This window comes from Desulfosarcina variabilis str. Montpellier, from assembly GCF_048565275.1.
In the GTDB taxonomy this organism is placed as follows: Bacteria; Desulfobacterota; Desulfobacteria; order Desulfobacterales; family Desulfosarcinaceae; genus Desulfosarcina; species Desulfosarcina variabilis.
On the sequence record NZ_CP159846.1, the window covers coordinates 1,095,563 to 1,153,233 of the forward strand.

The window sequence follows — 57,671 nt, forward strand, 5'->3', positions numbered from 1 at the left end:
CGGGTGTGAGCGTGGGGTGGTCATTGCCGGCGGCAAAGGGGCCATCAAAGAGAGTGTATTGAGCGGTAACGGCGTTGGGATGGATATTACCGGTGGGGATGTTGTATTGCATAACAGCAGCCTTTTTGATAATTCCCGGAAGGAATTGCAAACCAGCCGTAAGGTGGTGCTGGAGGGCAACTATCTGGGGGCCGCGGCTGTTGCGGATGTCAAAATGGATGGCGATATCCTGATCAAAAGTTTTCTGGACGCGCCATACCCGCACGGCCGAAAGGTCGTCCTCATGGACGATAAGGCGATTACGCCGGAAGTTTTGGACCGTCGTTTCGAGGATCATAAACAAAAAGGAATTGAGGCGTTTACAAATCGCCGATACGGTGACGCCCACCAGGCACTGGTCGCTGCGCTGGAGATCCGAAAGGATCCTGAAGTGTTTCTCTATCTTGCCTATACGCAAAGCAGTTTGGGCGAAGAGGACAAAATGGCCGATACCCTGGAGCAGGGCATCGCTGCATTCCCTTATGAAGTGCGTCTTTATCAGCTTTATATCAAATACCTGGCTGCCAACGGGCAAAAGGAAAAAGCATTGGGTTTATTGGATCGGGCCATAAAAATGAACCCGGACGATCAGAACCTGTTGTTTATGAAACAGTACATTGGATCCGCGAACCAGTAGCTAAATAGCGGCCAACGTCTAAAACGAAAGTGTCTGGACTCAAGACCGAAACGGATAAAGGTTTCCCCATGAGACGCTTCCTCCTGCTTTTTGGATTGCCGATTGCAATCCTTTTTTTTACCATCTCCACGTATGCCGACATGTCCGCCGAGACCTTGGAAAAGGAGCACTTGGCCAGATATTGCATCAACTACGCCAGTTACCTGATCGATGTGGGCAAGTATCTTGAGGCACTGGAAAACCTCGAAACCGCCGCCGAAACCACCGGGGTAGCCAAAACCAGAACTGACGCGTTGCTGTCCAAGGCCACGCTGCTGGCCTCTTTTCTGGATGCTCCGGAGCAGGCGTTGAAGGTTTACCAGGATCTTGCCCAAGGAGATGATCCGGCAGCTGAAATTGCCGCTTATCGGGAAGGATTTTTGCTTTTTGACCTTCAACGTTTCGAAAAGGCACGTGCCAGCCTTGCCCGATACCGCAAACGATTTCCCGAGGGACGGTTTCGATTTCAGGCCGAAGCGCTTGAAAACGAGATCGCCAGGCAAACGCCGCCTTCCCCCCCGACGCCGCCCACACCCACACCCACACCCACACCCACACCCACTCCAACACCGACCCCGCCACCTACACCTGCACCCACACCACCGCCTGTTGAAAAACCGGAGCCGCCGATGCTGCGTGTGCGTGTGGCCTACACCACGAAGGATGCGCAAATCACGGGTAGTACCTTGGTTTGTGCCAAAGGCGTGGGGTGCAAGCAGCGTTTTACATTGCGGGTCAAAGGGGGGCAATTGCTGGTCAACGGGGTGAATGCACCCACGGTTCCATTGGTCTTCAAGAGTGAACAGCCCCTTACGATTATCACCAATAAAAAAGAGAAAAAGCTGCGCGGACATTTGGTGGCCAGCATTCGAAGTGGCAAATTGCTGGTCAACAATGTGGTTGATATCGAAGATTATCTGCTCAGTGTGGTACCATCGGAAAATCCAGCCTCATGGCCCATTGAAACGCTCAAGGCCCAAGCCGTGGCTGCCCGAACCTATGCGTATTATCAACTGTTGCATCGCAAGACGTGGGCCTACGATCTAGTGGATTATGCCGGTGACCAGGCTTATGGTGGGATGGCCAAAGAACATTCGCGCAGCACCAAGGCGGTCAACGCCACCCAAGGCGTGGTGTTGACCTTTAATGATAAACCCATCCTGGCCATGTTCAGTGCCAACAGTGGCGGCTATACCGCCGATGCCAAAGCGGTTTTTGATCTGTCCAAACCTTACCTGGTTGCCCGGGAAGATCCGGCAAGTCTGCATGGCAGCATGGCCCAGTGGACGCGTAAGTTCAGTGTCACTCAGGTGGTCAGTGCCCTGGCAAAGATAAACATCAAAGCCGACGGGCTGACTGCCATCGAAGCCGCCCAAAGGGGGCCATCGGGGCGCATCATCAAGGTCCGTCTGGTTTTTGCCAATGGGAAACACAAGGTACTACGCAATCGTCCCACCTTGCGCCGGGCGCTCGACCTGCCTGAGATTCTACATGACATTGACAAAGAAGGTGATACCTTTATATTTCATGGTCATGGGTGGGGCCATGGCATCGGGTATTCCCAATGGGGCAGTGCCCACATGGGCAAAGAGAAAAATTACCGGGAGATCCTGGCGTTTTACTATGGTGATGTCAAGCAGGATAAACTGTGGTGATATGATAAAAAAAGATCTATTGCGAATGGGTTGTGATTCCCTAAAAAAGCGTATTGGCCTTTTGTCTAATCGATTCAGGTTGAGACCGGTTCGGGGCGCCATCCTGACGTGGGCCTTGCTACCCATCGTTGTCCTGACTCTTTTGCCTTTGCAGGGGGTGGCTTCCGACTCAACCGAAGATGTGGTCAGGCAGATTATCGAGTTTCAGGAAAAGCTGGCAGGTGTCAATCAACGCATTGAAAAAGAGATGTTGCTCGCCGACCAAGGCCTCGATGCCACAGCAAGCGGCAAGCGGGTGGCCAAACTCCGCGAACTGAAATTCATTTATCAGCGTTTGCTCAATGCGTTAAAGCAAGGCACGAGCCTGGCTGCCGATAAAAATCGCCTGGAAAAGGCGATGGATAGCGGTCAGGCATTTTTGGTGCCCGGGCAAAAACCCTATGCACTCAGCCTTTACGACAGTGTGTTGGACGAAATCGCCGACTTAAATCAAGAACAAAGCCTTTTGCAGGCATCCATTAACAATGCTCAATTAAAATTGGAACAAAGCCAGCAGGAACTTGAAAAGGCACAACAGCGCTGGCGCCGCCTTAAGGAAAAGACAGCCAGCAACCAACCCCAAGGATTCAGCGATGATGTCCAATTGGTCAGTGCCGAACTGGACCGTGAAATCGCCGAGGCAAATGTTGCCCTGGCGCAGGAACGCTTGAACGACTATCAGAACAAAGTCGATCTGGTGTCCCTCAAACAGCTGGCGTCCAATCGCAAGCTGGAAACCATCCGCAACGATCTTGCCTTTGATCCGGCTGCGCTGGATAAGGTCATGGCAGAGATTGACGCCCAGAAAGAACAGGTTGATCAGTATCTTCAAACCGTTATTGATGCGCAGAAACGATTTGAGACCCAGTGGCAAACGGACCAACGGTATGACCAGAAAAGATCCGTCGTTGAGCGGGCACACAGCGCACGCCAGGCATGGCAGCACGCCTACGAAACCACTTTACAACAGACCGAGGAGATGACCCAACTGCTCAGCCGCCAACAGCAGCTATGGCATTATCGGTTCGCACTGCTCAAAGGCGATGTGGCCGTAGATGACCTGAATCTTTGGGAAACCGAAGCCACGACCACGCAGCAGCAGGTTCAGCAGGCCATCCGATCCTACCAAACGATTCAGGTTCGTCTTCAGGCACGCATTGCTGCCGTAGAGAAGGATTATGATCATCTGGATTCAGCGGCAAAAAAGTATGCCACCTACCAGTTGGAGGCCTTCAAGGAGACCAATGCGGTTGGTCAGGTTTATTTTTCAATGCTTCTGGTAACCGAGCAATTGTCTTCACGGCTATTGGATGAGATCAATATCCAAGACCGTCCTGTCTCGCTTGGAGACAGGATTTCCGACGCCGGATCACAATTCAGTGTCCTGTGGAATTTCGAACTGTGGGTTATCGATGAGCATGGCGTGACCGTGGGCAAGGTTGTCACCGCATTGGCCATTTTGATTATCGGCGTTTTTCTGATCAAGCGGGCCACCCACTTTCTTGCCGGGCGGATGGAAAAGTCCAAGTTGGGACTGAGCAGCGCCGCGGCTGTAGAAAAGCTGATGTTCTATTTGGGATTTTTGCTGGTGCTGCTTTTTGCCCTGAATACCGTCAATATCCCGTTGACGGCCTTCACCTTTTTGGGCGGTGCATTTGCCATTGGTGTTGGTTTTGGTGCCCAGAATCTGATCAACAACTTTATCAGTGGTTTCATTATCATGGCCGAGCGGCCGATTAAAATCGGCGACATTCTTGAAATTGATGGTCAATGTGTACGGGTGCAGGAAATCGGCGCCCGGTGCACCCGGGTGAGAACCGGGCAAAACGTCCACATCCTGATGCCAAACAGTAGCTTCCTGGAAAAGGATATCATCAACTGGACCCTGTCGGACACACGCATCCGGACCAGTGTCGTGATCGGTGTGGCCTACGGCTCTCCCGTAGAACAGGTGACCGAATTGCTGATGGAGGCTGCGGAAAAAATAGAGCGGATTAGAAAAACACCCAAGCCATTTGTCGTTTTCGATGAATTTGGGGATAATGCTCTGATTTTTGAAATCTATTTTTGGATTCTGGTTGAAAACGTGATTGAAAAAAAGAAAATCGCCAGTATGCTTCGTTACGAGATCTATGCACTTTTTAATGCGCACGACATTGTCATTGCTTACCCGCAACGAGATGTCCACCTGGATACCATCACCCCCTTGAAGATTCAATTGTTGGATTCGGTCGGCAGAAAGGAATGAAATGATGGGCGGTTTTTTTAAAGGGCTATCGGTATTCTTTTTAATCCTTCTGACAGTCGGCCAAGTGCGTGCCGATCAGACTGCCAGTAAGTGGGTCTCGTTGCATGTCGACTCAAAGGAGCAAATCAGAAAGATCATTCAATCCGAGGTGGAACGGCGCCAAGGTTTTTCGACCAAAGACGAAGACAAACTGATTACATCGCTGGTGGAAGCGGAACGGCGGAAAGAGGCCTCCGCCTACAAGGCTGCCGTTGAAGCGGCGACCAGTGAATATCGACGGGCCAAAAAACGGCTGGATGGTCTGGAGGGGCAATTTCAGGAGGCGTCCTACGATTTTGAAGAACTGAACAAAACGGTTCTCAACATCAACACCACGATGGCAAATATTGATAATCAAATTGCCCGCTATCAAGATGATAAAAAACGCCAACAGGATAGTTTACGCAAGTGGCTGAAAACAAAAAAGCAGGGAGAAGTGGCGGTTGCGGTGATTTACACCAGGGGATTTCGTGACACCGCCCATGAATTGGAAAGCCTGGCCGATCAGGTATCGGCACCCCTGATGGCCAGACACATGGGAACCTATATCCAGTCTCGCAGCAATATCCTGAACAATGTGTTGACCAAGGATTTCATCCGGGCCGTCGAAGAGGGAACGGCCAAATGGAATCGTGATGAACCGCTTTTGTTTGCCCTGATGAAAGGCCCCCAGGGAACGACCTACCTGCGGATCAAACGCTATGAGCTTTATCCTTATCAAGCGCCGGATAGCAAAACCAGTAAAACCGTTCGTTCAGGCAAGGATGCCAAGGCGCGCATTCTGACTTCCATGGACGATTTGAAAGCATTTCTAGCCGTGAACAATTTTTCTTCTTCCGGCTATAATTTCGGCCGTGTGGAAAGCATTTTAAAGGACATCGACCTGATCAACCGCCAGGCGGAAGAAGATCATAGAGAACAACTGATCTCTTTTAGTGAACGGATCGAAAATTATGAGCGGAAGATCGCCAGTGCGCGGAAAGACAAGGAGTTCCAGCGCAGAAATTTAACGGGTAAACAAGAAAAGTTGGCGCTGGCAAAAAAAGATCTTGAAGTGCTGCGGCTGAAAAAAGAATCTGCCCAGATGGCTTTTCAGGACGCCCAGACGACCTTGCAGGAGAAAAAACGGGTTCATGAGTCAATCATCATAAAAACTAGCCTGGTGACGGTCAAACGATCTCAAACCCCTGCCGAAGCATCGGCTGAAGCCGTCAGCGAGGGCTTGAAGGATGTGCTGAATGACGCCCGATTGCAGCATTCCAGTTCCACCACCGATGTGGTGGGGGGAAAACTCGTGGCTGAAGATCAAACCCAGTCGATGACCGATGCGCGGATTCTGGCCTTGTGTCCGATTTCTTTTCTCAATGAAGGTGACGCCATCCGTGTTAAAATGGCATTCCGGGTTCGAACGGTGCTCGACGACCAGCCGGTAACGGCGAAGACGGCAACCGGCAAAGTGACCCGATCGTCTTGGATGGTGGGCAAGACATCCCCCAGTTCATCAGTCAAAAAGCCAAGCAATGGTTCGGATCATAAAAGCCCGAGTATAAGTAAAACCAAACCGGAGTCCGGAGGGATCGATGTTGCGGCCAGAACCCCTGCCGATACCCAGCCCATACTTACCCGCCAGCCGCCTGGCGGTTCCAAACCCATCATGTCCGCCGAGGCATTGGCCTGTGTGTTTGACCTTCAAAAAGTCGACCGATCCGGTAAGAATCTGATTTTTTATGTAAGAGCCACCAATACCCACACGAAAACCCAATATTTGTTATTTTACGATGAAACTTGCGAATGTGATCGATCGATGATCACCGATGCTAAAGGCAAGCCCGTTAACGTCAGCAATATCTATCTGTGGCAGGATGATAAAAAGACCAGTGTGGTTGATGCCCATCGCGGACTGGCCATGGAGCCGGGAAAACACCTTGATATCGAACTGGTGTTCGATTACACGCCAAATGCAAAAACACTGGTGATGAAGCCCATCATTGGTACCCGTACAATTTTTTATCGCTGGTGGTCCGAGGATGTAACGTTTAAGAACTTTGATTTGCCCTGATACGGTTTCTTCGGGAAAACGTGAAAACAAGCGCTTATCAAACGATTAATTTGCTGTGTTGTTGCCTAAAGGAAGCATTATGTCCAAACCAGTACTTTTCATTTTTTTATTATGGTGTTGCCTGGTGCCAGGAATCGTTCTTGCCCAAGGCGCAAAAAACCAGTCCCAGGCATCCATTATTCTGACGACCGAGGGCGAGGCCTGTCTGGGACAAGAGCACTCGCGCGAGGAGACCGTCAAACTGGCCCATGCCCACGCCAAACGGGCCGCCACTGAAAATGCCAAGACCCATGTGACCAGTGAATCCTCCGTACTGGAAGGCCAACTTCTGGATGATCTGATCGCCTCCTACGCCAAGGCGTCGGTGCGGGTCATCGAAGAACTGGAGAAGGCGTGGTTTCAAACCCAGCCTGAAACCGGCTTTGTTGATTCATGCTATCGGGTCAAGCTCAAAATGGAAGTGATTCCAATGCCGATGGAAACGGGCTCCAAGCCCGATGGTAACACAGAATCGGCCCTGATGAATCCCAAGGCGCCGCTTGCCGTTGAACTGTGGACAGACAAGGACGTCTATCACATCGGCGATACAATGGTTTTTTATTTTCGGGGCAATAAGCCGTTTTACGCGCATGCGGTTTATCGTGACGCAAACGACAACCTGATCGAGGTCACGCCCCATGACCGTTCCCGGTACTACTCAGGCGGCGTAATTTACCAGATCCCAGACGCCAAAGATACGTTCACGCTGAAGATCACACCGCCCGTGGGTAATGAGCATCTGATCCTGTATGCGTCGACCCAGCCCATGGCAGGCTATTCCGGCCAGGCGGCCGGAGGGATGCTGGTGATCAACCAACCGGCCAAGCCAATGGGGGTCGCCACCCGGGGGTTGACGGTCCTACAAACATCAGAAACCGGAAGCCAGGGGGCAAAAGCCGAGTTTGCCGAGGTCAAGGCTGCTGTTCGAGTTGAGTAGGCCCCAGCTTATGCAACCAGGGGGTAGACATGCACGGCGTGCTTGAATCGATGCCGTTCAAGCTCTCGAATCGGTGCTGAGATACTTGCGACACCCCTGTAGACTGGAGAGTTTGGGAAAGTCCAGCTCGGAGATCTTTCCGCCGGTTTCCTCCTGCAGTTTAACGATAAATTTGAGAAAATCAACAGAATCGAATTCGAACTGATCACGAAAAGGCAATTCAGCTTGGAGTTTATCCAGGGGAACTTCTGGGGCGACCTGTTTGATCGAGTCTAATATGATCCGATCAACATCTTTGTTTCGCATGTTGGTTCCTTTTGATGAAGCCGTCCAAAAGGCGGCGGGTTTCAAGTTCATCAGGCACTAAAGCGCAAGCGACACTTCGGTAACCCCCGGATCATCCGGAGCACGGCGCCGCTTGAAGCCCAGTGCGTTACATAGGGCCAGCATGGAACGATTGTCATTAAGCACTTCACCAAAAATATGGCGAATGCCACGTGTGCGTGCATAGTCGAGAATGCGTCGCATGAGCATGGGGCCCAGCCCAAGACCGGTTTTTTCCCTGCCCAACAAAATGGCGAACTCCGCTTTCTCGTTATCCGGATCGGCACAGAATCGGACCACGCCGAATAAATCGCCTCCCCGGGGCTTATCTTTATCAGTCAACACTAAGGCCATTTCACGATCATAGTCGATCTGAGTCAAGCGGGCGGCCAAGTCTTTGGACAGCAATTTCATGGGATGCAGAAAACGAAGGCGGATATCTTCGGGTGGCAGACTGGCGAAAAGCCGCTGAAAAGCCGGTTCATCTTCGGGCCGAATAGGCCTGAGCAACATCGGTTGTCCGTCGGGCAGCTCAATTGTTTGTTCGAGTTCCGCAGGATAGGGACAGATAGCCAAGTGCCGACCGGCCAGTTTGTTAACCGGTTGGATCCGCAAACGAGCATCCAATGCCAATGCCCCGGCACAGTCGCATAAAAACGGATTAATGTCCAGCGTTAGTATTTCGTTAACGTCACAAACAAGTTGAGAAATCTTAACCAAGGCGACGACAATCTGCTCCACATCCACTCGCGGAACGTCCCGGTAACCCGCCAGCAGGCGAGAAATTTGTGTGCTTCGAATCATCTCGCGGGCCAGATTCATATTCAGTGGTGGCAATGCGATGGCGCGGTCCATAATGACCTCGGTGGCGGTACCGCCATGCCCGAAGAGCAGTACCGGCCCGAACTGGGGATCGACATGCATCCCCAGAATCAGTTCATGGGCATGGTCTTTATGAATCATCGGCTGAACGCTGAATTGAAGTGGAAGGGTACCGGTTGTGGCCTGATCTTTCAGATGCTTCTGCATCCAGGTTGCCCGCTCCTGCACGGCATCGGGGGTTTCCAGGCCCAGGGCCACGCCACCGACATCTGATTTATGAACGATGGCAGGGGAAAGCGCCTTCAGTACCACCGGACCGGCTATTTCCGAAGCCAGGCGCGCCGCTGCTTCAGGGGTGTCTGCAACCCTTGTCGGCACCACTGGAATATCATAGGCTGACAGCACCGCTTTGGCTTCGGTTTCCAAGAGCCATTCGCGTTTTTGGGCCAGTGCCCTGTCAATGATGCTGTGCACCGCCTCTATGTCTGGCGTAAATGCCTTGGGGATGTCCTGCGGTACTTCCATGAGCATGGCCTGGCTACGCTGAAAACGTACCATCTGCATGAATCCCCGTACGGCTTTGGTCGGGGTTTCATAGGTGGGGATGCCTTGCTCCCGAAACATCTGCCGTGCCTCTTCGGCCGGGCCTTCACCAATCCAGCAGGCGAGCACACCGCACCGGCGGGTATATGGGGATCGCTGTTTGACTGTTTTAAGGACTGCCTGGGCCGCATCAAGGCTTGAGCCGATGGCCGTGGGGCAATTCATCACCAAAACAGCGTCTACACCAGGATCTTCCATAATTGCATTGAGCGCCTCTGAGTAGCGCTCGGGCGTGGCGTCACCAATGATATCCACGGGGTTGCCATGGGACCAGGTGGACGGCAATGCCGCATCCAAGCGATCCATGGTGGCCTCGGACAGTTCAGCCAGGGTCCCTTGGCGATACATCAATGTGTCGGTGGCCATGACTCCGATGCCGCCGCCATTGGTCAACAGGGCCAGCCGGTTACCGGTGATCGGCTGCAGCATTCCTAAGGTGGAGACGGCATCGAAGAGGGCTTCCAGATCATTGACCCGCAGAATCCCCGCACGTTTGAATGCCGCCTCGTACACAGCGTCGCTGCCGGCCATGGCGCCGGTGTGGGAGTTGGCAGCCGAGGCGCTCTGGCGGTACCGTCCAGCCTTGACGACAATAACCGGTTTGATGCGGGCTGCCGCGCGGGCTGCGGACATGAACTTGCGGGCATGGGTAATGGACTCGATGTAAAGCAAAATTGCGCGCGTGTGGTTATCGGCGCCGAGGTGGTCGAGCATGTCGCCGAAATCCACATCGGCCATGTCGCCCAGGGATACCAGATGCGAAAAGCCGATCCGCCGGTGGGTGGCCCAGTCCACCACCGTGGCCAATAGGGCTCCGGACTGGGCCACAAAAGCCAGTCGGCCGGGAAGGGGCTGGATGTGGATAAAACTGGCATTGAGACCTATGCGCGGCAGCATCAGACCAAAACAGTTCGGACCGACAATACGCATCAGATGAGGCCGCGCCGCTTCGAGCATGGCGTTGCACAGGGCCTGGCCCTGGGCACTACCCCCCTCACCGAAACCGGCGGTGATCACCACGGCGGCCTTGGTGCCGCGGGCGCCCAATTGGGCGATGATATCGGGTACGGAATCCGGCGGGGTGGCGATAACCGCCAGATCCGGGGCGTTGGGCAGGCTGGCCACATCCGTAAAACAGGGATGGCCGTTAATTTCGGATCGCCGGGGATTGACCAAGTAAACCTCGCCCTGAAATTCGGCGGCAAAGATGTTGTGCAGGGCCACCGCACCAACGGTGCGTGGCTTGGCACTGGCACCAATCAGGGCCACCGATGAGGGGTTGAAAGCAAAATTGAGGTTGCGTACACTCATTGGCTTGTCCTTTTCAACTAGGCCTTGATCCATTTGCATCGCAGATCTTCGTTGTTATATTCAGCAAGCCCCATGCCAGGCTATGCCAAGAAGAAAATCCCAATAAACAGGTAGATTATGAAATGAATGGCCAAGGGCCGATCGCCCCACTGTAAAAAAATCCGCCAGGGTGTAAAGATGATGTTGCAGTCCTTGCATGAAACGAAAGCGCGCTAAGAGCCTGTTCAGCCTGCTCAACGAAGTTTCCGGCGGATAATTTTCCCGGCCTGATTTTTAGGCATGCTGTTGGTAAAGACGATTTCCCGTGGTGCCAGGGCCGGCCCCAACCGTTGCCGTGCAAAGGCCATGATTCGTCTACACAGACCCCGATCCGGACTGACGCCCGGATGCAGGCGGATGGTTGCCCTGACCTGTTGGCCGAGGGTATCGTCGGGCACGCCGACTACACCGGCCTCATAGACATCCGGATAATCCAGCAGAACGCTTTCCACTTCAAAGGGGCTGACCAGATGGCCGGCTGTTTTGATCATGTCGTCAACCCGTCCCACAAACCAGAAGATGGCGTCGGCATCGCAGCGGACCAGATCGCCGGTCAGATACCAGTCGTCTCTGAACCGCTTCTGGTAGCGGTCGGTATTCCCGATCAGGTGCCGAAACATGCTTGGCCAGCCGGCACGAAAGGCCAGTTCACCGATTTCTCCAGGCGCGCAGCGTGTTGCCTTGCCGGTGGACGGGGGGCGATGCAGCACCGCAGTCTGGATGCCGTCGACACATTTTCCCATGGCACCCGGTTGGGGGGGATCTTGGGGATGGTTGGCAATCATGATCCCACCGGTTTCAGTCTGCCACCAGGTGTCCCGAATCGGAATCCCCAATGCGTCCTGGCCCCATTTTACCGCTGCAGCGTGCAGAGGCTCGCCCACGCTGAAGATCAGGCGCAGGGCGCTCAGGTCGTATTCCTGGCAGGCGGACAGCGGCAGGGTCATCAGGCGCCGCAGGGCCGACGGTGACGTGTACCATATGTTTATGCGCTCTTTGGAGAGGATTTGCAGCCAGCGACTGGCGTCAAAGTCGGCCTCGTCGAGGATGGTGGTGACCCCGGCCATCAGCGGGGCCAGAAAACCATACACCACACCGGTTACCCAGCCCGGATCGGCCGTGCACCAATAGATGGCTGGAGGCATCAGATCAAGCACCTGACGGGCGGTGGCCAGATGGTGCAGGGCCGCGGCATGGACATGTACGACACCCTTGGGCATTCCCGTGGTACCACTGGTAAAATGGATCAGGGCCGGTGTTTCCGGGTCGGTCGGCGGCATCGTGAATGTATCGCAAGATTGATCCATGAGACCTTGCAGGTTTTTTACATTTTGCTTTTCATCATCAGGGCCGTCGATGAGCAGGATGTGGGCCAGGTCCGTCAGCCGTGGTCGCAGGTCATGAATTTTGGCATACTGACGCTGTGTGGTCACCAGCACGCTAGCCCGACTGGCAGACAGGCGGTGCAGGATCGGTTCAGGCCCATAGGATGCGTACAAGGCACAGAATACGGTTTTGGCTTTTAAGGCGCCCAGGGCGGTCAGATACAACTCCGGCACCCGATTGCACAAGGTGGCGACCACCTGCCCTGGAACCAGCCCCAGGCCTTTGAGGGCATTGGCAACCCGATTGCTGTCCCGCTCGAGTTCGGCAAAGGTCCACTGCCGCGTTTGGGATGTGCTGGAAAGCCAGCGCAGGGCCACGTGATCCTGATTCGGGCCACAGGCGTGGCGGGTTACGGCGGCATCGGCCATGTTCAGGCCGGGTCCGGATGCCTTTTGCGCCAGTTCTGTGCGGATGCTTTGCCAGGGAGCGCCGACGGCCGCTGCCTGCAACAGGGGCGAGGGCAAAAGGTGGCTTTGTTTTTTTTCCTGATGTCGGTCCGCCTGTTTCTCCATGGTTCGGATTTCCATCCTTCAGGTTGGGGTGCCTGCCCATTGCCCATCCAGAAATGACCCGTTCTCCTGATTCTGGATCGGCACTGCCCATCAACCGTAGTGTGACACATATTTTTCAGGCAATCCATATGCCATGTCAAAGTCTTTTCAGTGGAATCAAAATATAATTATAATTCAATGGGTTAGGAAGGTAAAAAATCAAGTCGGCCCCGTTGCGTTGTAAAAAAAACCGGCACCTTGTAAAGTGGTATTCTATCTATTTTAAAGTCGATTTCATCCTTCATTTGACATTTGGGCGTTGGCATTTGGCATTTTTCCACTTTCGGAAATAGTGCTTGTTCAGCAGCGGCCTATTTTTGATTTTACTTGCGATTGCCCTGGGGTGTTTAGAATTTCGTGTTGACAACTCCTGATTGAGCCGATATATTCCGAAAAAACGATATGGAGAAGATGATGAAAGAATTTATCCGTGTCATGAAGGCGCTTTCCGACCCCACCCGGGTGAAAATACTGAAAATATTGGAGCGTCGTTCCATGTGTGTTTGCGAGCTGCAGACCGCTTTGGGCAGTGCCCAGTCCACTACCAGCAAGCATTTGAAAATACTTGAAGATGCTGGTCTGACGGCATCTCATAAGGACGGATTGTGGGTCAATTATACGTTGGCCGATGGCCGTCAGAGTGCCTATGCGGCATCGGTATTGGGGAATCTGCGCCACTGGCTCAATGATGAGGCCGAGATTTCCGAGCTTATGGAAGGGATCGACACCATCGATCGTTTCGAGATTCTGAATAAGAACTAAATTTTTTTATCCTTTATATATGAGTAAATCACGATATATAAAATTTATGTCCCGCCCATGCATAATGGGGAACATAAAATGGGGAGTAAATGAACATGAGTGAAACGATTTCCATGACCCCATCCGGTCAAACGGTGAATGACACCATCGAATCTGAGGAGCCCAGCCTCATCGACTGGCGGGACATGTGGAAACCCCTGGCCTGGATCGTGGGTGGTTTTCTGCTGTTCTTTTTTCTGCCGGTGGACAGTGGCCGTTTTACCGGGGCGGTGATCGAGTCCCTGGCCCTGGCCAAGTGGTATGCAAAGGAGCATGTGCTGTTATGTCTGGTGCCGGCTTTTTTTATTGCCGGCGGGGTGGGCGTTTTTGTCTCCCAGGGATCGGTGATGAAATATCTGGGCGCCGGCGCCAGCAAGATACTTTCCTACGGGGTAGCCAGCGTCTCCGGATCTGTGCTGGCGGTCTGCTCCTGCACGGTATTGCCGCTTTTTGCCGGCATCTGGAAACGGGGGGCGGGCCTGGGGCCGGCCATCGCTTTTCTTTACTCGGGGCCGGCCATCAATGTGCTGGCCATCATCCTTACCGCCCGCATTTTAGGCCCGGACATTGGTGCGGCACGGGCCGTGGGTGCGATTTTTTTCAGCGTGATCATCGGGTTGTTCATGCACCTGATGTTCAGGCGCGAAGAAGAGGCCAATGCTGCGTCCGCCATGTACATGCCCACGCCCGAGGTGGAGCGCCCCTTGTGGCAGACCACCCTTTTGTTTGCCGCCATGGTGGGGGTGCTGGTGTCCGCCACTTGGGGGCGGCCGGCACAGGCAGGCAGTTTCTGGTCGGCCGTGTTTGCCGTCAAGTGGCTGCTGGCCGGTGGCTTTGCGCTCCTGCTGGGTATTCTGATGGTCCGCTGGATGCACGTGAAGCTTTACAAACTGGTTCTGGCCGGTGTGGTGGTGCTGGTGCCGGCGCTGATGGTGCCGCAATATCCGTTGATCGCCTTTTCCGTGGGACTGATCGCTTTTACGACTCTGCTGACTACCACCCGGGGTGAAACTGAATCCTGGTTTACGGCATCCTGGGACTTTGCCAAGCAGATCATGCCCCTGCTTTTGGCCGGTGTGCTGGTCGCCGGCCTTTTGCTGGGCCGCCCCGGTGCCGAAGGCCTGATCCCTTCAGCGTTGATCAGTTCTCTGGTGGGGGGTAACAGCCTGTGGGCGAATCTGTTTGCCTCGGTGGTGGGCGCGTTCATGTATTTTGCCACGCTTACCGAAGTGCCCATTTTGCAAGGGCTTATCGGTGCGGGCATGGGCAAGGGACCGGCTTTGGCCCTTCTGCTGGCCGGTCCGGCGCTCAGCCTGCCCAACATGCTGGTCATCCGTAGCGTGTTGGGAACCAAGAAGACTGTGGCCTTTGTGGCCTTGGTGGTTGTCATGGCCACTATCAGTGGTCTTATTTTTGGTGGTTTGGTAACGAGATAGAAAACAAGGAGTAAGAAATGGATATCAAAGTATTGGGACCCGGATGTGCTAAATGTGAGAAGACGGAAAAAATCGTCAGGGATGCGGTTGCCGAAAGCGGTGTGGTGGCAAATGTTGAAAAGGTGACCGATGTCATGGAAATCGCCGGATACGGGGTGTTCGGCACACCGGCCGTGGTCGTGGATGGCGATGTCAAGTGCGTGGGTAAAATTCCCAAGAAGGCTGATGTCCTCGGGTGGATCAAATAGCGAGCTGCACAAAAGGATCGATAGCCGAAAAGGAGATACCACCATGCGGATGTTAGCCGAATTTTTCCCTGAATTTGCCGAAATGCTCGATGAAATGGATGCCCTTTATGCCCAGAAACGGAGCATTGACGAAAAAACCTACCAGAATATCATCAGTTGTGACTGCCAGAAATAAAATGGGCATGGCCCAGGGGAAAGGTCATGCCCCAGTAGGAGATCCAGAGCAGGGCAGATGGAACTGTTCAGTACTGTGGGGTACAACGCCCCTCAGTGCTGACTATATCGGCGACGAGGTCGGTAAGCTAAAGTCCTTTTTTGGATAGATGGACCCCAAATGGGGTTTCAAGTGTTGTATGGATAAATAATTATAGTATTTTAGAAACTGTATCCAATGGAAAGATGAAACCGGCCGGCCGATTCATTCTCTTCGCGGTCTAGCTTGTGGCCGTACAGCAGCCCCATGGGACCAATGGGAGTGATGTAACGCAGGCCCATTCCGACGGAAGATCGGAATCCATTTGATCCGTCTTCCGATGGGGTGTTTTGAACGCTGCCCATGTCAAAAAAGGTCGTCAGTTCGAAATTCATTCCCAGATCGATACGCGCTTCTAAACTGCCAACCACGGCCCGCTTACCACCGACGGGATCCCCATTGGCATCGTAGCACAGCAGATTTTCCTTGTACCCGCGCACATCTTGGATACCGCCCAGATAAAAGAGCTGGTCGTCGGGCACCTCGTTGGTTCCGCCATAGGAAATGACCTGGCCGAACCGTGCCAGGCTGGCGAAAGTAATGCGTTCAATGGGCGTCAGATAGTAACGGGTATCAAGTTGGTAGCGTACGAAATTGTCCACTTGCCTTTGGATTCCCTTGGAGATGTCTATGCTCAAAGACGACAAAACCCCCCGTGTCGGCCTTACGAACGAATCGCGGCTGTCGTAGCGTATGTAAGGGGTGGTTACAACAATCGTACGGGTGTCTTCTTCGGTTTCGTCCGTGGACTGGCCGTCGACACTGAACTGATCCCTTTTTTCCAGACGGAAACTCAGCGCCGTGGTCCAATGATCGCCCCATTCTTTGCCAAATGAAAGCGTGCCGCCGGTGGTACGGGTTCCGAACGGCTGGTTAAACTCGGTCAACTCCTCGTGAAAGGCGCCGATGCTGGCCGTGATGTGGGTCCCTATAAACCGCGGTTCGGTCAAGCGGGTTTCCAGGCGAAATCCGGTTTCGCTGATTTCACCACCGGCCCAAAGATCCTTGTTCAGGCCAAAGAGGTTATGATCGCCGATTTTCGCGCGGCCATAAAAACCGCTGTCCGACTCATAACCAAGACCTATCTGGGTATAGTAAGGTTTGGCTTCCTCGATATCCACAAACTGGTAGACCGTTTCGGCCTTCTCCTTCAATCCGATTGTACGATAGCTGACATCATGGAAAATAGCCAGATCCCTGAGGTTGCGCTGGCCGTCGTGCAGGGATCGCAGTGAAAGCGGTGTGCCGGGTTGAACCTCCAACTCACGGCGGATCACATGCTCGGCCGTCCGCAGGTTGCCGGATATGAATATATCACCCAGGGTGACCCGGGGCCCTGGGTCGACGTGATATTCGATGTCTGCCTGGGTGCGGCCGGTGTTGACGGCGGCGCTGGCTTCCACCGCCACATGGGGATACCCTTCTTCAGAGACCAGGCTGGAAATGGTTTCCTTGTCTGCATCCAGCGCGGACTGACGAAACGGCTGACCGGTTTGGTGGGCCAGAGCGGGTTTGATTTTCGCCGACGAATCCGCGGTGAGCCCCGTGATGACGATGGAACCGACCAGGGTCTGAGGTCCCTCCTCAATGTTCAGGGTCACGTTGGCCTGAGTTTTATCCTGGCTAAGATTGACCGTTGAATTCACATCTCGCTCCTGGAAGCCTTGCTGCATATACAAGGTGGTCACCGCGTAAACATCTTCTTCCAGGGTTTCGGGCACATAGGCGCCATCGTGAAACAGGTTGGGGGGGCGGGTCAGTAATTGTTTTTTTATTTTTTCTTCTTCAATGCGCTGGTTGCCGGCGATGTCAACGGTTTCGACCTTTGTCTCCGCCCCCTCCTGGATGACAAACTGTAATTCGTACGTTTCCAACTGTGTATCGGGTACCTGGTTTTTCTCCACCTTGATATGGGGCTCGAGAAATCCGGCTTCACGATAGCGTTGTTTGATATTTTTTACACTCTTTCTGATCCCTAATTGTCTGCGGTTGCCGTTTGAATAAAGGACCAAATCCTTTTTTAGGGTCAGGTCCCAGAAACGCTTGTTACCAAGAAAACTCACCGTGTAACGGGGACCTTCTTTTATTTTTACAATTACATCCACATGCCGGCCGTCGTTGGCAAGCGATTTCTGGGCGGTTAACTCGGCATCGAAAAATCCTTTTTCACGGTAATATTTCAATAGGTTATCTGTGTCTTTGTCCAAGCGGTACTTGCTGAATCGACCGCCGGGCAACAGCGAGGCGCGCCAAATACGCATGTGTAGTTTGAGCATGGTCGCTGAAATGCCTTGGCGGCCATCGAAGGTCAGGGTGCCCAATCGATAGTGGGCCCCTTTTTGGATGTCGACAACAAGAACCGTGTTTTCGTCCTTTTCCCGGGGCTGGGTCTGAATCGATACATAAGGGGCGATATAGCCTTCTCTTTTATAGCGTTTGACGATGGCTTTGGTTTGTTCGGAAAGATCTTTCTCCGTGTATGGATCGCCCGGATAAAGGGTCATCTGGTTAAGAATATCGGATTCGAAAAGGGGGTAGTTGCCCTGAATTCGGATATCCTTGATGTATTTATAGGGCGTTAAGGTGTACACCAGCCGTTCGCCCTGGGATGTGGTCTGTGAATCCACATGGATGGCGGAAAACCGATGGCTGAGCCGGATGGCATCAAGGGATGCGTCGATGGCGTCTGGAGTGATGGTATCTCCGGGCTGCAGAACAATCAAGCGACGGGCCAGATCCTCATAAAACGCTTGGCGGTTGGACGGCGCGTTAATCTTTACCTGAATATCACTGATTTTTTGATCGGTGCTGTCCGGCATGGCGGCATTGGTTGCCGGCGCCACCTTTTGGGCTGCCGACAGACCAATGGCGGGAGCCAGGAGAATTGCCAGGGTGATCACCCAAAAAACGATCCGATTTACCTTTTCAGCCTGATGCATGCGTGGTCTTACCTGAATTCAATGCGGAATACAAACTCCGAGCCGTAAATGCCTTTGCTGTCCTGAAATCCGCTGACCAAAATATTGTCAAGCAATTTGTATTCCGATATGGCCCGTTGGATGATTTCACCATCTTTGGATTCCACGGCATATTTAACGGTCATGCGATCAGATAAATGCTTGCCCACGGTAACCGTCACGCTACTGGCTTCCTCATCGTCATCGCTGTTGCCGTTTTCCTCCACCTGCAAGATATCGATTCCGGTGCTTTTTTTTATATCATCGCCAAATGTGTCGGCGATCAATTCCGCCATGATCTGACCGGTGCTGAGTTTTGATCCACCTTCCCCGGCAGTCAGTTCACGGCCGGTTTTTCCAAAGAGGACCAGTGACAGAATGTCCGAATCGGTCTCGGACGGATTCGATGAGAGCTTGAGATCCAGGTTGTCCGGCTTGCCTTTGATGGTCAGGGTGATTGTCCAGCTTCGGATCTGGGTCTCGCTGACAATATCGATCTCGGCTTCGGTTTTGTATGGATTGACAAAATCAATGACGCCTTTGGTGACCTCAAACGTTTTTTTCTGGAAGGTGACAGTACCTTCTTTGACCTGGGCCCGGCCACTGACGATGGGCCGAGCCAGCGTGCCGCCAACTTGCAAATCCGGGCTGATTTCAAGCTCAGCCAGGTTGTTTTCCACTTCAAAGGCCTGACGGTGGCGGATGGCGATGTCCAGGTTGACCGTATCGAAGTACGGGATTGTCAGCGGTTCGGTGGTGGGGGTGACCTGGCGCTGACGTTCAGTGGCCGCCGTAGCCAGTTTCAACAGGTTGATTTTGACATCTTTGTAATAAAGGCCCTCAAGGACAACAAGTTCTCCTTTGGCTTCGGCAATTCCGTCACGTCCCGTAATACCGATGTCGGTGTTGAGCAGCAGCGAAAGGGTGTCGGGAATCTCTAACGGAAGCGCTTTGGCGCCCATTGCCAGGTTGACGTCCTTGGGGACGAAATGTTGATGATTGACCGTTCCATCCAGGGTGAAAGATCCGGTGTCCAAAAATCCCTTCACATCTTTGACTCGGATGGTACTGTCGGTCAGCATAATCTGGCCATTGAGATCATGAAGTTTTTGAGTGATGCCAGGCACCACCATGGCAATGCTTTCCAGATCGACACGGGCATCGAACAGCGGAAAATCCGTGCTGCCGGAAAAACGCCCATCCAGGGCCACGATGCCGGCGGCATCACTTAGCTCCGGATTGAAGGCACCGGCAGCGGCCAGGGGCAGACGCCCGTTGACGGCCATATTTAGCTGGCCGTCAAGCTGGGCATCTCCCTGTATATTCAGTTTTCCTGTGCTTAAAATAGCCATTTCAAATTCGGGGATGGATAGTTTCCCGCCATCGAAGTGCATGTGAATCTGATTTGTTTTTACCAGGGAAATGTTTCGCGAGAGCAGATGCAGCGAGTCGACGTCCACCGTTGCCTTGGCATTGCGTGCATCCTGGATGTTGCCGGCGGCCTTTACCTGACCGGACAGTTTGCCATGGATATCAGGTATGCCGGCCGCTTTGAAATACGTTGCCGTTTCGGTATTGTCAAAATCCAGATCGATATGGAAATCACCCTGCCGCAAATCGCAGGTTGCATCCAAGATGGCATTGAGGTCGCCCTTGGCCTTGGCTTGCATGTCATGCAGGCTATAGGAAAGGTGCATGTCGTCCAAGGCTTCGTCATTGATGGTCACCTCAGATAGGGTCAGATGGCCTTCAATGTCGGGGTTTTGTATATTCCCCTCGGCCGTAGTGACCCCTTGCAGCTTGCCGTTGCCTGGCACGCGGTCCTTCAAATGCTGAATATTGGAAAGGGAGATTCCATCTGACTTGAGTTGGATCGCCATGGTCCGATCCAGTCCCACCCAACCGCTGGTGGTGATTTTCTCTTTGGGTGCAACCCCTGCCACCAGCCGGTCGATCCATAATTTGCGCTGGTACAACCGACTGTCCAAGGTAAACAATGACACCGGCTGACCGGCAATATCAATATCTTCACCATTGATGGCAATGGTTCCTTGGGGATCATTGATCTGGCCGGTCAGGGCCGCCTGCAGGGTGAAATCACCGTTGGCCTGATCAATAAAATCCCCTGGATTTAAATGGTCGGCGCTGGCATCGAAGGAAAACGACGGATCCTGCACGGGTGTCATGGATCCAGGGACCAACAATTGGAGCTGGCCGCGGGCGGTGAGGACGGAGGCATGATTGGTCAGATCCAGCTGATCCATGGTAACCGTGCCGTTGTCCCAACGCAGGCGGGCATCCACGTGGCCGATGGTGGCGGCCTTACTGGTCAGGGATGTTGCTTTAAGGGTCAGTGCGCCTTGCAGTGCCTTCAAAGGACCGCTTACCGTCAGCCGCCCATCCAGTGTGCCATGAACAGGTGGCGAATCCATGAAATCAGCGACCGAAAAGGAGGTGATGTCAACGGCGGCGGCGTTGTCGTAATCCGGATCGATTTGATTGTCCCGTAAGCGCAGCCGGCCGCTGCCTTGAATGCGGGATTTTCTGTTTTCCAGCGTCAGTGTGGATAGGTCGATAATACCGTCCTGATCCATATTCAGATCGATGAGAAGATTGCCCAGGCGGTAGGTTTCAACACCCAAGTTGCGGGTTGACAGGCTCAAAGACAATTGCGGCTGATCGAGGCTGCCGTCTGCCTGAATTCTTGCCGTGCAGGCACCGCTCGCCCATGGGACACCCACCACGGCCAGGGCATGGGAAAGATCCGGGGCGTTCAACGCAAGATCCCCGGCCAGTGTGCGCTCGTTCACATCCATGCGACCCGTACCGGACAATTTGAGACCATCGGTGTCGGCATTCAGTTGATCGATGAAAATTTTGCCCTGGTCCATTGTTCCCGATACCTTCAGATCCGTATCCACCGGCCGGTCCATGCCCGGGGCCAGCAGATGGCGTCCTTTTGCATCCAGGGTCAGCCGGGCCGACATGGCTGACGGGCTGATGCCTGTGCCTTTCAAGTGAATGCCGCCGTTGAGTTTTCCGGTCATTGACATCCATGATTTCAACCAGGGGGATAACTGGGGAATGTCCGGAACCAGGTTGAGCGTATACGTGACGGCATCCATGTCGGCCGGTGGCTCGAGAAAGCCTGACGGAAAGGCCGTGCGCAAATCCGCTGTTCCGTCAAGGTTGATCGTGCCGTCGGCCAGCCTCAGGGCGCTGTCGTTGATCGTAACCAGGCGATCTTCAAGACCGACGGACAGGCGAAATTGATCCAGCGGCTGCCCGGCAAACCAGCCGTCATCGATCGTCAGCCCGATCCGGGCCAGCGGATTGGCAATGGCGCCCTCAAGGCGAAGATCGGCGTTGGCCATACCGCGATAATCACCGGCGATATTAAGCGCGTCTTTCAGCTCAGCCAATGGGCTTGCAATGCTCAGACTGGCATCCACCACCGGTTTACGGGTGAGTGCGTCAAGGTATCCGTTAAGCTTTGCGGTTATCTCGCCGGCCGTGATGGTGGCTGTTGGCAGATGCAGCTTATCCCCGTTCAGGCGGGCCTTCAAGGTGATCTGGGCCCCTGGTGGCTGGATTGTCTTATCCTGGTAGCGGGCACGGGATACATCAAGATCCAGACCGGCCTGTTTCGCCTTGAGATCTCCATTGGCGGAAAGGGTGATCCCATCGGCATGGGCCTGCATATTGTCATCCGGCAGCTTGAAGGACAGCCGTCCACCGATGAGTTGGAATGACCGGCAAACGAAATTAACCGGCAAGTCGTCAAGATCCGTTGGGGGAGATGAGTCGGGCTCCTCCTTTCCAGGCGCAACAACCGCGCTCACCAGGTTCAGCCCTGATGTCTTATCCAAAAGCAGGTCCGCCCAAGGCGTTTTTAGGCGAACGTCTTCTAAATGGATTTCTCGCTGCAGTAGCGGCAACCAGCGAAGCGTTACCAAAAGGTTGTCAAAGCCCGCTACCGGTGTTCCCGATAGGTCGTAGAGGATAACGCCATTAAGTTCAAGGCGTGGCCGGAGGATTGATAAACGACAGCCGTCAATGGCCACAGAACCGGGAATGGCCGCGTTGATCCGTGATTGCAGCCATGTAATACCGGGGCTGGATTGAATCCAGATCAACATACCGCAACAAACAATCGTAAGCCCGGCGACGACGATTGCGGCAAGTATCAACATGGGGGGGTGCTTTGATTTCATGGCACAAAAATACCGCCTCTGGATGGAAAGAACAATCGCCAAAGGCGGTATAAGTACAACGGTTTAATAAATAGTTCAAGCCCCTGCGGCTGTGGCGGCCGATTCGACGCCTTTGCTGAAATCCGTAGGCACCGTGGTCATGCGCGCGGCCAACTCCCTGTCCAGCATCATCAACCCTTGAGGATTGTCCTTGATCCATTTGAGCTGGGCAATGATATCATTGTCGTTTTCCTCTTCTTCAACCTGCTCGGTCACATACCATTCGAGGAAAATCTGCGACGCATGATCCTTTTCGGCAATGGCCAGTTCCATCAGATCGTTGATGGAGCGGGTGATGAACTGTTCGTGTTCCAACGTCTGGTTGAACATGTCCAGTGGGGATTCAAAGCTTGTTGGTGGTGCTTTGATGGCGGCCAGCTTGACTTCGTTGCCTTGGCGCTGAATATATTCGTAGATTTTCATGGCATGCAGCATTTCCTCATGATACTGAACCATGAACCAATTGGCGAACCCCTTGAGCCCCACCTGGTTACAGTGGGCCGACATGGACATGTACAGATACGCCGAGTACATTTCCCGATTGACTTGTTCATTTAATGCCTGAGACATTTTTTCGCTGATCATTGAGATCTCCTTTCCGGTGTATTCTGCATTTTCTTTTTTTTCACGTGTTGCCATCAACGGTATCATTGTGGACCGCCCGATGGCCCACAGGATCAAACAAATGGGGCGTGCCGGGCGGGTGGTGAACTAGTAATCATTGAACGTGTCTACTTCAATAGATAATCCGGAATACCTTGGAATGAGGGAAAGAAAAGTTGGTGGTGCTTTTTAGATTACCCCTTGGTCCAACATGGCCTCAGCGACCTTGATAAAACCAACGATATTGGCTCCGATGAAATAGTTCCCGGGATGGCCGTTGGCGTCGGCTGCCGCCAGGCAGGTATCATGAATGCCCTTCATGATAATTTTTAGCCGGCTGTCCACCTCATCGCCCAACCAGGTCAAACGAATACTGTTTTGGGTCAGCTCCAGACCGGAAACCGCAACGCCACCGGCATTGGCGGCGTTGCCAGGCCCATAGAGAATGCCTTTGTCCATGATAATCGTGCGTGCCTGGCTCGTACAGGGCATGCTGGCGCCTTCGCATACCAGCTTTACGTTATTGTTGATCAGGTGGTAGGCGTCCTGGGCGTTGATTTCATTTTGGGTGGCGCAGGGAAACACGAATTGGCCGCGATGTTCCCACAAGGGATTGCTTTCCATTTCAGGCGTTGTGGGTGTATAGGTGGCGTCGGGATATTGATCGACATATTCGCTGATCCTACCCCGCCTGATATTTTTCAGGCGTTTTACGAATTCGAGCTTGTCTAAATCGATCCCTTGTTCATCATAGATATGACCGGATGAGTCGGAAAAGGTCATTACCTTGGCGCCCATTTCGATTAGTTTTCTGGCCGTGGCCTGGGCTACATTTCCCGATCCGGAGATCAGGCAGGTTTTGCCCTCTAATGTGTCGTTACGGGCGGCCAGCATCTGAGCCGCGAAATAGACACAGCCAAAGCCGGCCGCTTCTGGCCGGATCAGGCTGCCGCCCCACCCCAGTCCTTTGCCGGTAATAACGCCACTGAACTGATTGCATAGTTTTCGATACATGCCAAACAAATAGCCGATTTCGCGTGATCCCACGCCGATATCGCCTTCCGGAACATCCGTGTCGGCACCAATATGGCGAAACAACTCCGCCATGAAACTCTGGCAAAACCGCATCACTTCAGCGTCTGATTTACCCTTGGGGTCGAAATCCGCACCACCGGCCGCGCCTCCCAAGGGCATGGTGGTAAGGGCGTTTTTCAACACATGCTCGAAAGCCAGAAACTTTAAAATGCTCTGGTTGACCGATGGATGAAACCGCAAGCCGCCTTTATATGGACCGATGGCGTTGTTCATCTCCACCCGGAAGCCCCGATTCACCCTTACCTGTTGGGCGTCATCCAACCAGGGAACACGAAAGGTAATAATGCGTTCAGGTTCAACCATACGCCTGGCGATACCATGATGACGGTATTCAGGTGTCTTATCCAATACCGGTTGAACACTGGTCATCACGTCCGCTACGGCTTGAAGAAATTCTTTTTCGTGGGGATCTCTGTCGTGGGCATCGTGCAGGATATGGGTCATCATGAATCCCCTTGTTTTTGGGTGAATTCATAAAAGGCGTTTCGCAAATTTTAACCCCATCCGACAAAAAAAAGCGAGTTTTTTTTAGCGGTTTTTCGCCATGCCCGGTCAGTAAACGATTAATCGGACTTGATTCAGCATTTGGGATTTTTCTTTTGTGGGAGCATCGTTAGCAGCGATCTATCCAATTTATGACAAAAAAACTATTGTTTTATTCAAAGCAGCCAATAATATACGTAGATCCATTAGATAAGGAGATACGACCATGAAAATCAACGGCACTGATCTTCAATCCCAACTGAGTGTCTACAAGACCGCGCAATTACAGGGTAATAAAATAGAAACGGCGAAAACTACCACCGCAAACGCCGCTGGTGCTCAGCAAGATCGGGTTGCCTTAAGTGAACAGGGACGGATGATCGCCGATGCCCAGCGAGCCGTGGCGTTTATTCCCGATGTCCGCGAATCGCTGGTCTCAGAAGTTCGCAATGATCTGGAAAGCGGATCCTATGTTTTCGACAATCAACGTTCTGCGGAAGGGATCTTAAAGGAATCGATGGTCAATGAGGCCGCCATGTCTTTCTAAATAAAGCAACATGCAAAAAAAGGAGACGGTTATCCCACCGTCTCCTTTTTTTATTTAACCAATTGATTTGCAAATAACCTTTACAATTTATACCCATTTGCAAATAATCACCCATCACCCATCACCCATCACCCATCACCCATCACCCATCACCCATCACCATCCCCGATGTTCTCATTTTCAATGATTGCTTTGGGATTGTATATCTGAGCTTTACCCGTTGCATAAAACAGGGTTGGATTATCTTGATCGTCCACAACCGTTATATTGTACAGTGCGCCCGGCGCTTCCTGCTTGGCTGCATCAAGGGTGGCCTGCCACAGTTTCCAGGCATAGCGCCAGGCGGTGACGTCCGAGTTTAGCGGAGTATCTTCTTGTGGGGGCGAATAGACCATGTCAATGCCGGTCTCGGTTTGTTGGTGAAAGCGGACACGAAATCCTTTGGGTTTTCGAATCCATCCGTTTTCGATTATTTTCAATCCATCTGCGACTTTCATTTTTTCCCCTGTTTAGATAAATTCTTCATCCAATGGATCACAACGCCCATGGGGATCTGGCAATCCAGTGGCGCCTGCCGCGTTCCCGCCCTTTTCATCCGGATCAAGATGCAAATCCAGCTGGGGAAAGGCGAAACGAATCCCTTCATGATCAAAGCGAAGTTTGGTTTTTTCCATCAGATCGCAGCGGGCAACCCAAAACGATTTTTTATCGACCCAGCAGCGACCCCCGATCTCCACACAATTGCTGGCCAGGTTCAACACATAGACAACGGGGGCCGGTTTGGTTTTGACCCGGGGGTCCTCGACCATCACCGCTTCCAGGGTCTGCTTGGCATGCAGCAAATCCTGATCATAACGGATATTGACGTCGATTTTGATTCGGCGGCTTCCATAGAAGTGATAATTGATGACGACATCGTCCAAAATTTTTCGGTTGGGAATAAAAAGGGTCTTGCCGTCGACCGTCCTAAGACGGGTGTTCAAAAAGGTGACGGCTTCGACCTTGCCCAAAAGGTTGGCGGCTCTGACCATGTTTCCGGCTTTAAACGGCATGGCGGGGATAAAAGGCCGTAGAAAAATAATCAGTCCCACGCCGACCAGGGCCAGGATCGTGAGCAGTTTCAGCATGTTGGCCGGGTTTGCGCCATATTGCACGGCGGCGACCATCACAACCATAATGACCATGATAATATAAACGGCATTACAGATGGCGGTGACGTTTTTGGATGCCGGCAGCAGCCGATGCAATAGAATGCGCAGTCCCTTATCGATCCAGCGGGCAACCAGCAACCCCAAAATCAGAATGCCCAGGGCCAGGGCCATTTCCGTGCCATGCTGAGAAAGTGTCTCTCCGATGCGCTCTAACCGGTTCAATTCATTGTTCATTAAATATATTCTCCTACGGATTGACAGCTATAACCGAATAACGATCGTTCATTTTTGTTGGAGGAACGAATTAACAGGGAAAAGCCGGATTTGGCGTAGAGGAAATAGCCCTATCGATCATCGATTGTGGAAAAAGACCGATTTCTTTTTATTTAATCGGGATCAGCTTGTGCGTCAAGCGCTTCCTATGGGCAGCAGCAATTAGCGCGTCTCAGAGATGACATTGTTGAGCTTCTCTTCAAGTGCTTTCATCTGGAAAGGTTTTTGGATGAAGTCGTCTGGCAGCCCGATGTCGGCAAAACGATCTTCAAGCTGCTGGCGGGTATATCCGCTGGTAATGATGATTCGGACGTCGGTGCGTATGTTCCGTATTTGTTGCATGGTCTCCAATCCATCCATGCCCGGCATGGTATAGTCGAGCAGAATGCAGTCGATGGTGGCCGATGCCCGTCTGAAGATGTCCAGAGCCTGCTGGCCGCTTGACGCCTCGAGTACTTGGTATCCCAGTCGCTGCAGGAATTGACATCCAACTTCCATGACCATGGCTTCATCGTCGACCAACAGCACCGTTTTATCCGTGGTCTGTGTTTCTGCCTGCACCGGTTCCGGTTTGGATTGCCCTAAACAAACCCCCTGGATGGGAAACAGGGCTGAAAAAACGGAGCCTTCATGCTTGACGCTGCTGACTTTGATGGCTCCTCCATGGGAACGGATGATTCCCATGACAGCTGCCATGCCAAGTCCGCGTCCGGTGAACTTCGTCGAGAAAAAAGGATCAAAGACATTGCCCAGGGTTTCGGCATCCATACCGCAGCCAGTGTCGGCCACCTCCACATAGGCGTATTTTCCCTCAGGCATCTCTTCTTTAAGATAAGTGGTGGACAGATAATGCCGATCGCAATGCATGGAACCGGTTGAGATACGGATGCGACCACTTTTGTTTTCCAGTGCCTCGATGGCGTTGGTCACAAATCCGGCTACCATTTGACGCATTTGATCGGCATCAGCGGCAACCAGCGGCATGGGATCGGCCAAGTCCAGTTCCACCACCACATTGGCCATCGCCGGCTCATCAATGCTCGCCAGAACGGATTTCACCACCTGAGACAGGTCCACCGGGATACTTTCCTTTTTCAGTTGTCCCACATAGGTTAGCATCATGCTGCTCAGGTCGGCTGCGCGCTGGGCCGCGTTGATGGCGCGTTGGATGTTGGTGACGGTGGTTGATGGCTCCGACAGATCCTCCTTGGCCAATTCCAGGTTGCCCAATACCACCATTAAGAGATTGTTGAAATTATGGGCAATGGAACCGGCCATGGTACCCAGGCTTTCCATTTTTTTGGATTGTTGCAGCTTGGCTTCGTCTTCCGTGCGTTTGCGGTCGGCTTTTTTCCGTTCGGACAAATTCCGCGAAACCCCCAGAACAGCATCGGGAAGGCCTTTTTTGTCCACCAGGAAACCGGCGGTGACTTCGATGGGAATGATACGCCCATTTTTGTGGTACTCTTCCAGTTCAAGGGTGATCGAATAGGTTTTGGGATCGATGTTTTTTGCTTTGGCCGCTTCCATGGCCTGGTATAGTGTTTCGGTGGCGCGTTTGACAGAATCGGGGGTTAGATATTGGTCGATGGACAGGGACATGATTTCATTGGGCGTGTATCCTTGAGCCGTTTCCACCGATGGGCTGATATATTTCATCTTCATGGTTTCAAAATCAAGAATCCAGATCACATCGGCCACATTTTCCGTCAGCAACCGGTGGCGCCGCTCACTTTCCTGAATCTGAGTATAGGATTTTGCATTGACAACGCCGGTGGCAATCTGGGGGGCAATGCTCATGAGCAGGTTGACATCGCTGGTGTCAGCCTCTTTTTCAGCGCCCTTGGCATCAACAAAGAGAAAACCGACCGGTTTTTGTTTGTAGATCAGCGGGATACTGATCAGCGTGTCGACTTCAATGGACTTTAAGACATTGATTATATTATTAAGAATTCCCGAATCCGGGTTCTGGATATCGCGTAGGAACAGCGGCTGACCACTGGTTAGGGATTGAACGAAGATGTTGCTCGTGTTGTCAACATCGATTCGAACTTGCCAATCCTTGATCGCATGCTTTTCCGAATCGGAAAGGCCGAAGCTTGCGCCGTGACGCAGTTGGCGCCTGTCGTCTTCATACAGGGCGACCATTCCCCGGGTAAAAATGGTGTTGCGGGAGATGGATTGGAGTACGGTGTTGATAAAATTATGTGTTTCTAGTATGTTAACGCTGGCTTGGCCAATTTCTTTGACCAGGCGGGTATTATAATGGCGGATTTCGATCTCTTGCAGCAGATGACCGGCCGCATCCCCCTGATCTTTTAAAAAACGGACCAACTCCTTTTTTTCCAACCGGCTGCTCACCAGAAAAATAGCCATGCAGATGAGCGTCATGCTCAGCACCACTAACGCCCAGGGAAGTATGGGCATAAATGCCACTGTGGCTAGCGCAAAAAGCAGGGCCAGCAGGCTGGCCAACACACCTTTGCGTTTCAAGATCGTGGACGTTTTTTCCTTCCAGGCGATCAGGTAACGGCAGGCATCATCCCCCCGGTGCATGCATTGGGGGTGATTGACCTGGGCGGGCTGGCCGGTCTGGATTTTGGCAATGCTTTCCAGAATGCCCTGACGGTTCTTACATTGAAAAGGCTCTTCCTTAACTCCTTTTCGAACCCGGATCAACACTTCTGCCTGGGCTTTGCCGGTAATGGTGGTCTGACATAGATGTCCCCGCGACCATTTGGCGTAAATGCGGTCCAGGGCTTTGTACATGGTCTGCGGGGTAATAAACTGCATCCCATATTGCATGACCGTTCCCGTTGATTTCATATAAAGCGCATGCTGTCCGACTTTATAGGCAATATCCGGGTCCGACAGCTTTTTATTCAGGCATTCATGAAAGACATTGATTTGTTTTTGGGTAAAAAAATGGCCTTCGTCGTTTAAATCGAAGCGTGTGATCCCAGCGCAGTTCAATAGCGCACCAATATCCACATCCAGGTTTTGGGTCTGGATGTAATTGATGTAGTTGCCCAGGATGCCACTGTTGTAAAGCGGGGTCTGGTCATCAAAAGCGGATGCATCGGATATCGTGGTGGTTCTTTTCAAGACCGCGTTGTTCCCAAATCCTGTGGTTGGTCGATATCGGTAATATCCCGATTTCATATACCGCTAGTATCGGCGAGGAAATGAACTTATTAAGAAAAAAATCAAATTGCATACTAACGTGAGCGATTACTGCATGAGCCACCGGCATCAGGATGCCGGTGGCCGCAATGCATCAAATCGTTTGTATGGATAGGGGCGTGTCTGCCATTTTTTGGTTGGCGGCGTCAAGCAGATCGCGGCTTGAAATAACCGCCACCGCCTTGTTTGAATGGGTATTGTCAAAATATTGCTCGGCTGCCGTCATGACCGCATTACGATCGATTTTGAGCAGGTTTTCCTTGTTGCGCTGACGCGTTTCATCGGACAAGCCAATCAGCTGACGGTAAAATGCCTTGCGAGACGCAGGTCCCGGTGGATCGGGTTTGTCGATGTCTGAGCAGACCTGTAATACCGCTTCCTTGACGTCTTCTTCGGTAAACTTGCCCGAGCGGATAAAATCCACGGTGTGATGGTAAACGGCAAGGGTATTGACAATATGGGGATCGCGATAGGAACCGAAGCTGAATAGTCCGTCTTCAGCATTGTAAAGGGCAAAACCCCCATACGCGCCTCCCTTTTCACGGATTTCCCTGTGCAGGTACAAAGACCGCAGCATTTTGGCCAGCACCGATAGCGCAGGGCTGTCCGGATGACCGAATCGAACCGTTGGAAACGTCTGGGCCACAAAGGAGACAGCCGTGGAGGTACACCATCCTTCCTGTGACGGTCCCTGTGCCTGGGTCAGCCGGGGGGCAACAAAGCCGTCCTGGCCGCCGGTATCCAGCGCCTTGATCATATGGTTTAACGGTGCCTTGGCTTCCTGTAGCATGGTGGATTCACCGATCATGGCCATTTTGATATTTGGGGCACAAAACAACGTCCGGCCAATGGCCCGCAGGTCAACGGACAATTTTTCAATATGATCGCCATCGGTTTCCTTTTCCACCTGTTTGATATGCTGCAACTGGTGAATGCCTCCCCACATTTCCTGAAGATGATTGGTGGGCGTGAACCCCCGTGAGGCAAGGGAAATGGCCAGGCGATGACCGTTATGGATGACGGCGGATTCAAGGCCGGCCCGGTATTCCAGTACCAGCTGACGTAAGCGCTGGAAATCGGAAAAATCCACCTGACTGGTCAGCTCATGCAAAATATCGAACATTTTTAGCTGATTACGATTTAGGCTCTTGCCGGTAAAGGACATAAAGGGCAGGCAGGCGCCACTGTCGTCAAAGCGGGTTCGGGCATTGGCCGAAAAACCGATGCCGCCTGTATATAAATCGATACGGCGGGCCATCTGGGAGTAATCGCAGGCCTGGGTGCCCATTTTGGAGACGGCGTAGCAGAAAAACGGTACCAGCGGCATCAAGGCACTGTCCACCATGCCGGTGCCCAGTCCCCCTGAGCAATAAAAAATGCCCGATGTGTTTTGGTCGTACGCCAACACGGGGGGCTGAAAAATGCCTGGGGTGGCAGGAATGCGCACGACGGATGGGGGGATGTCTTCACGTTCCAGGGTGGGCAGGCTGGACAGATCCTCCTGGGCCTCCTGGAGTGCCTCTAAAGCGGCGGCATCTTTTCGGATGCGTGCCCGGTCATCGGTTGTCAGGCCGGCCAACCGATCGGCCAGTTCCTGGTCAACGCGCTGATTCTCGGCTGCTGCCATGTCCTGGTCGGGGACCAGGGTAAAGCGCACACGGTGGGGATTGTCCAAAAAGAATTCGCTGATTTTCTTCTCCAGGTACCGGTTTCCGGAAAGCCGGGTGCGCAATCGCTCAAGATCTGCATCCAGGTTTAGGATACGCTGCGGATCACCCCCATGCAGCCAGCTGGCCGACACGCCGATAAGCAACTTGATGCCATACGGGTACGGGGTATTGGTAATCTCCTTGCGATGAAATTCGATCTGGTGGATCGCCGATTCGACCAGCTCCGGATCAATTCCGTCGTCGGCCAGGCGTTTGAGGACATCAAAAACGATGCGCTCGATCTTTTCCGCATCTGTATTCGTCACATCTTTAAGTCCCACAGCGAACATGGTGTCCCGGTTCTCGCCGTCGAATCCCGTGCCGTCGGACAGGGCGGTGCCCAGTTGGCTGTCCATCAGGGCCTTGCGCAGCGGGGAGGCGGCATTGCCGATGAGGATTTGCTCAAGGATCACGGCCACGAGCACTTCGTACGTGTCTTTGATATCATTGAGCAGCCAGGCTACACAGGCCTGATATTTCCGGGTGGGATCATCGTGCTTATCCAGCGGGTAGGGGTAGGTGACGGTTTTGGGTGCCGACCAGCGCGGTTGCGAGGGGACATCGGTCATGGGGTCGATGCGCGAAAAATGGCGCAGTACACGATCCTCGATAAAGGCCAGGTGATCGGCAAGGGGCAGATCCCCATACGTGTAGAAGAAGGCATTACTGGGATGGTAATGACGGGCATGGAAATCTTTTAGCTGCTGATACGTCAAACTGGGAATCACCGATGGTTCGCCGCCAGAGTTGAAGCTGTAAGTGGTATCCGGATACAAGGCGTTGAGCAGGCTGCGCACCATGACCTGGTCCGGTGACGACATGGCGCCTTTCATCTCATTGTAGACCACGCCTTTATAGGCCAGACGCGGATTTGCATCGTCACCTTCCAGGTCCAGCCGATGTCCCTCCTGCTTGAAACTCAACTCATCGATGGCAGGGAAAAAGGCCGCATCCAGATACACGTCCATCAGGTTGTAATAGTCCTTACGGTTCTGGGTGGAGAAGGGATACATGGTCCAATCCGAGGCGGTAAAGGCGTTCATGAACGTGGACAGGCTGCGTTTAAGCATGGAGAAAAAGGGATCGCGCACTGGAAAACGCTTGGAACCGCAAAGCACCGTATGTTCCAGGATGTGGGCCACGCCGGTGGAGTCGGCCGGTACGGTCTTGAACGCCACGCCAAAGGTGTTTTCTTGATCGGCGTTGCCGATGTGGATATGGCGGGCGCCGCTGGTGTCATGTTCCAATTGGTAGAGCCAGGACCGAATGTCCGTTAAATAGGAAACGGTGTTGACGGTATAGCCGCCTACCCGGCTGCCCGCTTTGAATTCGGGTGGTTTCGCAGCGTGTTCTGTTTTCATTGAAGGCCTCCAGTGACATTGTCGCGTGAAAACGGGACAGGGTCGGGAAAGGTTGTCTGGGTTAATTTTTAATCTGATAATGGCCGCGACTCACCCGTCTGATTTTTCCCATCTGGTTGAGGCGGTAAATAATATTGCGCAGCTTTTTATCGTCATAGCCGGTTTCTTCACGGATTTTACTGACGCTGATATCATCAGGGCTGTTTTTAATCAGGTTGAGTACCGTATCGGTGGCACTGGCTGGAGATGCCTCTCCATGGTTGGCCACCCCGCGCCGACCTCGCGGCGCGGATGCTTTGATCAGTTTTTCCATCCGGTCGAGTCGCTCGGATATCCGGTCAATGTCCCGTTTGGTGGGGATATTGTAGTTATGCATAAAAAATTTGACCATGGCATCGAAGCTTACCGCTTTGCCTTTTCTTTTGGTCATTCGTGCCTCCATGGTGCGCATTGGTATAAAACGCCAATCACTTAACATACGTCTTTTGGGATAAGTCACTAGACATACGGGAAAACTAAGGGATAACGGATTCAAAGTCAATTTAGAATGGATTCAATTGCCTGGTGCAGCCTTGGCCAAGGTACTATTATGCCCACAAAATGGCTTTATTCATCGTGGATGCCCAATTGCGCCAACGCCTGGGTAACGGTATCTTCCTTGGTTTTATAGGTATCCACGGCCGCATTGGAAAATACATAAAAAGGGCCCTTGCCCGCGAAATGCTCACGGGTGATGACAGCATCAACCGAATGCCGGATTAAAAATTCTGCGACTAGAATTCCCTTACCATGGCCCACATGGGTGAATGGATTGGTCAGGATTTCCTGTTTGATTATTTTACGATCTTTTATTCTGATGGTGACCATGGCAAAGCAGGGGGCTTCACCAAAATGATCAGAGATCATCTGGCCTTGATCATCCATCAGGGGGAAGGCATAAACCAGCGTTTTCTTCATGATCGGTTCGTAGTAAATCAGGACCCGGTCGACATTTTTGATCTTCTCTGAAATATTGGCGGTGATTCGGTTGGCAATAAAGGCGGCTTTTTCCAGCTCGTGTTCTTTTAATACGATATTGGCTTCGATAAACTTGTAACGCCCTGAATTGCGTCCCGTTAGATGGTTGATGGCCGTCACCCGAGGCTCCGCCATGATCAGTTTCTCAGCCTGATTCAGGGTTTGGTAGTCCAAGGATGCATCCAGCAGCACACGGATGCCGTCGATAAAAATTTTTCCGCCAGACCAGGCGATAATCGCAACAACAATAAACGCGGTGATACGGTCCAGGTCGAAACCGGCGAAGCTGCCCAAAAGGCCTGCCAGCACCGCCCCCCCGGCGAGCACATCCACACCGATGTGTTTCGCGTCAGCAACCAGGCTTGGTGAGCCTATCTCACGGCCGACCTTCGCCGCATAGACGGCGTAGACGAAAGCAACACCGATGGCACACAATACGCAAGCAATGGTTGCTTCGACATTTTGCAACTCAGCCGTTGTCCCAGAAATGGCCTCCCTGGCAATTTCGTAACCGGCGAACAAAATGGCCAGCGCCACGGCAACCGATGCCAGGTTTTCAACCTTGTAAAGTCCGTAAGGAAAGGCGCGGGTCTTGCGTTTGGCAATGATAATGCCGATGAAAACCGTCGACGATGCAACAACATCGGACAGCGAGTGAAAGGCGTCAGCCTTGAGGGCAATGCTGCCTGAAAGGCTGGAAAAAAAATATTTGATGACGAACAGGAGCAGGTTTACCATGATTGCCAGCAGCGCAACCTTCGTCCCTTTCTCCATGGCTATGGTTTCCTTTCGCTATATACTTTTCGAACGTATTGCCTGTAGTGCTTAACGCTGTTTTCATCTAACCAAAATTCGTATGCGGCATGGTATTCCGGCGTGTTTCTGTTTTCTTCGAGGATCAGATTTATTTTTTCAATAATTGATTTTCCCCAGTCATTTTTAGGAACGGCGATATATCCTAAAAAATAGTCCGGCATCCCTGCTATCGGAAAACTGACAAGGTTCATATTTTTCTCAATTGATTTTGCATAATACTGCCCTTCATTTGGATAGCCGATAATATAATCAAGTCTGCCAGCATTCATCATTGAAAGCAGTTTTCTCAATAATGACTCATCATCGTAATTAACGAAGATATTCTTATGATTTTTATGTTTCATCAGAATTCGGTCAATAATTCCGCCATAGGCTCTTTCAGCGGAAATGCCGACTTTAAGGCTGCTTTCCATAATCGCTCTTTCCAGCAAAAATTTGCCTTGACTGTCAATGTAAGGTCGAAATTTACCTAACTTATGACTGAATACCAGGACGGCGTTGGGGATCAAAACATAAGCAGGTATTGACACTTCTACATAATTGGTACGATCGGACCTTTTTAAAAACGCTGGGTGAGCGACCTTTGCCTGATTCTTTAACAATTCTTGAGCTCTTGCTATGTTGCATTTCAAAAGCTTGTGCCGATACGCTTTCAGATTGTTGATAAGCAGATGTAGAACAAAATCACCATACCCTTTGTTGGCAAACGGACCATCTTCAATATGGACTGGCGGAAATCCAAGGTAAATCCAGGAAATCGTATCATCGCAATAGCCCGAAGACAGGGGGCCGCATAAAGTGATAATGGCCACCCATAACAGCGAAATTCTTTTTTTCATGAGTGCATCCTTTTCACCCCCAATGGACATACGTGGGCACAAGAGATTTGGGCTTTGACTCAGTATCGCAGAGCTGTGGGCGTGGGTCAATATGATCATCCTCACGTGATTTTGTGATGCAGCATACGACCTTCATCTCCAATTGATTTCAGTGTTGCCAGCATAGAAGGCCTGACGTATAGTTGAAACATCTTCCGCAAGACCCTGCTAACCCACGAAAAGGGGTGAGGCTATGCGTACCATCATCGAGCCGTTCAGGATCAAGTCCACGGAATCCATCCACCTGACCACTCCCGAAGCGCGGGCCGCTGCCCTCAAACGCGCGCATTACAACGTTTTTTTGTTGGATGCGAAGGATTGCTGTATCGATCTGCTGACCGACAGCGGTACCGGTGCCATGTCCACGGCCCAGTGGGCGGCGATGATGTTGGGCGATGAAAGCTATGCCGGCAGCCGTTCCTGGAAACGGTTTGAGGCGACGGTCAAGGAGATCACCGGGTTTGCTCATGTCCTGCCCACCCATCAGGGGCGCGCCGCCGAAGGCATCTTATCTGAAACACTCGTGAAACCAGGATCGGTGATTCCCAATAACAGCCATTTTGACACCACCCGCGCCAATATCGAATATGTTGGCGGCAAGGCGTTGAATCTGCTTTGCCCGGAAGGATTGTCCACCCAGGACCAGAGCCCGTTCAAGGGAAATATGGACGTGGCGGCGCTAAAAGACTGCATTGCCAAGCATGGCCCGGAAAAAATTCCGTTTTGCATGCTGACGGTGACCAACAACACCGGTGGGGGACAGCCGGTTTCCATCCAGAACGTGCGTGAGGTCAAGGCTGTGCTTCGCCAGCACGGCATCCCATTGGTTATTGATGCCTGCCGGTTTGCGGAAAATGCATTTTTCATTCACGAGCGCGAGACCGGGTACGCGGACAAACCCTTGCTGGAGATCGCCAGGGAGATGTTTGCTCTGGCTGATGGCGCAACCATGAGTTGCAAGAAAGACGGACTGGCCAATATCGGCGGTTTTCTGGCCTGCAACGACGACGTCTGGGCCGAGCAATTCCGCAATTTGCTGATTCTCCGGGAGGGATTTCCTACGTATGGCGGGCTGGCCGGCCGGGATCTTGAAGCCATTGCCGTGGGACTGAAGGAGGCGCTCGAATTGGATTACCAGGTTTACCGTCACGCGACAATCACTTATTTGAGTGATCATCTGACCGCCCTGGGCATCCCCATCGTTCTGCCGCCAGGCGGTCACGCCGTTTTTCTGGATGCCAAGCGTTTAGCCCCCCATATTCCACCGTCCGGTTATCCGGGGATCGGCATTGTCAATGCCCTTTACCTGGAAGGTGGGGTTCGATCCGTGGAACTGGGCAGCGTCATGTTCGCCAAGAAAGACGCCCAGGGCAACGAGCAGCCGTCACCACTGGAATTGGTTCGCCTGGCGATTCCTAGGCGTGTTTATACGCAAAGTCATTTCGACTATCTGATCGAAGTATTGGAAACCGTATGGCGGCAGCGCAATCGGCTGCCGGCCTATCGGATTGTCTGGCAACCTGAGTTTTTGCGACATTTCACCTGCCATTTTCTTCCATGCGAGGCATAGGGGCCAAGCACGAGCAGTAAATGACCTGTAAAAAAGATGCGAGGTTTCGCTGGTCTGCCTGTTGTTGAGCATAAGTTATTGTTTTGCATTGATTCTTTTTCGTCCAATACCAGCAAGGCTAACCAAGCCGGTTCCAATAAGAACTAAGGTTCCAGGTTCGGGCACAGGGGCTGGAGCTGGCGTGCTTTCCGCTATATAGCCTGTAATGTTTCTGATATTTCCTTCATCATTCCATGCCCATTCGTCGTATCTGTCCCAGATGGCAAGAAATTGTTCGCTTCCTGCACCATAAAAGTCGTTGGCTTCACCCTCACCCCAGCTCGTAAAATCCCAATTCTCTCCAGTTACCCAGTTCCAGTTGTCATATTCATCTTGATATCCCCCAAGCCAGTATTCACCGCTCAAGGAACTCATCAGGGTTGCAATAAATTCCTGCTCACCATTGGAATCTATCGTTGCGAGGTGGTAATCAGAACCCAAAGTCGTCGCCAAGTGCTCGTTGGCTGAAGCCCAGTCTTGATCTTCGTAAATTATTACCACGTAGTCATGACCGTTGAACATAATAGCATCGGCCGTGCCGATTGCTCCTGTGACCATAAAAATGATTGCTAAAAGAATTCTTGTTTTCATTGCTTTTACCTTCATTGATCTAATTTTTAATAAAAACATCTTCACAACCATTATTCATGACTCGGTAGTGAATAGCCATAACTTGGTAAAGAGCAATAGATGTACCATGATGAAAAGAAAGTAAAACCGCTGATTCGGGTTAAATTAATTTGTATTTATTTCAATTTGATAGGAATCAATGGGAGGTATTTTTGTGAATGGAGGAATTGCTTCAAAAAGAAGCATTCCAAACCATGATAGGAGTCTAATTACTTGTTATAATATATAATTCCTGATTTGCATTAAAATGAATCAATTCGTGTCTTGCTTCAAAATGGAGCAATGGCTTTTTGACATTGCAGTCATGGGTATCCCGGAAAATCTTCTTGCGTTTAATCCCTCGGATAATGACAAGATGCAAAATCCCATGAGCAATACGGGGGAAATGATCATTGCATGGCCTGGGACATCTGATACGCCCATGCAATGGCGTGGCTATAGCATGCGGCAACTGTTTTCTGGTCTATCCCCATCTCCCGGCACAGCGCTTCAATCATAGACGCGTTGGCATTTTCGAGAGCGATCACCAGCTTTAAATATTTCCCGTAGGTTGAATCGGGATCAAATAAACCGGATTGAATATCATCTGAAAGCGGCAGGTTGCCGATGATGGTGTCTAATGGGACTTCAAGCATGGCTTCAATGAGCGACAGCATACCAAATAAAAACATGCTGTCAGGATTAAGCGACGCCATCTGTCCTTGCTCGACCAGTTCCTCAAGGAAGCGGCCTCGATTCAATCCCATGACATAAAGTTCCGGGGTATTGCCTTGCACATTCAAGTCTGCCATGACGGCCATGCGCAGCCAATATTTCAGCCGTTTGATTCCGATCATTCGGATGGCATGCGCCACCGATTCGATTTTTACCTGGAAGCCAAAGGCGGCCGAGTTCAAAAAGTGCATTAAGCGATAAGTGATACTTGGATCTGCTTTGATGCTTTCCTTGATTGATTGAACATCTACGTCCGGTTGCTCAATGGTTTGCAAAATTCGCAGTTTGGAAACTTGGGTCGATTTGAGCGTCCGCCCCCGCAAGTTCACGGGCTTGGCGAAAAAAAAGCCTTGGTAGAGGTCACATCCCAAGGCACGCAACTGCTCAACGGATTCACGGCAGTCGACTTTTTTGGCCAGCTTCATGCAGCCGATGGCGCCGACTGTTAAAAAGATCTCTTCAAGCGCCGACTCGGTTTTACCGGCTGTATCGATTTTAATGATATCGGCAATGGCAAGCAACGCATCGTGCGGGACCTGTCCGCCGTGGGTTTCAATGGCAATACGATACTTTTCTTCCTTTAATGATCGCAATGCTTCGATCAGGGATTTGCTCGGTGGGTCTTCAGCCTTGATTTCAACAACGGTTACTTCCGGCGGAAGCCCCCGCGGCGCACCGTCCAGTATTAGTTTTTCCGTGAAATTGATGGCAATTTTTTTGGACTGGTCACAGAACTCCTGAGCTTGGGCGAATCCGAATGTGGCCACACATAATGTGGCGATGTCATGATTTTGTATTTCGGCATGCTGCTTGCCGGATCCATTGCGGTAGAGTAGTTCATACCCCCAAATTTCACCGACGTTGTTGAAAATTGGCTGTTTTGCTACAAAAAAATATTCAAAAAGCGGTTCTTTTATCGGTGATGTCATTTGTGTGTGTCCTCGAAATACATTTTTTTATAATGCTTGCATGGCTTTTTCCAGTTCTGCGAACGCCTGTTTTAGAATCGGCATGATCGTTGTCAATTGCTTCACATCGTTGTTTTTGCAGGTCTTTTCCATATCGGCGGCAACCGTACTCAGGGTCATGCCGCCCACATTGGCGGCCGCTCCCTTGATTTTGTGGGCCTGAGCCATGGCCGCTTGTGTGTCACCCTGATCGATGGCCGTCTCGATCAAGCTAATTTCGCCTGGAATATCGTCTATAAAAGTCTCTATCACCACCTTGGCCAATTCCGTATCGCCCGATAACCGTTCCAGAAAAGCAGCCCGATCGAATATTGTCCTCATTGGATCGAATTCCATTGATGTTGATTGGCAGGGGGGATTTACTTCCTCTTCAAGGCGGGATTCATCGTTATCGCTTTGATGTCTATCCACCGCCGATTTGTTTTTTGCACCACCTGACAGCCACTTCTCAAGCATTCGTGACAAGACATCCGGAAGAATCGGCTTGGAAATGTAGTCGTTCATACCCGCTCGCAAACATTTTTCACGATCACCTTTCATGGCATGGGCAGTCATGGCGATAATCGGAATGGTTGGGGAGATGATTCCATTATTGGATTTGCGGATTTTCCGTGTTGCCTCATATCCATCCATTTCCGGCATCTGGCAATCCATGAACACAAGATCGTAGGCCTTGCCCGCCAGGGCCTCGATTGCGGATTTTCCGTTGCCTGCAATATCGGCGTGATACCCCAGCTTCTCTATTATGGCCGTTGCTACCTGCTGATTGGTCAAGTTATCGTCAACCAACAAAATTGACGATTGTCGTTTCCATGCTTCGTTATGGGGGGGGCGCGTGATCATCTGGTCGGGTTCAAGATTTTCTTCCGCCACCGGTCCCGCTAACGCCAAACACAGGCATTCATGCAGCCGCGCCCTGCGAATCGGCTTGGCGAGAAAACCACTAAACCCAAGTTTCTTAAACGGTTTTAGATTTTCATGCCGGCCAAACAGGGGCATTAGAATGATTGCCGTGTGATGAAGGTGCGAATCCGCTTTTATCATCTCCCCAAGGGCTGCACCTTCCATGTCGGGCAGATGCAATGACAATAGCGCCACTTGATAGGGCGCTTCCCGATCATATGCCTGCCTGAGTTCATGAAGTGCGGCCGAGCCGTCGCCCACCGTTTTCATGGCGCATCCTAACCTATTTAGCATGGCGGCAATAGCGCGGCGACTGGATTCATTGGGATCCACGACCAACACGGTTGTGCCGGACAACCGACCTGTTGTTTGTGTTAATGGATCAGCCATCGTCCGTTGGGTCTCAAATTTGACATCGAACCAAAACGTTGATCCTTTTCCTGCCTGGCTTTGAACGCCGATCCGCCCCCCCATTAATTCAACGAGTTGCTTTGAAATCGCCAGTCCCAGGCCTGTTCCCCCATATTTACGGGTGGTGGATCCATCTCCCTGAACAAACGGGGAGAATAGTGTCCCTTGGCGATGGACAGGGATACCGATACCGGTATCGCGAACTTCAAAATGAAGCCAAACCCATTCCTGATCCCTTTCCGTGAGCTGGATTTCTACCCATACATCGCCTTTTTCCGCAAACTTGACTGCATTTGCAATCAGGTTGATTAAAATCTGACGCAAGCGGTTGGGGTCCCCTTTCAGTGACGTGGGGACATCGGGAGAAATGATTCCATTCAGCTCCAGTCCCTTTTTATGGGCCTTGACAGCCAGAGTGTCGAGAACGTCTTCCATACAGTGCTGCAAGTCAAAGCCCAGCATTTCCAGTTCCAATTTGCCCGATTCGATTTTGGAAAAATCGAGGATATCGTTTATCAACCGCAGCAGATCCTCACTGGAGACGCGAATGATTTCAGCAAACTTGCGCTGTTCGTCCGAAAGCTCACTGTCTAGCAGCAGGGCACACATGCCAAGTACACCGTTCATCGGAGTTCGAATTTCGTGGCTCATGTTGGCCAAGAATTCGCTCTTGGCCATGTTGGCGAATTCGGCCTTGACGGTCAACTCATTGGCCCGATCGTTGGCCTGGATCAATTGGTGATTGGCGGCTTCCAATTCGTTGGACATGGTGCGAAGGTCATTCTCAAGACGTTTGATTTGGGTGATGTCTACGAATGTTTCCAATAAGTAGGAACACCCTTCCAACGTAATTGATCTGACCGTTTTTAAAATCGGAATGGTGGCGCCGTCAGCGGTGGTCAATTCGGTTGCCAAGTTGTTAATCTCTTGGCCGTGGTCGGTGACCGGACACTCGCCCGATTTCATTGGGCAAAGGTATGAATGGCACGCCTGGCCGATGAGGGTTTCTTTTTTTCCCCTGAGCAGTTTCTCGGCGAATGCGTTGATATCAACAATCGCCTTGTTTTGGCTGTCGATCAGAACAATGCCGGCCTCCACAGATTCCTGGATGGTCGACATCTTTTGATCGCGGGCTTTCAATTTCTCGATCAGCTCATTATTTTCAAAGCGCATGGCAATACCTTCAACGATTACCCGATTCATCCGTCGTGCGCTCAATATCATAAACAGCGCGTAGATCATGCACAGCATACCGATCAAAAACTGGATTTTTCCCCCATCGAAGAACAACCGGAAGGCGACAGGGGTTGTCACCAACAAGATATAGATAACGGCGAGACTGTACTGGGCGGCATAGGTAACCGTGCAGCTGGCACACATGCCGGCCACGATGATTAAAAGGAAGGTCAAGTGATAGGGATGGCCGATTGGATAAAAGACAAATCCGCCTATCCCCCACAGTGTCCCCCCGATAATCAGGCCCAACCGAAACCGGCTGACTAATCGGCGTGTATCGCCATCCCTCCGGCGCAATGGTTCGAACTGCCTGGCCAGGATCAATCGCCAGACACTGACGCTGATATTGGCCGCCAGCCAGGCTGTTAAAACAAAATGGGAATGGATCGACCAGAACGCCGCAATGACAATACAAGCGTTCACCACCACGGCGAATTGGTTGGCAATGATGCTCTTTTGGATCATCGCCACCTGTTGTACAACCATCGCCTCATTTGTAGGCGGTGTGCCACTGAATAACTGCATTGTTATGCTACCGTTGGCTTTGACAACACCAATAGTCCCATTGGGCATCAGTGCTATGGAATTTGACCTGTTTTTATTTGCCTCAGCGGCCAGTGTTGCTACCAGAACGTGGATTCAGCGGGAAATGGGGGACAGTATCGAGGCGAATCAACTCTTATTATCGGTTGATTTTTCATTGCCTCAAGCAAATAATCGATGCGCCAAATTACATTGAACGATAGTAAAAAATGATGATCGATTACGATTACGCGCACGAGCACGAAAAACGCCAATGCCCATCGTGCTCGTGCTTAAGCTATGCGGTGCTCGTAATCGTAATCGATCTTTTTTATGCAACCTTGGGGGGTTATTTTGCCAACAATGCCCAAGTCTTAACCAGTTGAATGAATTCCGACCGATCCGCGCTTTGACTGTGGCCTTTTGCATCCGTTGCCAGACCGATGACATCTGTATCGGTAAGATTGCCTTTAAATTCCGAATCCCGCAGCAGCATGCCAAACCCGGCCACAGCGGCAGAAAAACGATAGTTTTGCGATGTTTTTACAAGGGGCGTGGTTTCATCGTTGAGTGTTCTCTCAATCAATCGACTCGTATCGTGTCCGATGGGTTTATAGCGCAGCTTAATATTCATCATCTCATTGGATTGGCTGGCTTCCGCTTTTATACGGGTTTCCTGGTATTTCAGTGGCGCTGGCGGGGAGGCACCGGTTTTGGCGTCCGGCGGCACAATTTCGTACAACGCGGTGACCGTATGACCGGCCCCCAGTTCACCCGCGTCTTTGCTGTCATCAACGAAGTCCTCCTTGGCCATTACCCTGTTTTCGTATCCGATCAATCGCCAGGCAGCGACTTTTGTCGGGTTGAATTCCACCTGGATTTTTACATCTCCGGCAATTGTGAACATGTTGGCCCGCATTTCACGAACGAACACTTTTTCCGCTTCTCGGATGGTGTCGATATAAAAATAATTCCCGTTTCCGGCATTGCTGATCTGTTCCATCCGGCCATCTTTATAGTTGCCCATCCCGAATCCAAGAATGGTTAAATAAATGCCGTCTTTGCGTTTTTCTTCGATCAGTCGTACCAATTCAGACGTGGATGATACACCGACATTAAAATCACCATCCGTGGCCAGGATGACGCGGTTGTTGCCCGTGGAAATCAGATTCCGCTTGGCAATATCATACGCCAATCGAATTCCCTCGCCGCCGGCAGTGAAACCGCCCGCGGTGAGCCCGTCCAATGCAGCAATGATCCGGTCTTTTTGGGTGGCCGGTGTCGCCGGCAACACCAACCCTGCCGAGCCGGCATAGGCGACAATGGCGATACGGTCCTTTTCGCCCAGTTCATTCAGCAATAATTTCAATGATTTTTTCAACAACGGCAGCTTATTGGACGCTTGCATGGATCCGGATGAATCAATGAGAAAAACCAGGTTGGCCGGATTCAAATGCTCATAATCCAATTTTTTTCCCTGCAGTCCGATATGGACCAGACGGTTCTGATTGTTCCAGGGACAGGGCCCTGTTTCGGTTGTAATTGAAAACGGATGCTCGCCTGCCGGATCCGGATAATCATAGCTGAAATAATTGATCATTTCCTCAATCCGCACGGCATCTTTGGGGGGGATCTGGTTCATGTTGAGATAGCGGCGGACATTGCTGTAGGACGCGGTATCCACATCGATCGAAAACGTGGATAAAGGATTCTGAACAGTGTCTTTAAACGTATTTTCCCGAATCCGGTCGTATTCTTCGGTGTTGAGCACCGGCACCATCTCGCTTTGTTGGATGACCGGCCGCTGGCCAGACGCCATCAGAGCAACCTCCGGTGCTGCCATGCAAGCAGGCTCTGTGACCAACGGTTTGGAGTCCAGTAGTTTCTTCTCCGCCAATGATTCAGATTCCGGTTGTTTTTCCTTGGCCGCTGGTACTGGGCCGGCGATTTCCTTCGCACATCCAGTCAACTGAATGGCAAAGGAAATGACCATGATCAGAAACAATAGGCTGATTGTCGTCGATTTGCTGGTTGCCCGCGTTGTCTTCACAATTGTTCTCCTTATAAGTATTTTTTTATCACCACATATACATATACGAAAAAATGAGACCAATTTGTCGCCATAAGATAGACATTTAATTTGCATAAATATTATTCAATAATCAAATAGAGCTAATTTTATTTTGATTTTTCAAAAAATGTATTCATATGCTAACAAAAAAATTGATCTGCATATAACCATGATGAACCGGCCAAAGGAGGAGGAACGGATGAACCCTACGCTATCAAAACGGATCGCAGCCCTGCTGGTTGGAATGGTGATGGTGCTATCCGGCGGAACTGCCCAGGCGGAAAAACCGATTGTGATCGGTTGTCCGCTTCCAACGGCCTTTCTTTATGGATGGGATGCCGAAAGGGGCGCCACCTTGGCCATAGAGGAAATCAACGCCCAAGGGGGGGGGGGATGTGGATGGCAAGAAACACCCTTTCAAGATCGAAGTCATCGATACGCGGGATCTGGAGCCGGGTGTGCCGGTCAGCGAGGCCTTGCTGGCCGTTTAAAAACTGATCCTGGACAAGAATGCTGATTTTCTCATTGGTGGGCCGGTGCGCTCCGAAGCGGCCCTGCCGCTTTTAAGCAAATACAAAAAAGTCTCCATTCTCACCACCGGTGTGCTGACCCCCAAATACCACGCCATGGTGGCAAAGCAGTACGACAAATTTAAATATTGCTTCCGGATTCACGGCGAAGCCAAGAACCTGGTGGGAGAGATTTTCGCCAATTTTGCCGAGCTCAAAGCCAAGCACGGATTCAACAACCTTTTTATCGTCGCCGCGGTACCATCAACAGTGTCGCCCTGGCGCTGTATGCCCTGGGTTTTGCCCTGGTTTACGGGATCTGCCGCCTGCCCAATTTTGCCCATGGCGCCCTGTATGTGCTCAGCGGTTTCATCGCCTGAACAGTGCTCAACACCCTGAACGCCAACCCCTTTGTGGCGGTGCTGGTCAGCCTGCTTGTCACCGGCCTGATCGGGGCCGTCATCTACCGCGTGTTCCTGATCCGCGTGCGCGGAATGGAAATATCCGAGATCATCGCCTCGTACGCCATTGCCCTGGCCATTCTGGAAGGATTGCGCTGGGGCGGGTTCAAGGGCATGACTTACACCCTGCCGGTGTTTATCGAAGGCAGCCTGACCATTGCCGGCATTTCAGTGGACTACCAGCGTATTCTCTGTGTGGTCATCGGTGCCGCGCTGGTGGGCGGCTTGTGGCTGTTTACCCGATTCACCCGGGTTTGATCGCACCCCGTTTTATACTGATCGCGGGGCTTCTTTTGCTTCCCCTGGTGGTGCCCGGTATGTACTGGCAGCGGGTGATTGCCATCGTTTGTATCTACGCCTTGCTGGCCGTTGGATTTGATTTTCTGGCCCATTACGTGGGCCTGGTTTCCCTTGGGGGGGCGTTTTTCGTCCACACCTACATGTGGGCGGGGATTTCCTCCTTTGCCCTGGATTTTTCGGTGCTCCCCATTGCCGCCACGGTGATCGGCGGCGGCGGAACCCTGGTCGGGCCGGTTCTGGGATGCCTGATTCTGGTGCCCGTTTCAGAATTGCTGCGCGACTTCGGCACATTGCGGATTGTTTTCTACTCTCTGATTCTGCTCGGGTTTATCGTGTTTCGCAGTGAAGGACTGATGATCTACGGCCAGCGCAAATATGAGCAATTTGAAAGATGGACGGACATATGAGTGACGCAGCACTTATCAAAGTCGATGGGATCAGCAAGGCCTTTGGCGGTATCATGGCCCTTTCCAACGTGAGCTTTGATGTGAAGGAAGGAGAAATCCTGGGTATTATCGGCCCCAACGGATCCAGCAAGACGACCATTGTCAATTGCATCACCGGATTTGTGAAAATCACCGCCGGCCGGATATTCTTCCGGGGTAAGAAAATTTCCGGCAAGCCGCCCCATAAGATCGCCCAGGTGGGTGTGCTGCGGACCTTTCAGATCATGCGGCCCTATTACAGCCTGCCCGCCTGCGAGAGCTGTTCCGGGTGGCCAATCGGGTCATGGTGCTCAATTTCGGAGAAAAGCTGACCGAGGGCAGCCCTGAAGAGGTCATGGCCGATCCGCGGGTCAGGGAAGCCTATTTCGGCTCCGAAAAGATCGAGGAGGTTATGAAGCATGCTTGAGGCTATCGGGTTGATGGTCTTCTATGAGAATTTGCTGACCCTCAATAATGTGCATATCCGGTGCGATACCAACCAGATCGTTGGTGTGTTCGGGGCCAACAGCGCCGGCAAATCAACCCTGATGTACGCCCTTTCCGGCATTGTGCTGGATATTCAGAAAAAAGAAGCCATGGCCGGTGGTGAGCGCATTACCGTGGCTGGAAGCGTTCGCTACCGAGCAATATGCCCGGCCGGTTTTTCCCATCGTTGATTACGCGTTTATTCTCGAAAACGGTTCTGCTGTTTTGGAAGGCACGCGTGAAGAACTGATGGATAATCCGGATGTGAAGGCAGCCTATTTCTGGCCTGGCAATGGAGAGTTGGCATCGTCACCCGATTATCTGTGTTGGTCGGCACATTCGAATCCTCGAAATATTGCACAAATTTTAGGCACTTTAGGGCACTTTCAACTTTAGGCACTTTTATCTCATCATCCGTATGATCTAAATTCGGTGACCTACTGCTACTGTGGCGGGGATGTGCTTCCCGAAGAGGTCAAGGAGCGCTGGTACAGGCGCTGCGGTGTTCCCATCTATCAGGTCTACGGCTCCACAGAGGTCGGGCACGTAACCTACAGTAAGATCGGCGTTGAACCCAGTCCCCGGGCCATCGGTTTTCCGCTGAAAAGCCGGGAATGCCGAATTGTCGACCCGGTCACCCTGGCGCCAGTGGAGACGGGAGAAAGTGGTGAACTGCTGGTCACCTGTTCCTACACCATAGAAATGTTATCACAACAAACCCGAGGAAACCGATAAAACCTATGTTCAGCTTGATGGCAAGACCTGGTGCCGCATGGGGGATTACGTTTGCGAACTTCCCACCGGCGAGTTGATCTATCAGGAACGATCAGCTGATATCATCAAGCACAAGGCGTTTCGCGTATCTGCATCCGAGGTGGAAGCGGTGCTTCAGGACCATCCCACGGTGATTGGTGCCTGCGTGGTCGGCGTGCCGGATGTCAAGGTGGGCGAACGCATCAAGGCCATCGCGGTGCTCAAGGAAGATGCCCGCGGGGTCGGGGGCACCGAACTCATCCAGTGGTGCCGGGAGCGGCTGGCCGCCTACAAGGTCCCTTCATATATCGAGTTCAGGGATATGCTGCCCAAATCCAAGGTGGGCAAGCTTTTGCGCCGCGAAGTCCGCGATGACGAAATCCGGCGGATCACCAAATCCAAATCCGCTATCCATTCGCAAGGAGAGTAAAATCCAAGAGAAGACCGTTTTTATGGACGGTTAACCCCAACGCCGTCGCTATTATTCAGCATCGTTCACCGCGGCGGGTTTCAGCTCCATTGGAATGGTCTGGATATGCACATCCTGCTGAGGAAAGGGAATGGATATGCCTTCCTCATCAAATCGAAGTTTGACAGTGCGTGTCACATCCCAATACACATCCCAATAGTCATCGGCTTTGACCCAGGGGCGCACGACAAAGTCCACGGATGAGGCTCCCAGCGTATGCAGGCGTACTATCGGCTCCGGATTTTCGAGGACCCGTTAATGAGATTTGAGGATGTCTATTAAAACATTTTCTGCTTTCGGAATGTCGTCCGTGTAGGAAATGCCGAATATCATGTCGACACGGTGCTTTCCCTGCGCGGTCACATTCTTGATCACATCTCCCCAGATTTTATTGTTGGGTATCACAATGAGTTGATTATCCAGCGTTTTCAAACTTGTTGAAACCAGATTCATGTGATCCACCTTTTTGAGGCCATTTTCCATCAATCAGTTGATGGTGTTTTTCAAGGTTCGGCTGACCAGTTTTACCGCGACGCCGGTGTCGGTCAACACCAGACTACATTGTTATTGCATGATAATGAGCTTCCCAGCAAGTTTCTTTACGATCCCTGATCCAACAGGATAACAGGATTGAATTGAGCTCCTCGAAACCTTTACAACCAGACTGCCTTGGCATCATGGCGGGCCGGAATGCGCTGGTACTTGTATTTGGGGTAACCCGCAACCATCGTTCCAAACACCCGATGATCGTCCGGAATTTCCAGAAATTGCCAGATAGGCGGGTGATGGGCCACCGCGAGCATAAACAACCCGATCCAACATGTGCCTATGCCCAGACTGAATGCAACCAGATCGAAGTAGGTCATGGCAATGACGCAGTTTTCCCGTGGCATGGAGCTTATTTCCGGTGCATGGGTAATCAGCACCAGGGGGGCGCTCCGGAAAAGCCGATCCTCGCCTTTTTGCCAGCCCTCAACAATCCCGGCCAGTGGCACGTTTTTGGATATGGAATCATTCGTTTCAATGGCTTGTTTCATCCAGTCGATGGTCATTTGGCTTAGCGTCCTGATTTTCACTTGATCGTCGGTGATGATCCAGTCTACCTGCTGGGCGTTGCTGCCGGTGGGGGCAAAGCGGCACACGTCCAGAATGTTTTCAATCGTCTCCCGCTCAACCGGCCGATCCTGATAAACCCGGATGGACCGTCTTGATTTCAGTATGTGCGTCAACTGGGCCGTTGTGGCGCGCAGTTTTTTGTCGATGGGTTCGCAATCATCCGGCTTGATGCCGGCCATCGATATGGCGGCCGTGGGACAAACGGCCATACAATGACCGCACCGGATGCACTGCGTTTCGATGCCGGCAACGGGCGTAGGCGTTTTTGTCGAAAAGTCGATCAGTTTCCGCGGGCAAACCTCCGCACAGATTCCGTCCTGGTTGCAGATTTCATGATTGATGATCAGAGGTTGCATTCGCTTTTATCTCCTTAGATTTTTGCCCTGAAAAGCGTGTAGGTAAAAAAACCGTAGTAATCGGGAAGATCAATGATGCATTCCGGTGATTCAGGGTCGCAAATACGATGATATTCAGACCTCTCATCAGCGGTTAATTCGGCTTTTGGATCTCCCCAGCGCATGGCCAACAAGGATACCAGCGCTTTACGGCGATCACCGGATAGGGGCGCCTGAATATCTCCGGTAAAAGTACGGGCTTTATATTCCATGAAACCAGCGGACTTGAGCCTGCCCAAGGTCCTTAAAAAATGAGAATCCGGCGGGTCATTTCCGGCAAACGGGGCAATGCCGTCAGCGGTTGTGTTCAGTTTTGCCTCCAGAAAAGGATATCCAGGCAGCAGTTGCTGGGATGTCCAGCCTGCAACGAAAACCTCTCCTCCCGGTTTCACAACCCGAACCATCTCCCTGAATACGGATTGTTTATCTCCTGGTGCATACCCGGCACAATCCATGCTCCAGGCCCAGTCAAATGAATTGTCGTCAAAGGGAAGATTGTACATGCTGGCTTTTTGGAAATCCGATTGGTGTGATAAGTGTCTGTCGACGGCGCTTTGCCTGGCATGTGCCAAGAATTCCTCACTTAGATCGACACCCGTCACATGGCCTGATTGTCCGACGGCAGTTGTCAATAGCATTGTGTTGCTGCCGATGCCGCAGCCGATATCGATTCCTTTACTGGACAGCGGCAGGTTCAGGCTTTGGATGATTGATTGAACCAGTGTGTCTCGCAGGTGATCCGATAATTGGAGCTTTTTTAGATATTCATTCATCGCAAATTTCTTTCCACCAGCGAGGCCAATCGATGATAGGGCTGCGATCCTGCCAATCGCTTCTGATTGATAATGTATGTCGGGGCGATTATGATCTCGCGCTCCTCGGACATTTTCCAATCATCATCAACGGCCTGACTGAATGACCGCTGTTCAAGAACCGATCGGGCCTTTTCCCGTGAAAGGCCAGCTATTTCCGTAACATCCAGCAGCACCGATTGCTGCGCAACGTTGAGGCCCTCGGCAAAGTAGGCCTTGAAGATGGCATCGTGAAATGCTTCCCCTTTCCCTTGGGTATCCGCCCATTTGAAGAGTTCTTGAGCCTGGCGGGTGTCCGAAATGGTTGTGCGGTTCGCAAAGGCCAGTCCAAGGGACGCCGCTTTTTGTTCCAGCAGTTGCAACTTTTTCGTCATGAGCGCCTGGTTGTTGTCAAAAAGTTCCTCGATCGATAATCCTTGCCTTGGGATATCGCGATGCAGGGGAAAGGCCCGCCATACGATTTCGATATCATATGCAGCTGTCAGCCTGTTGACGGTATCATGATCAAAATAGCACCAAGCGCAGTTAAAGTCCGAGAAGATTTCCATTGTACCAGGGGTACTCATATTCTGTTCCTTATTTTATTAGGTTCAGCCAAACAAGATTTCATACAATGCAACAGGCGCGGTCACGGGCAAAATGATCGTATCTAAAAAATAAAGCGCAAGGGCCTCCATTCATCCCAGAGCGTCTTTACCATATCTGTCATGTCGGGCTCAACCACCCATACGGACCGGCATGCCGGACACCCCCAGATAAGGCTGACCTTTGCCCGCAATTGACACAGGGGAGCATTGTTGGGATTCGATCCCTATTGTGATGCAGAAAGGATATTTGTAGGTTGTGTTGAGCTTAAGCGAAAACCAACACCAACCGGAAAGACGGGCATGATTTTGTTGGGTTTCTTTCCTCTTTTATGCAACATTGCGGTTTACTTATCGCTGGTTGACCCTTCAAAATAAGAAACCGGCGGCAATACCGCATCGATTACCGCCTGGGGCAGCTCGCCGTAATATTGATCCATCAGCCCCTTGGGTTTTTACCGACCGGCCATCAAGACCGGTGAAAGAAAAGCTGCACTCCCTCGCAGAGCATGGAAGCAAGAATGATGGCCGTTTAAAATACTATTGCCCCGGGAGCCTGGTGGAAAATGGTTGACGCTGTCTAATCGGATTGTTTATATGAGTGGTCAATAATCGAAACGGTAGAAGCCGTTTTTTGTGTACAATCAATAAATACCAGCCCCTAAGAAAGGGGCAAGACCAGACAAACGAGCCACGAAGGCCGCACATATTCAGCAGAATAGGTGCGTCCGCGTGGCTTTTTTTGTTGGCAGGTACCATTTGTGTAGGATTTTGAAGGGTTAAATGAATGCATGGTGCCTGCAAACTGCTTTGTATTGCATTCAATGGATAGGAGAAAGGTATGCCAAGTTCGTCGCTAAACATGGACCCAACGGTCGACGAAACCAACACGCCAGAACGATTGTGGCCGGCCGCCACTGCCGTTCATGGCCATGTAACCAAGGCGTTTTTAGGCTATGTTAAGAAAAAACGCCTGCTGATGCTCGGGCTGCTGGCGGCCACGGTAGTACTGGTCATCATTGCCTTGACCCAAGGGGCTTACGACATTGCCCTGGGGCATCTAATGCAGATCTTTTCGGGCTCGGCCGTTGGTCCGGCAGATATTGTGATCTGGAAAATCCGCCTGCCGCGAATTGTTTCCGCCATCATGGTCGGCTGGGGACTCTCCCTGTCCGGACTGGGCATCCAGACGCTGCTTCGAAATCCCCTGGGATCGCCTTTTACGCTCGGCATCAGTCATGGGGCCGCCTTTGGTGCATCGGCCGCCATTTTGCTCTTGGGCCCCCAGATCTTCCTTGTAACCCTGTCCGCGTTTGCCGGCGCCATGTGCTCCACCGTTGTCATCATGATCCTGGCCGGCTTCAAACGATTATCGCCCGAATCCATCATTCTTGCCGGTGTGGCCCTGACCTCCCTGTTCATGTCCGGTACCGTGCTGGTCCAGTACCTGGCATCGGACACTGAACTGGCCATGGTGGTGTTCTGGACCTTCGGTGATGTGGCCCGTGCCAGTTGGACTGAGATCGGTGTTCTGTCCTTTGTCGTCATGGGCGTGACGCTGTACCTGATTCTGCGGCGCTGGGACCTCAACGCCATGGCTGCCGGTGAAGAGGCCGCCCGGGGATTGGGCGTGAATGTGAATCGCCTTCGCCTGGTCGGCATGCTGGCCGCCGTAGTGATGGCCGCCCTGGCCACCGCTTTTCACGGGGTTATCGCATTTGTCGGGCTTATCGCTCCCCATATCGCCAGACGGCTGGTGGGGGCTGATCACGGCCTGCTGATTCCATTTTCGTCCATCATCGGCGCCTTGCTGCTGCTATCCGCCGACACCCTGGGGCGGGTTATTTTTGGTTCCGGGGCCCTGCCCGTGGGCATCATCACTTCTTTTATGGGGGCGCCCATGTTCTTATACCTGCTGATACGGAGCAAATGATGATCCTCTCTGTCGATAATATCCGCTTTTCCTACAACAGCCACCCGGTCATCGAAAATATCTCTTTTAGTTTAGAAAAAGGACGCTTACTTGCCATTTTAGGGGTCAACGGCGCCGGTAAATCCACACTGCTCAAATGCCTCAACCGGGTGCTGCGGCCCCAGACCGGATCAGTGCTGCTGGGCAAAGAAGATTTGCATCGACTCTCCCAGAATGCCATTGCCCGCCGCATGGGGTATGTGCCCCAGCAGCACCCCCAGACCCAATTGACCGTTTACGAATCCGTATTGCTGGGGCGTCGGCCGCATATGGGGCTGACCGTGGGCCAAACCGACTATGCGGTGGTGGATCAAATCATCGGGCAGATGGGGCTAACCGATCTGGCCCTGCGACCGGTCAGCGATTTGAGTGGCGGGGAGGCCCAAAAAGTGATGATTGCCCGGGCGTTGGCCCAGTCGCCGTCCATTCTTTTACTGGACGAACCCACCAGCAATCTTGATCTGAAAAATCAGATGGAGGTCATGGCCCTGATCCGCAATGTGGTCAGCAGCCGGGGACTGATGGCCATCGTGGCCATCCATGATCTGAACCTGGCCGTACGATTTGCCGACCGGTTTCTCTTTATCAAGGATCACCAGGTCCATGCCATGGCCGACAAAGACGACCTGTGCGCGGAAATGATTGAGGCGGTTTATGGTGTTGAGGTGGTGATTCAACAGGTGGGGGGGCATCGGGTCGTTGTGCCGGTTTGATGATGGGCGAGGGGATGATCGGTGATCGGTGATGGGTGATGGGTAATCGGTGGCTGATTAGGGAGCACTTCTCTATATTTGACTAAACTGGGCGATTGTCGAGCTTGCCGTAGATACACGGCAGGTGGCTTTCCGCTATAGTCTCGCCTATGCGGTAAGCCACCTAACGCGGTTCGAAGATCCCGCCGCCGGGAAGATGCGGTGAGATCGGCAATCCCAACGGGTTTCAAATTTATGAGGAAAAAAATAGAAATACACAATTAAATTAACATAATCTGCAATTCGGAGAAATTTGAAACGCCCAGTTTAGTTGAATTGTTGATTGTGGAGTATAAGGAGAAAATCATGAGAGTGAAATGGGTATTGATGTTGCTGATAATGTTTTCCATTATCTCGGCTTCCCCGACCAGTGCCATGACGGTCAAGGATATGGCCGGTCGGACATTTGATTTGAAGGCCGAGCCGCAACGTATCATCTGCGTGGGGCCCGGCGCCCTGCGACTGATCACCTATCTGAAGGCCCTTGACCGGGTCGTGGGCATAGAATCCATGGAAAAGCAATTTCCCACGGGCCGGCCCTATTGGATTGCCAATCCTCAATTGAAAACCCTGCCCATTATCGGCCCGGGCGGGGCCGGGGCAATCAATAAAAAGCCGGACATGGAGGCTGTGCTGCGGGTCAGGCCGGATTTGATCATTGCCACATACATGGAGGCCGGCGTGGCCGACGCGGTGGCCAGGACACTGAGCATTCCCGTGTTGGTGCTCAGCTACGGGGAACTGGCCGTATTCGATGAAATGGTTTTTGACTCCCTGCGCCTGGCCGGAAAAATTCTCAACCGGCAGGCACGGGCCGAGGAAGTGATTGATTTCATCAAGGGCATACGCAAGGACCTTTCTCAGCGCACGGCCGACATTGCCGAGGACGCCAAGCCCGGCGTGTACGTGGGCGGCATCGGCTACCGGGGCACCCATGGCATCGAAAGCACCCAGCGGGACTACATCCCGCTGGACTGGAATAATGCGGTCAATCTGGCCCAGCAGGTCAAGGCCACCATTGGCAGTCATGTCATGGTCGACAAGGAAGTCCTTTTGTCTCTCAATCCCGATGTGATTTTTATCGATAGCGCCGGCCTGCCTCTGGTGCAGGAGGACTATCGCCGGAAACCGGACTTTTATCAGGGGTTAAAAGCCACCCGGGAAAACCGGGTCTACACCCTGTACCCATTTAATTTCTATACCACCAATATCGATACGGCCATGGCTGATGGGTATGCCATCGGCAAGATCATTTTTGCGGAGCGGTTTGCCGATGTGGATTTGCCCAAAAAGGCTGACGAGATCTATACCTTTCTGCTCGGAAAACCGGTGTATGAGCAGATGCAAAAGGATTTTGGACCGTTGGGTCAGGCGGTGCGGTTTGGGGGGTAGGTGGAAGTTAGAAGTTAGAAGTTAGAAGTTAGAAGGTGGAAGGTGGAAGGGAGAAGGAAGAAAGAAGAATGGAGGCGATTCATTTGGACTGTTTCTACGTTTAAAAGGTTGCGAACGCGAGGTTGAGAGATGATGAAGAGATTATTAGGTGTGGGCATTGCCCTGATGGTGTTGGTGTTTTATCTGCCGGCCATGGCCGAGGAGCCGATGAAACTGGAGGAAATTGTTGTCACAGAGAAAAAGCTGGTCAAACCGACCAAACAGACCAACGAAACCGTGTACACCGGCAGTGAGATCACGCGGGAAGGGATTGACGCCCAGGGCGCCAAAGCCAGTGTCAGTGTTTACGAGGCGGTCAACGTGCTGCCGGGCGTGAGTGTGGAAAGCGTCGACCCCTATGGCCTGGCTGCCGAACAGAAAAACATCCGTACCCGAGGGGTGCGTGGCTATCTGGGGGCCATGACCGTGGCCGGGGTGCCCAATTACGGGGGCAACCCCATGGGGCCCCGGGAATATCTGTACGATATGGAAAATGTGGAGAGCATCGCCGTTTACAAAGGTGCTGTGCCGGCTGATCTGGGGACCGGCGTCGGTGCCCGGGGAGGTGCTTTGGAACTGCGTCCGCGGTGGCCCGAAGAGCAGTGGGGCGTCGATTTTGGTCAGGGCTTCGGTGAGAATGGATACACGCGCAGCTTTCTGCGGCTGGATTCGGGTGACCTGCCGGTGGTCGGCAGCCGCCTTTCGGTTTCCGGCTCCTATACCGATGCCGAGAAATGGAAGGGACCCGGCGACCTGGGACCGCGCAAAAATGCCAGTATCATGCTGGCCCAACCCATCAACGACCAGGATGAGATAACCTTCTGGTTCAACTATAACGACCTTGAACAGAACCTGTACAAGCCCCTGACCTATGTAGAAACCCAGGACCTTAGCGCCAACTACGAAAACGACTACAACAGTACGCTGACCGGTACTGCGGCCCTGGATATCAATTATTACGATTACAACCGCGGGGACTATTGCAATCGCGATTTTCTTTCCGTGATTCCGCTGACCTTTTCCGATGCGTTCAAGCTATCCGTAAAACCTTACTACTCCAAGGAAGATACCGAAATTCTCGGTGGGACCGCGTCCATGGGCGGCAGTGTCCAGAAACGCATGCGCGAAATCGAGCGCTACGGGTTGATTTCCCAGGCCGATTATCACATTAGCGGGGTTACCGCCTCCCTGGGGTACTGGTATGAAGACTCGGACATGGTGATCAGTCAGCAGTTCTATAATCCGACTAATTTTGCTTTCAAAGGCTACGGGATGGTCATGGAGAACGACGGCGACGGGATCGTTCACAGCCCCTATTTCAAGCTTGCGGGCAGTGTGGGTGCGTTCGACTGGCAGGCCGGCCTCAAGTACTTTTACTACAAGGACCCCGCCAGCCAGGGGTATACCGCCTCGGCCCCGGATTACGAGCTGGTCAAGGCCGACGACCTATATCGGCAGGAGAAAACCTATGACGAGCTGTTGCCTACCCTTGGCATCGACTATCGCATCACCGATAGCCTCGAGGTGACCGCCAGTTACGGCCGCAACCAGATCCGACCCTATGCCTATGTTCCCCTGGTCACCACCTACAACAGCAACCGGGCCGATTTTCAGGCGGCCGGCGTGACCCTGGATGATATGTTCAGCGGGTATGACATGGAAATCAGCGATACCTTCGAGCTGGGCGCCCGTTTTTGCCAATCCTGGATGGAAATCATGCCCACTGTTTTTTTCGCCAAGCACAAAAACCTGCTCACCACCGTCCACGACCCGCGTATCGGTGATAGCGGCGTCAATTATTACCAGAACGTCGGCGAAGCCACCGGGTATGGGGTCGAGGTGGAAACCAATTTTTTCCTGGGCGACCATGTGACGTTCTTTTTAAATCCCACCTATACCTCGTTGACCTATGATGAGGATCTGACCTATGCGGGCGCCACCCTTCAAACCAAGGACAATCAGGTGGTGGATACGCCGGAGTGGATGCTCAAGGCCGGTCTGATACTGACCTGGGGGGATTTCGAGGTCGTGCCCATGCTGCGTTACCTTGACGATCGCTTTGGGGATGCTGAAAATACGGAAACGGTCGATAGCTATATGGTTGCCGACCTGAAGATCGGCTACAAAAAGAACGACATTGCATTTTTTGATGCACTGAAAATTTCACTGGAATTCACCAACCTGTTTGATGAGGAATATGTATCGCTGATCAATGGCATGGACGACAGCCGGGCGGGACGCACAAGCTATTACGTTGGTGCGCCGTTTACGACACTGTTGTCGGTGTCCTTGGAAATATAGACGGATGTTT

Annotated in this window: 45 protein-coding genes and 2 pseudogenes (1 of these 47 cut by a window edge); 24 read left to right on the forward strand and 23 right to left on the reverse strand. The window is 52.1% G+C overall.

Annotated elements, in window-relative coordinates; all coding sequences use genetic code 11:
- From Dvar_RS04850 to Dvar_RS04870, 5 genes are all read left to right on the forward strand, one after another.
- On the forward strand, window positions 1-676 hold the final stretch of the coding sequence (locus Dvar_RS04850) for a hypothetical protein (protein ID WP_419660577.1). 1,637 nt of this gene lie to the left of the window's left edge; 676 of the gene's 2,313 nt are visible here — the last part of the coding sequence; its start codon lies off the left edge, out of view; the stop codon is at window positions 674-676.
- A 68-nt stretch (window positions 677-744) separates the two neighbouring features.
- The gene (locus tag Dvar_RS04855) at window positions 745-2,370 is read left to right on the forward strand and encodes a SpoIID/LytB domain-containing protein (protein ID WP_419660578.1); all 1,626 of its coding nucleotides are present in this window, start codon (window positions 745-747) and stop codon (window positions 2,368-2,370) included.
- 1 nt (window position 2,371) lies between these two features.
- The gene (locus Dvar_RS04860; protein ID WP_419660579.1) at window positions 2,372-4,657 is read left to right on the forward strand and encodes a mechanosensitive ion channel domain-containing protein; all 2,286 of its coding nucleotides are present in this window, start codon (window positions 2,372-2,374) and stop codon (window positions 4,655-4,657) included.
- Between the two features lies 1 nt (window position 4,658).
- On the forward strand, window positions 4,659-6,755 hold the full coding sequence (locus tag Dvar_RS04865; RefSeq protein WP_419660580.1) for a hypothetical protein: 2,097 nt from the start codon (window positions 4,659-4,661) through the stop codon (window positions 6,753-6,755).
- Between the two features lie 79 nt (window positions 6,756-6,834).
- Window positions 6,835-7,731 (forward strand): DUF4384 domain-containing protein, encoded by an 897-nt coding sequence (locus Dvar_RS04870; RefSeq protein ID WP_419660581.1) that lies wholly within the window; start codon window positions 6,835-6,837, stop codon window positions 7,729-7,731.
- A gap of 57 nt (window positions 7,732-7,788) precedes the next feature.
- Here Dvar_RS04870 and Dvar_RS04875 read toward each other — a convergent pair whose 3' ends face one another.
- The 3 genes from Dvar_RS04875 to Dvar_RS04885 form a co-directional block, all read right to left on the reverse strand.
- Complete coding sequence (locus Dvar_RS04875; RefSeq protein WP_419660582.1) at window positions 7,789-8,037, reverse strand: acyl carrier protein; 249 nt, start codon at window positions 8,035-8,037, stop codon at window positions 7,789-7,791.
- A 57-nt stretch (window positions 8,038-8,094) separates the two neighbouring features.
- Window positions 8,095-10,791 carry a bifunctional acetate--CoA ligase family protein/GNAT family N-acetyltransferase gene (locus Dvar_RS04880; RefSeq protein WP_419660583.1) on the reverse strand — a complete coding sequence of 899 codons (2,697 nt, stop codon included), beginning with the start codon at window positions 10,789-10,791 and terminating at the stop codon, window positions 8,095-8,097.
- A 233-nt stretch (window positions 10,792-11,024) separates the two neighbouring features.
- Window positions 11,025-12,728, reverse strand: coding sequence for an AMP-binding protein (locus tag Dvar_RS04885; RefSeq protein WP_419660584.1), 1,704 nt, complete (start codon window positions 12,726-12,728; stop codon window positions 11,025-11,027).
- Window positions 12,729-13,178: 450 nt separating this feature from the next.
- Here Dvar_RS04885 and Dvar_RS04890 point away from each other — a divergent pair, with 450 nt between their 5' ends.
- The 4 genes from Dvar_RS04890 (at window position 13,179) to Dvar_RS04905 (ending at window position 15,427) form a co-directional block, all read left to right on the forward strand.
- Window positions 13,179-13,529, forward strand: a complete 351-nt coding sequence (locus Dvar_RS04890; protein ID WP_419660585.1) for an ArsR/SmtB family transcription factor — start codon at window positions 13,179-13,181, stop codon at window positions 13,527-13,529.
- 95 nt (window positions 13,530-13,624) lie between these two features.
- Window positions 13,625-15,004, forward strand: a complete 1,380-nt coding sequence (locus tag Dvar_RS04895; RefSeq protein ID WP_419660586.1) for a permease — start codon at window positions 13,625-13,627, stop codon at window positions 15,002-15,004.
- Window positions 15,005-15,021: 17 nt separating this feature from the next.
- A complete protein-coding gene (locus tag Dvar_RS04900; protein ID WP_419660587.1) occupies window positions 15,022-15,252 on the forward strand; it encodes a thioredoxin family protein in 231 nt (76 codons plus the stop codon).
- A gap of 43 nt (window positions 15,253-15,295) precedes the next feature.
- Complete coding sequence (locus Dvar_RS04905; protein ID WP_419660588.1) at window positions 15,296-15,427, forward strand: hypothetical protein; 132 nt, start codon at window positions 15,296-15,298, stop codon at window positions 15,425-15,427.
- 200 nt (window positions 15,428-15,627) lie between these two features.
- On the opposite strand, the gene bamA is transcribed toward Dvar_RS04905, so the two are convergent.
- The 4 genes from bamA to gdhA form a co-directional block, all read right to left on the reverse strand.
- The gene (gene bamA / locus Dvar_RS04910; protein ID WP_419660589.1) at window positions 15,628-18,444 is read right to left on the reverse strand and encodes an outer membrane protein assembly factor BamA; all 2,817 of its coding nucleotides are present in this window, start codon (window positions 18,442-18,444) and stop codon (window positions 15,628-15,630) included.
- Window positions 18,445-18,452: 8 nt separating this feature from the next.
- Window positions 18,453-22,676 (reverse strand): translocation/assembly module TamB domain-containing protein, encoded by a 4,224-nt coding sequence (locus Dvar_RS04915; RefSeq protein ID WP_419660590.1) that lies wholly within the window; start codon window positions 22,674-22,676, stop codon window positions 18,453-18,455.
- A 75-nt stretch (window positions 22,677-22,751) separates the two neighbouring features.
- A complete protein-coding gene (locus Dvar_RS04920; protein ID WP_419660591.1) occupies window positions 22,752-23,300 on the reverse strand; it encodes a ferritin in 549 nt (182 codons plus the stop codon).
- Window positions 23,301-23,507: 207 nt separating this feature from the next.
- A complete protein-coding gene (gene gdhA, locus Dvar_RS04925; RefSeq protein ID WP_419664069.1) occupies window positions 23,508-24,857 on the reverse strand; it encodes an NADP-specific glutamate dehydrogenase in 1,350 nt (449 codons plus the stop codon).
- 265 nt (window positions 24,858-25,122) lie between these two features.
- Between gdhA and flgM the strand changes: the two genes are divergently transcribed.
- Window positions 25,123-25,443, forward strand: coding sequence for a flagellar biosynthesis anti-sigma factor FlgM (gene flgM / locus Dvar_RS04930; RefSeq protein WP_419660592.1), 321 nt, complete (start codon window positions 25,123-25,125; stop codon window positions 25,441-25,443).
- 149 nt (window positions 25,444-25,592) lie between these two features.
- Here the strand turns inward: flgM and Dvar_RS04935 are convergent, their stop codons facing one another.
- From Dvar_RS04935 to Dvar_RS04965, 7 genes are all read right to left on the reverse strand, one after another.
- A complete protein-coding gene (locus Dvar_RS04935) occupies window positions 25,593-25,940 on the reverse strand; it encodes a hypothetical protein (RefSeq protein ID WP_419660593.1) in 348 nt (115 codons plus the stop codon).
- 12 nt (window positions 25,941-25,952) lie between these two features.
- On the reverse strand, window positions 25,953-26,828 hold the full coding sequence (locus tag Dvar_RS04940; protein ID WP_419660594.1) for a mechanosensitive ion channel family protein: 876 nt from the start codon (window positions 26,826-26,828) through the stop codon (window positions 25,953-25,955).
- A 201-nt stretch (window positions 26,829-27,029) separates the two neighbouring features.
- Window positions 27,030-29,972 carry a response regulator gene (locus Dvar_RS04945; protein ID WP_419660595.1) on the reverse strand — a complete coding sequence of 981 codons (2,943 nt, stop codon included), beginning with the start codon at window positions 29,970-29,972 and terminating at the stop codon, window positions 27,030-27,032.
- A gap of 172 nt (window positions 29,973-30,144) precedes the next feature.
- The gene (locus Dvar_RS04950; RefSeq protein ID WP_419660596.1) at window positions 30,145-33,120 is read right to left on the reverse strand and encodes an insulinase family protein; all 2,976 of its coding nucleotides are present in this window, start codon (window positions 33,118-33,120) and stop codon (window positions 30,145-30,147) included.
- Window positions 33,121-33,181: 61 nt separating this feature from the next.
- On the reverse strand, window positions 33,182-33,550 hold the full coding sequence (locus Dvar_RS04955; RefSeq protein WP_419660597.1) for a hypothetical protein: 369 nt from the start codon (window positions 33,548-33,550) through the stop codon (window positions 33,182-33,184).
- Window positions 33,551-33,726: 176 nt separating this feature from the next.
- The gene (locus tag Dvar_RS04960; protein ID WP_419660598.1) at window positions 33,727-34,911 is read right to left on the reverse strand and encodes a cation diffusion facilitator family transporter; all 1,185 of its coding nucleotides are present in this window, start codon (window positions 34,909-34,911) and stop codon (window positions 33,727-33,729) included.
- A 2-nt stretch (window positions 34,912-34,913) separates the two neighbouring features.
- Window positions 34,914-35,792, reverse strand: coding sequence for a TIGR02285 family protein (locus tag Dvar_RS04965; RefSeq protein WP_419660599.1), 879 nt, complete (start codon window positions 35,790-35,792; stop codon window positions 34,914-34,916).
- 232 nt (window positions 35,793-36,024) lie between these two features.
- Here Dvar_RS04965 and Dvar_RS04970 point away from each other — a divergent pair, with 232 nt between their 5' ends.
- Window positions 36,025-37,401 carry a tryptophanase gene (locus Dvar_RS04970; protein ID WP_419660600.1) on the forward strand — a complete coding sequence of 459 codons (1,377 nt, stop codon included), beginning with the start codon at window positions 36,025-36,027 and terminating at the stop codon, window positions 37,399-37,401.
- Window positions 37,402-37,476: 75 nt separating this feature from the next.
- Here the strand turns inward: Dvar_RS04970 and Dvar_RS04975 are convergent, their stop codons facing one another.
- The 4 genes from Dvar_RS04975 to Dvar_RS04990 all read right to left on the reverse strand — a co-directional run bounded on the left by Dvar_RS04975 (window position 37,477) and on the right by Dvar_RS04990 (window position 44,874).
- Complete coding sequence (locus Dvar_RS04975) at window positions 37,477-38,031, reverse strand: PEP-CTERM sorting domain-containing protein (RefSeq protein ID WP_419660601.1); 555 nt, start codon at window positions 38,029-38,031, stop codon at window positions 37,477-37,479.
- Window positions 38,032-38,459: 428 nt separating this feature from the next.
- Window positions 38,460-39,713: an EAL and HDOD domain-containing protein gene (locus tag Dvar_RS04980; RefSeq protein WP_419660602.1), complete on the reverse strand. Its 1,254-nt coding sequence runs from the start codon at window positions 39,711-39,713 to the stop codon at window positions 38,460-38,462.
- Between the two features lie 27 nt (window positions 39,714-39,740).
- The gene (locus Dvar_RS04985; RefSeq protein WP_419660603.1) at window positions 39,741-42,788 is read right to left on the reverse strand and encodes a response regulator; all 3,048 of its coding nucleotides are present in this window, start codon (window positions 42,786-42,788) and stop codon (window positions 39,741-39,743) included.
- Between the two features lie 385 nt (window positions 42,789-43,173).
- Window positions 43,174-44,874 carry a vWA domain-containing protein gene (locus tag Dvar_RS04990; protein ID WP_419660604.1) on the reverse strand — a complete coding sequence of 567 codons (1,701 nt, stop codon included), beginning with the start codon at window positions 44,872-44,874 and terminating at the stop codon, window positions 43,174-43,176.
- Window positions 44,875-45,094: 220 nt separating this feature from the next.
- Here Dvar_RS04990 and Dvar_RS04995 point away from each other — a divergent pair, with 220 nt between their 5' ends.
- The 9 genes and pseudogenes from Dvar_RS04995 to Dvar_RS05035 all read left to right on the forward strand — a co-directional run bounded on the left by Dvar_RS04995 (window position 45,095) and on the right by Dvar_RS05035 (window position 48,259).
- Entirely contained in the window at window positions 45,095-45,412 is a 318-nt protein-coding gene (locus Dvar_RS04995; RefSeq protein WP_419660605.1) for a hypothetical protein, read from the forward strand.
- Window positions 45,413-45,553: 141 nt separating this feature from the next.
- Window positions 45,554-45,784 carry an ABC transporter permease subunit gene (locus Dvar_RS05000; RefSeq protein WP_419660606.1) on the forward strand — a complete coding sequence of 77 codons (231 nt, stop codon included), beginning with the start codon at window positions 45,554-45,556 and terminating at the stop codon, window positions 45,782-45,784.
- A 3-nt stretch (window positions 45,785-45,787) separates the two neighbouring features.
- Window positions 45,788-46,123, forward strand: a complete 336-nt coding sequence (locus tag Dvar_RS05005; RefSeq protein WP_419660607.1) for a hypothetical protein — start codon at window positions 45,788-45,790, stop codon at window positions 46,121-46,123.
- Window positions 46,093-46,572 carry a hypothetical protein gene (locus Dvar_RS05010; protein WP_419660608.1) on the forward strand — a complete coding sequence of 160 codons (480 nt, stop codon included), beginning with the start codon at window positions 46,093-46,095 and terminating at the stop codon, window positions 46,570-46,572. The genes Dvar_RS05005 and Dvar_RS05010 overlap by 31 nt, the downstream gene beginning before the upstream one ends.
- Entirely contained in the window at window positions 46,569-46,922 is a 354-nt protein-coding gene (locus Dvar_RS05015; protein ID WP_419660609.1) for an ATP-binding cassette domain-containing protein, read from the forward strand. The genes Dvar_RS05010 and Dvar_RS05015 overlap by 4 nt, the downstream gene beginning before the upstream one ends.
- Entirely contained in the window at window positions 46,895-47,017 is a 123-nt protein-coding gene (locus Dvar_RS05020; protein ID WP_419660610.1) for a hypothetical protein, read from the forward strand. The genes Dvar_RS05015 and Dvar_RS05020 overlap by 28 nt, the downstream gene beginning before the upstream one ends.
- Window positions 47,010-47,267, forward strand: a complete 258-nt coding sequence (locus Dvar_RS05025; protein ID WP_419660611.1) for an ATP-binding cassette domain-containing protein — start codon at window positions 47,010-47,012, stop codon at window positions 47,265-47,267. The genes Dvar_RS05020 and Dvar_RS05025 overlap by 8 nt, the downstream gene beginning before the upstream one ends.
- Before the next feature lie 235 nt (window positions 47,268-47,502).
- A pseudogene (locus tag Dvar_RS05030) lies at window positions 47,503-47,811 on the forward strand (AMP-binding protein); the annotation flags it as partial.
- A gap of 37 nt (window positions 47,812-47,848) precedes the next feature.
- Window positions 47,849-48,259: an AMP-binding enzyme gene (locus Dvar_RS05035; protein WP_419660612.1), complete on the forward strand. Its 411-nt coding sequence runs from the start codon at window positions 47,849-47,851 to the stop codon at window positions 48,257-48,259.
- Between the two features lie 51 nt (window positions 48,260-48,310).
- On the opposite strand, the pseudogene Dvar_RS05040 reads toward Dvar_RS05035, so the two are convergent.
- The 5 genes and pseudogenes from Dvar_RS05040 to Dvar_RS05060 all read right to left on the reverse strand — a co-directional run.
- A pseudogene (locus Dvar_RS05040) lies at window positions 48,311-48,538 on the reverse strand (hypothetical protein); the annotation flags it as partial.
- A 15-nt stretch (window positions 48,539-48,553) separates the two neighbouring features.
- Window positions 48,554-48,751, reverse strand: coding sequence for a mechanosensitive ion channel domain-containing protein (locus Dvar_RS05045; protein WP_419660613.1), 198 nt, complete (start codon window positions 48,749-48,751; stop codon window positions 48,554-48,556).
- 200 nt (window positions 48,752-48,951) lie between these two features.
- Window positions 48,952-49,770: a nitroreductase family protein gene (locus tag Dvar_RS05050; RefSeq protein ID WP_419660614.1), complete on the reverse strand. Its 819-nt coding sequence runs from the start codon at window positions 49,768-49,770 to the stop codon at window positions 48,952-48,954.
- A 14-nt stretch (window positions 49,771-49,784) separates the two neighbouring features.
- Window positions 49,785-50,582: a class I SAM-dependent methyltransferase gene (locus Dvar_RS05055; protein ID WP_419660615.1), complete on the reverse strand. Its 798-nt coding sequence runs from the start codon at window positions 50,580-50,582 to the stop codon at window positions 49,785-49,787.
- Window positions 50,579-51,187: a DsbA family oxidoreductase gene (locus tag Dvar_RS05060; RefSeq protein WP_419660616.1), complete on the reverse strand. Its 609-nt coding sequence runs from the start codon at window positions 51,185-51,187 to the stop codon at window positions 50,579-50,581. Before Dvar_RS05060 ends, Dvar_RS05055 begins: the two co-directional genes overlap by 4 nt.
- 859 nt (window positions 51,188-52,046) lie before the next feature.
- Between Dvar_RS05060 and Dvar_RS05065 the strand changes: the two genes are divergently transcribed.
- The 4 genes from Dvar_RS05065 (at window position 52,047) to Dvar_RS05080 (ending at window position 57,661) form a co-directional block, all read left to right on the forward strand.
- Entirely contained in the window at window positions 52,047-53,138 is a 1,092-nt protein-coding gene (locus tag Dvar_RS05065; protein ID WP_419660617.1) for a FecCD family ABC transporter permease, read from the forward strand.
- On the forward strand, window positions 53,135-53,890 hold the full coding sequence (locus tag Dvar_RS05070) for an ABC transporter ATP-binding protein (protein WP_419660618.1): 756 nt from the start codon (window positions 53,135-53,137) through the stop codon (window positions 53,888-53,890). Before Dvar_RS05065 ends, Dvar_RS05070 begins: the two co-directional genes overlap by 4 nt.
- A 345-nt stretch (window positions 53,891-54,235) precedes the next feature.
- Window positions 54,236-55,321 (forward strand): iron ABC transporter substrate-binding protein, encoded by a 1,086-nt coding sequence (locus Dvar_RS05075; protein ID WP_419660619.1) that lies wholly within the window; start codon window positions 54,236-54,238, stop codon window positions 55,319-55,321.
- Between the two features lie 129 nt (window positions 55,322-55,450).
- Window positions 55,451-57,661, forward strand: coding sequence for a TonB-dependent receptor (locus Dvar_RS05080; protein WP_419660620.1), 2,211 nt, complete (start codon window positions 55,451-55,453; stop codon window positions 57,659-57,661).
- Window positions 57,662-57,671 lie beyond the last annotated feature (10 nt).

What these genes read in the sequence shown, in the direction of transcription:
- Dvar_RS05045 (WP_419660613.1), bottom strand. Translation starts at nt 48,751, where the DNA reads ATGAATCTGGTTTCAACAAGTTTGAAAACGCTGGATAATCAACTCATT.
- Dvar_RS04975 (WP_419660601.1), bottom strand. Translation starts at nt 38,031, where the DNA reads ATGAAAACAAGAATTCTTTTAGCAATCATTTTTATGGTCACAGGAGCA.
- Dvar_RS05035 (WP_419660612.1), top strand. Translation starts at nt 47,849, where the DNA reads ATGGGGGATTACGTTTGCGAACTTCCCACCGGCGAGTTGATCTATCAG.
- Dvar_RS04955 (WP_419660597.1), bottom strand. Translation starts at nt 33,550, where the DNA reads ATGACCAAAAGAAAAGGCAAAGCGGTAAGCTTCGATGCCATGGTCAAA.
- Dvar_RS04940 (WP_419660594.1), bottom strand. Translation starts at nt 26,828, where the DNA reads ATGAACAATGAATTGAACCGGTTAGAGCGCATCGGAGAGACACTTTCT.
- Dvar_RS04895 (WP_419660586.1), top strand. Translation starts at nt 13,625, where the DNA reads ATGAGTGAAACGATTTCCATGACCCCATCCGGTCAAACGGTGAATGAC.
- Dvar_RS04905 (WP_419660588.1), top strand. Translation starts at nt 15,296, where the DNA reads ATGCGGATGTTAGCCGAATTTTTCCCTGAATTTGCCGAAATGCTCGAT.
- Dvar_RS04980 (WP_419660602.1), bottom strand. Translation starts at nt 39,713, where the DNA reads ATGACATCACCGATAAAAGAACCGCTTTTTGAATATTTTTTTGTAGCA.
- Dvar_RS05015 (WP_419660609.1), top strand. Translation starts at nt 46,569, where the DNA reads ATGAGTGACGCAGCACTTATCAAAGTCGATGGGATCAGCAAGGCCTTT.
- Dvar_RS04870 (WP_419660581.1), top strand. Translation starts at nt 6,835, where the DNA reads ATGTCCAAACCAGTACTTTTCATTTTTTTATTATGGTGTTGCCTGGTG.
- Dvar_RS04900 (WP_419660587.1), top strand. Translation starts at nt 15,022, where the DNA reads ATGGATATCAAAGTATTGGGACCCGGATGTGCTAAATGTGAGAAGACG.
- Dvar_RS05075 (WP_419660619.1), top strand. Translation starts at nt 54,236, where the DNA reads ATGAGAGTGAAATGGGTATTGATGTTGCTGATAATGTTTTCCATTATC.
- Dvar_RS05025 (WP_419660611.1), top strand. Translation starts at nt 47,010, where the DNA reads ATGCTTGAGGCTATCGGGTTGATGGTCTTCTATGAGAATTTGCTGACC.
- Dvar_RS04935 (WP_419660593.1), bottom strand. Translation starts at nt 25,940, where the DNA reads ATGAAAGTCGCAGATGGATTGAAAATAATCGAAAACGGATGGATTCGA.
- Dvar_RS05055 (WP_419660615.1), bottom strand. Translation starts at nt 50,582, where the DNA reads ATGAATGAATATCTAAAAAAGCTCCAATTATCGGATCACCTGCGAGAC.
- Dvar_RS04985 (WP_419660603.1), bottom strand. Translation starts at nt 42,788, where the DNA reads ATGGTTGTACAACAGGTGGCGATGATCCAAAAGAGCATCATTGCCAAC.
- Dvar_RS04890 (WP_419660585.1), top strand. Translation starts at nt 13,179, where the DNA reads ATGATGAAAGAATTTATCCGTGTCATGAAGGCGCTTTCCGACCCCACC.
- Dvar_RS04860 (WP_419660579.1), top strand. Translation starts at nt 2,372, where the DNA reads ATGATAAAAAAAGATCTATTGCGAATGGGTTGTGATTCCCTAAAAAAG.
- Dvar_RS05060 (WP_419660616.1), bottom strand. Translation starts at nt 51,187, where the DNA reads ATGAGTACCCCTGGTACAATGGAAATCTTCTCGGACTTTAACTGCGCT.
- Dvar_RS04995 (WP_419660605.1), top strand. Translation starts at nt 45,095, where the DNA reads ATGAACCCTACGCTATCAAAACGGATCGCAGCCCTGCTGGTTGGAATG.
- Dvar_RS05050 (WP_419660614.1), bottom strand. Translation starts at nt 49,770, where the DNA reads ATGCAACCTCTGATCATCAATCATGAAATCTGCAACCAGGACGGAATC.
- Dvar_RS05020 (WP_419660610.1), top strand. Translation starts at nt 46,895, where the DNA reads ATGGTGCTCAATTTCGGAGAAAAGCTGACCGAGGGCAGCCCTGAAGAG.
- Dvar_RS04885 (WP_419660584.1), bottom strand. Translation starts at nt 12,728, where the DNA reads ATGGAGAAACAGGCGGACCGACATCAGGAAAAAAAACAAAGCCACCTT.
- Dvar_RS04950 (WP_419660596.1), bottom strand. Translation starts at nt 33,120, where the DNA reads ATGAAAACAGAACACGCTGCGAAACCACCCGAATTCAAAGCGGGCAGC.
- Dvar_RS04875 (WP_419660582.1), bottom strand. Translation starts at nt 8,037, where the DNA reads ATGCGAAACAAAGATGTTGATCGGATCATATTAGACTCGATCAAACAG.
- Dvar_RS04915 (WP_419660590.1), bottom strand. Translation starts at nt 22,676, where the DNA reads ATGAAATCAAAGCACCCCCCCATGTTGATACTTGCCGCAATCGTCGTC.
- Dvar_RS04865 (WP_419660580.1), top strand. Translation starts at nt 4,659, where the DNA reads ATGATGGGCGGTTTTTTTAAAGGGCTATCGGTATTCTTTTTAATCCTT.
- flgM (WP_419660592.1), top strand. Translation starts at nt 25,123, where the DNA reads ATGAAAATCAACGGCACTGATCTTCAATCCCAACTGAGTGTCTACAAG.
- Dvar_RS05070 (WP_419660618.1), top strand. Translation starts at nt 53,135, where the DNA reads ATGATGATCCTCTCTGTCGATAATATCCGCTTTTCCTACAACAGCCAC.
- Dvar_RS04960 (WP_419660598.1), bottom strand. Translation starts at nt 34,911, where the DNA reads ATGGAGAAAGGGACGAAGGTTGCGCTGCTGGCAATCATGGTAAACCTG.
- gdhA (WP_419664069.1), bottom strand. Translation starts at nt 24,857, where the DNA reads ATGACCCATATCCTGCACGATGCCCACGACAGAGATCCCCACGAAAAA.
- Dvar_RS05065 (WP_419660617.1), top strand. Translation starts at nt 52,047, where the DNA reads ATGCCAAGTTCGTCGCTAAACATGGACCCAACGGTCGACGAAACCAAC.
- Dvar_RS04965 (WP_419660599.1), bottom strand. Translation starts at nt 35,792, where the DNA reads ATGAAAAAAAGAATTTCGCTGTTATGGGTGGCCATTATCACTTTATGC.
- bamA (WP_419660589.1), bottom strand. Translation starts at nt 18,444, where the DNA reads ATGCATCAGGCTGAAAAGGTAAATCGGATCGTTTTTTGGGTGATCACC.
- Dvar_RS04970 (WP_419660600.1), top strand. Translation starts at nt 36,025, where the DNA reads ATGCGTACCATCATCGAGCCGTTCAGGATCAAGTCCACGGAATCCATC.
- Dvar_RS05080 (WP_419660620.1), top strand. Translation starts at nt 55,451, where the DNA reads ATGATGAAGAGATTATTAGGTGTGGGCATTGCCCTGATGGTGTTGGTG.
- Dvar_RS04855 (WP_419660578.1), top strand. Translation starts at nt 745, where the DNA reads ATGAGACGCTTCCTCCTGCTTTTTGGATTGCCGATTGCAATCCTTTTT.
- Dvar_RS04920 (WP_419660591.1), bottom strand. Translation starts at nt 23,300, where the DNA reads ATGATCAGCGAAAAAATGTCTCAGGCATTAAATGAACAAGTCAATCGG.
- Dvar_RS04880 (WP_419660583.1), bottom strand. Translation starts at nt 10,791, where the DNA reads ATGAGTGTACGCAACCTCAATTTTGCTTTCAACCCCTCATCGGTGGCC.